A 54,512-nucleotide genomic window follows, 5' to 3' on the forward strand; every position below is an offset into this window, starting at 1 on the left:
CCTGGGGACATGGGCGGGTATCTGGGTTTTGCGCCAATAGAAGAAGAATAGGTGGCTTAGCGACGGGATGATGCCGGGAAGGAGAAGACAACCACCAGTGAGTAAATAGGCATTCTTGCCAGAACAGCGCTGTAAATTTACAGTATGTATCCCCCTACACCGTACTTACAGCGTTTTCGTCGGTGACGGGGGTTTTGTGGACGGTCGAGTACGGTCTTTGTCCGGTCTTTTGCGGCTGTCTGGTCCAGTTCTGGTCCGCATTATCCAGTAGGTTACTGAAAAGTTTTGGTATCAATTTTGCCGTTAAGGCTTTGAAAAAAAAAGAAAAATTGGTTGATGAGTTCTCGGATCCCGCCTTCTGGTACAGGTTCTCATAATCCGTTGGTGCCGTGTTCGACTCACGGGAGGCCCACCAGAATAAAGAAAGCCAACCTGTTAAAGGTTGGCTTTTTCATTTTCCAGGGTGGCTACAGTCTCTTATTAAAGAACGCTGCTGCCAAGGTCAGGGAAGGACCCGCCATTTGTCGCCCTCTCTGGCAAAGATATATTTCAACACCAGACCTTTTCCAGCTTGCGAGGCCACTCCGCATTTGTACGCGTTCTCACCCGCATTTTCGCATTCGGTTTTTCTTGCTTCTGCGCGCATCCTTGCCAGATCCCCTAGCAGCATCTTCGTTGGTCCGAAATCATTCAGGGTGTCGAAGATTTCTGCTTCCGTTGGCTCGCCTTTCCCGCAGGCGGTCAGCATCAGCAGCAAAACCATGACAGCGGCGTGGAGTCGGTGAGGGTGACGATGTCCTGCTGTCATGGTCGGTCGGTATCTTGCGCAGCGTGATTGATCGGGCGGTGCCGGCCTTTCCGGCTTATCGTTGAACCGCAAGGAATTAATGAAAACGGTATGGAGTGCTGCCGTCATTTCCCGCATTCGTCTGCAGCACGATGGCATATGAACCGTCGGAAGCTACAACCCCGAAACCGGCGCGCTCAGCCTGACTAACACGGTCATTAACAGTAAGGAATGGTGTACATGCTTTGACGTGCGGAACTACCGCCGAAGCCGGCACTGCATGCCGGCCATGACACTCCTGCAGCGATTACAGCCTGGCAGCCGTCACGCTTCCTGCCGCCGTGCACTCCTGCCGTGTAGCGTCCAATGACCAGGTATTGGCGGACAGTTCAGCATAGGTGCCCGTGAACTTTCCGGCTGAAGCATCAAGGATGCCGTTCAGCCGGAAATAGCCTTCCGTGTAATAGGTGAGCTGGGAAGTCGTCATTGATACCGCAAGCGGATCCAGGTTCGTCAGGCTGACCGCGCCGGTGTTCGGGTTGTAGCTTCCGACGGTTTGTATGCCGTCGTGCTTCAGAACGAAAATGCCGCGGGACGCATCGATGGCAATCTGCACGATGACAGACTCGTTGCCGGTATTGATTTCGCAGGAGATGCTCGCGTTATTGGCGCTGACGGCGGAAGGGATGCGATAGGACGTCACGTTCGTGGAAAGCTGGTAATTCGCGAAGGTGCCCGCCATTTCATTTGCCAGGTCCTGGTCTACGGCGGTCACGATAGTCACATTCGCGGCGTCGCCGGCCCATTCGACCGCTGTCTTGCCGGTCGTGCCCAATGCCTGGCCCTTCACTGCCGCCGCTGCCAGCAGCAGCGTGTTGCTGGCCTGGCCGCCAAGGAGGGAATCGCCCTGGTCGAAGTCGATCACGGCCTTGACGACCACGGCCGCCGGCCGGACTTTCGAGTAATCGGGGACGTAGCTGTCGAATTCGGCCCTGGACACGGTGCCGTCATTATTCGTGTCGGCCAGAACGAACTCCGCCGTGGTGAAATGCGTGATGCGGGCAGCAGGCAGGCTGGAGGATGTCACCGTGGCGCCGCTGCCGGCAGCTTGCGTTACCTGGGCAAGCGTGCCCAGGGCAGAGGCAATCCTGATCGTGCTGCCCTTGCTGGCGACCAGGGTAAGGAAGCCGGGGGCGAGGTCTTTCGGAATGGCGATGGTGTAGTTGCCCTGTGCATCGGTCTCGGTGGAGCAGAGCGCGGCGCCGGCCGCATTGCGTGCCTGCACGCCATCGGAGAAAAGACAGACCTGCGCCCCCGCAATCGGGCCATCGCTGACCAGCCCGCTCAGCGCAATGGCGTTGTTGCCTGTCGCGCCGGAATCGGACGCATTGCTGCCACCACCATTGCTGCTACTGCCGCCGCAGGCGGCCAGGAAAAGGGGAAGAATGGCGATGGCTGCTTTATGCATGGATTTCCTCAATCGGATTGGCAAAAAAACTGTTGGCTTGAACAGCATCTGGCAATGCTGGACGATATTGTCTTTTGTTAATCCTAGGGCTTGAGGGATAGAACATCCATAGGATGGATGTTCTATCAGTCCAATTCGGCAAGCACGTTTCTTAATGCGGTTTTATTCGAAACGCCTAATTTCCTGTAAGCCGAATGCAGCTGATTGCGAATCGTGGCGGGAGATATATCGAGTCTTCTTGCAATTTCCTTGTACGTCAATCCCTCGGCGGCAAGCCTGGCGGCGCGGTATTCCGCCGTTGAAAGCGACATCTGCTGATTGCTTTTTTCGGTAATGCTCATGCAGATCATATTTTCCTGCAGGGTCGCCTTTATGCAGATGGCTGCGCCAACAAACATCTTTTCATTATTGCGTCTCAGGGAGTCGACCAAAATGCGCGGCAGAAGCGGCGGCGTCCATTCTTTCCATTCGAGCTGCATTAGCCGGATGACCTCCGGTTCCACGAAGTGCAGACAGCCGTCGGGCGTGGCCAATGCAGCCGCATTGACATCCGTTGAAGACGAGGGAGAAACATGGAGGCGCGCATTGATCCTTCTGGCTTGAAGGATATGGGGCAGCAGCATGTTCGCCGTATGGGCGTCTTTTTCGGCGTAGGCATTGCCTTTCGCCGCGCGCCACAGCGCGATCGTGGGCGCCGTGTAAGCCGTTGTCCGGGCGGAGACGAAAGTCAGGGAATGGGCGGTTTCGTACTTGCGGCAATAATCCAGTACGTGCAGATCGGAAACGCCCTCTGTCAGGTTGGCAATGACGCTCTTGCCACGCTCGGCCAATGCTTTTTTCAACACGAAATCCCGGCTGCTCAGCGCGCCATTCCTGTTCAGGCTTTCCGTTCCTATGGCCTTTGGCCTGTCCAGCATTTTTTCGACAGGCGCGTCGTGAAGGTGAATTGACTGGATGATGAATTTCTGCTGCTGTGCCGCGGAAAAATCGACGATTACCGCAGAGTCGAATTGCAGCACATTCTTGAATTTGTCGAGCGCATACTGGTTGAAGTCCGGGCTGGTGCAATGTTGCGCACTGTCATAGATGTCAAGAAGAAGGGTCGCGTGGCTCTCCATTTTTTTCTAAGACGGTTTTATGGAAATGAATTAAAAATTGATTAGTGGAAACTGTTCAGAATATACTTTTAGTATAGTTGAAAATATGAAATAGGTTGTATAAATAAAAGCCTTTATTCCTGAAACAATTGCACTGTGATTTGTGCCATGTTTTCATGCCCGAATTCCGGCAATTCGCTTGCGGAATAAATAGTTGCCGCTCAAGAGATAAAAACCACTTTCGCCGTCTTTTAAAGAGTCGTGTTCATTGCCCATCTGCCTTCCATGTTTTTAAGGATAAGCAATGCAGGGTGCCAGCTTCGCCGTATGCTGCGCCTGAATCCGCCATGGACGATAGAGAAAACCAGTTGTTGAAAAAAAGAATCCCATTGCAGGCGATGGCGCGCAAGGCATCTATTGCAGCGCCTACCGCAGCAATGGCAGTGCAACCGCCGTTCAAAATCTCTTCCTCCGGCGGCGCATATGTCAGCATCCATACTGACATTCGTCGCGCCAAGCCTCAGCATGCCGCTTAACTTCAAAAATGCGAGGCAGACGGAATTCCATGGCGAGTTCGATTCGGGAGGGCGCAATGAAAAACACTAATCTTGTCCATTGCGCAGTGGTCAATCGATGATTTTTAATCGTCATTTGATACGTCAACGCCTTATTTATAACGATCAAGAAACACGATGTATCAGTCGATGAGCGAAGGACATACCTGCCAGAACCGCATCCTGGCCAGGCTGTCCGCTGAGGATTACGCCAGAATCGCGCCGCAGCTTGAACTGGTGAAAACCAATCTGAAGGATGTCCTCTACGAGCGCGGCCGGCCGATTTCCTATGTGTACTTCCCCTGCAGTTCGGCGCATTCCAACCTCATCATGCTGGAAAACGGCTCGGCAGTGGAGGTCGGTACGGTCGGCAATGAGGGCTTGTCGGGGGTGGAATTGCTGATCGGCGCCAGCACCGCCATCGAGACCGGCATTTGCCAGGTCGCAGGCACCAGCCTGCGCATGAGCGCGCAGGACTTCCGGGCGGCGGTGCAGGGGAAAACCGCGTTGCGGCTGCTGGCGGAACGGTATTTCCACGGTTATCTGTCGCAGGTATCCCAGTCGGTCGCCTGCAATCGCATGCACACCATCGTGCAGCGCTTCGCGCGCTGGCTGCTGATCATGCATGACCGTGTGCGTGGCGAGGAATTTTCCCTGACCCAGGAATTCCTGGCGACCATGCTCGGGGTGCACCGGCCCAGCGTCAGCATGGTGGCAGGGGAGTTCCAGAAGGCCGGGCTGATCGAATATACCCGCGGCCAGATGAAGATCATCGACCGCGCGGTGCTCGAAACGATGTCCTGCGAGTGCTATGGCATCGTGCGCTCGCAATTCGAGAAGGCGCTGGGAACGCCGCACGGTTGATTACTGTCGCTGTGCTTGACTCAGAGCAATGCGCCGGCGGCCCGGACGCACTACATTGTTGATCATTTGTCATGCCTGCTGGCGTACGACGATAATAGTCGTCGTTTAGCGAACACGCGCCGCGTCAGCGTCGTCTGCATCTGATCAACCTGTTTCGAAAAGGACCTTCCATGTTCAAGCCTTTAGCCACCGGATTTCTGGCCGTCAGCCTGCTGTTTTCCGCTTCCGGTTGCACCACGCTCGCCGATGCCCGCGCCGGGCAGGGCACGGGCGAGGTGCGCATCTACGATGCTTCCTGGGACAAGGTGTGGAACACGATACCCGTGGTGCTGAAGGATCTCGGCCTGAAGGAAGAGGGCTTTCACAAGGGAACCGGCTATGTGGTGGCGCAAAGCACGCTGCCCATGCTGAGGTCGCTGCCGGGCGTTGGCGTGGGCGAGAACATCGCCATCTTCGTCGACAAGGCCGATAGCCCGAACCGGACCAAGGTGGAAGTGGTGGCAAAGAACAAGTTCTCGGTCGATGCCTTCGCCAACAAGTGGGAAGGCAAGGTCCACGAGCAGCTGGCGACCAGGCTGGCGCGCTGATTTCCGAGGCAGCCGGGACACCGGCTGCCGACCTCGTCAGGCAGCGGGCGCCCCGTCGGGCGCGGCGCCATCGGCCCCGGTTCAGCCGGCCGCAACGCCCGCCAGTTCCCCGATCCGGGCATCCGTCATGCCCACCGCCCGCGCGGTGTCGCTGATCTGCTTCCACGTTGCCTTGTCTACCGGCGTGCCGTGCGCGCTGCGCTCGGCGCGCCGCGCCAGTTCCGGTTCGCCCGGCAGCAGCACCTCGTCTACTCCTTGCGCCCGGCGCGACGCCTTGAGCCAGGCGATGAAGGCGTCGGCCTCGCCCTCGGCATCGGGGGCGTCGAAGGCGGTGGGGCTGACGATGACGGACATCATGCAGTTGATGATGGCGCTGTTGGTCATCAACGTGCCGTCATGGGTGGTGAAGCCGCCGGACAGCGCGCCGGCAAAGATCTCGCACATGGCGGCCATGCCATAGCCCTTGTGCCCGCCGAAGGGCAGCAGGCTGCCGCGCGGGTCTTCGTGCACGACGCGCGGCTCGTTGCTGGGCTGGCCGGTGTGGTCGATCAGGCTGTCGGGCGGCACCTGATGCCCCTTGTTGTAGGCCACGCGGGTCTTGCCGAAGGCGATGCGGCTGGTGGCGAAGTCCAGCACCAGCGGCGGCTTGCCGGCGCGCGGGAAGGCGGCGCAGAACGGGTTGGTGCCGATGCGCGCATCGATGCCGCCAAAGGCCGCCACCAGCGGGTCGCCCGCCACGTTGACGAAGTGGAAGGACACCATGCCGGCCTGCGCGCACTGCTCGGCCCAGTGGCCGATGCGGCCGATGTGATGGGCGTTGCGCAGGCCCACAGCGCAGATGCCGAGCTGGCCGGCGCGGGCAATGCCGGCCTGCATCGCTTCATGCGCCACCACCTGGCCGAAGCCGCGTCCGCCTTCCACCGTCAGCACCGCGCCGGCATCGCGCGCGATCCGTGCATGCATGTTGAGCTTGAGCTCGCCGTCCTGCAGCGAGCGCAGGTAGCGCGGAATCATGCCGACGCCATGCGAATCATGGCCTGACAGATTGGCCTGCACCAGATGGTCGGCCACCAGCCGCGCTTCGGTCGGTTCGCTGCCCGCCTGCTCCCATAGCGCGCTGACCAGCGCATGCAGGCGGCTGGCGTCGATCAGGATCTCGGTTCCGGTGGAAGTGTCCTTGGCATTCATTGTCTCTGTCTCCTTGTTTGTTATGGCGTACGCAGCGCCGGCTTCGGCGTCGCGGCAGGGCATCATAGAGGGGGAAGCGGCGCAGCGGCAAGCCGGCGCCGGACGTGCTTGATCAAACCGGCGCGCTGGCGGTGACGGTGATGGGGAGAGTGGAGAGTGGAGGCGCGCGGGACTGGCGGCGCGCGCCGGATGCGGCAATGGGGATGCCGCGCCTGGGCAGGGCTTGACCTGGCAGGGAAGGCCAAGGCCCGTGTCCGCAGCCTGCATGGGCGGCGCCCGGGCGCCGCCGCGTGGCTTAGCCCGGCTGCCCGCCGGCCTGCATTTCCTGGAAGCCGGCGGCGGCCTGCTGCACGTCGGGCGGGAATTCATCGAATTCCTGCACCTGGCGCACTTCGATGATTTCATTGCCCGACGCCGGGCAGCGGCTGGCCCAGGCAATCGCTTCCGCGCGCGACGCGACCTCGATCATCCAGTAGCCGCCCAGCACTTCCTGCACGCCGGGGAAGGGGCCATCGGTGACCCTGGGCGTGCCGCCTTCGAAGCTAACGCGGGCGCCGGCGGCCGGCGGATGCAGGCCGTTCAGGTCGCGCAGCACGCCGGCTTCCTTCAGCGCCTCGTTGTACTTCATCATGGCTTCCACGGCCTTGGCATCGGGCATGGTGCCCGCGGCGGCGGTTTCGTAGCCCTTGGGGATCATCAGCATCATGAAACGCATGGCGGTAGTCCTTTTGAAGGTTGAGCGGGATGAATCGACGGCGCTTCAGGCGGGGACGAGGACCATCCAGCCCAGACCGTAGCGGTCGGCCAGCATGCCGAAGCGGGAAGAGAAGAAGGTGGGCGCCATCGGCATGCGGATCTGGCCGCCTTCGGCCAGTGCGGCGAACAGGCGTTCCGCCTCGGCGTCGCTGGCGGCGTTGAGCGCCAGCGAAAAGCCGCTGAAACCGGTCGTGCCCGAGCAGTTGCCGTCGGAAACCATCACCGTGCTGTCGCCGATGCGCATGCTGGCATGCATGATGCGGTTTTCCGAGCCGGGCGGCAGCATGCCGGGCGGCGGAGGGGCGGGGCTGTCGCTGTAACGCATGAGCTGCGTGATTTCGGCGCCGAGCACATCGCGGTAGAACATCAGTGCTTCTTCACAACGGCCTTCGAAAAACACATAAGGCTGGATCTGCATGGCATTTCTCCCGTTGGCTTGATGGATGCTGCCGGATGGCGCTCCTGGCTGGCAGGACAACGAAGTCCGGTTTGTTTGCCAATGCGCCTGCAGCGGGGTCGAGTATAGCAATTCACTTGCATTATGCAAGCGTGTTAAGATCTTATGCATGAAACGTGCTGAAAACAAGTCGCATTGTCCAGTCAATTTCGCCTTGGAAACCTTTGGCGATGCCTGGTCGCTGCTGATCGTGCGCGACATCGTGTTCTGGGGCAAGCGCACCTACAAGGAATTCCTGGCGTCGGACGAAGCCATTTCCACCAATGTGCTGGCGGCGCGGCTGGCGCATCTCGAGCAGCGCGGCATCCTGGTGCGCGAGCCGCATGGCAGCGACCGCCGGCGCGAGGTCTATACGCTGACGGAGAAGGGGCTCGGGCTGATCCCGGTCCTGCTGGAGATGTCGGGCTGGAGCGCCCGCAACGATCCCGACACCACCGCGCCCCAGGCCTTTGTCGATGCGGTGTATGCCGACCGCGCCACCATGTTCGCCGCGGTGCAGGACGCGGTGCGGCGCGGCGGCTCGCTGTTCGGGGAAGGCGGCCTGCTCAGGCGCCCGGCGTGATGTCGCCGGCGCTGCCGCTGCGAGCGGCGCGCCAGGCGGCAAGCGCTTCCTGCGCATGCTGTATCGACGGCAGCACCCGCACGCCAGCCTGCGGCTGCAGCCGCTCGACGCCGGCGCCGCCGGCCCAGAGTTCGACGCCGTCCGGCAGCAGGGCGCGCAGTTGCGCCAGTTGCGGCGCCACCTGGCGCAATGCGTAGGCGCCGGAAAACGAGAGCGCCACCACGTCCGCCTGCTGCGCCCGCGCCGCCATCGCGATGTCGAACAGCGGGGTCTGGATGCCCAGCGAGATGCAGGAAGCGCCGTCCAGCGCCAGCAGCGCTTCCACCATCAACAGGCCCAGTCCGTGCTGCTCTTCGGGCACCGTGGTCAGCAGGATGCGCGGGCTGCCGGCCTGCTGCGCCGGCAGGGTGGCGATCGCCTGGCGCAGCAGGGCCTGCACCTGTTCGGTGTACAGGTGCTCTTCAAAGATCTCGAATTCCCCGCTCATCCAGGCCTCGCCCACCGCCCGGTTCAACGCCGGCAGCGTCTGGATGACGAAGTTCTGCAGGCCCTGGCGCAGCATGGCCTGGTTGAGGGCGCTGCGCAGCTGCGGCACGTCATGGCCTTTCACCAGCGCCAGCAGTGGCTGCACGAACGGATCGGCGGCTGCCGGCTGCCGTGCCGGCGCGGCAGCCGCCGCGCCCAGGGCCTGCAATTCCTCCTCGCTGGCAGCCATCAGGCGTCCCGGCCGATGGCCCTGGTCCATCAGCCGCTTCAAAAGCCGCAGCCGGTCGACCTGGACGGCCGGGTAGAGCCGCTCGCCATGGGCGTCGCGATCCGGCCTGGGGAAGCCGTAACGCCGTTCCCAGACGCGCAGGATGTCCTTGGACAATCCGGTTTCCCGCTCCGTCGCCGTAATGCCTAGCGCCGGCCGCAGCTGCTGTGAAGAACTCATTTTGTCCTGGACAAATTGTTGACAAGAAATTGGGTCCTGTCTATATTAGCCAGCGTCAACAGGCTTGTCCATGACAAAAAAAGTTTCCAGGTTTCCAGATCATTGCATCCGGATGCTTGCTCGACACGTATAACAATTTGAAGATCCGCCGGATTCCGCGCCGTCTAGTGCATGGAAACGTCGGGCTATTGCTGCAGCCCGTTTTGTCATGGACAAACTGGGAGACGAAGGTCGAAAGTCGATTACTTTAATGACGAGGGAGCGAGCATGGACCACACGATGCCAGGCCGGCCGGCGCAGGCCGGAAACGGGCGGTAGAGGCTGAATGCGGCCGCAGGCGCATAGCGGTGGTGGGCGCCGGCATCGCGGGCCTGGCAAGCGCATGGCTGCTATCGCAGCGCTACCAGGTGACGCTGTACGAGGCGGGCAATTATCTGGGCGGCCATACCAACACCGTGGATGTGAAGGTCGATGGCATCAGCCATCCGGTCGACACCGGCTTCCTGGTCTTCAATCACCATACCTATCCAAACCTGACCGCGATGCTGGACCACCTGCAGGTCGACAGCCTGGCGACCGACATGTCGTTCGCGGTCAGCCTGGACCAGCCCGACCTGGAATGGGCCGGCAGCAGCCTGGGCACGGTGTTCGGGCAGAAGCGCAACCTGCTGCGGCCGGCTTTCTGGCGCATGCTGGCCGACATCCTGCGCTTCAATCGCCACAGCGTGGCCTGGCTGCAAGCCCATCCGGAGGGCCGCATGACGCTGCGCGACTTCCTGCGGGAAGGCGGCTATTCCCGGGCCTTCGCCGACTGGTACCTGCTACCCATGGCGGCGGCGATCTGGTCCTGCCCGGCGGGACAGATGCTGGACTATCCGCTGGCGACCTTCGTGCGCTTCTGCCGCAATCATGGCCTGCTGCAGGTGTTCGGCCGGCCGCAGTGGCGCTCCATCGTCGGCGGCGGCAGGGAATATGTGCGCAAGCTGGCGGCCGGCATCGGCCATGTCCGGCTGGCCACGCCGGTACGTCGGGTGCGCCGGGTCGAATTCGGCGCGCTGGTGGAAACCGACCATGACTGCCGGCTGTTCGACGACGTGGTGCTGGCCTGCCACAGCGACCAGGCGCTGGCGCTGCTGGGCGCCGACGCCAGCGCCGATGAACGCCGCCTGCTGGGCGCGATCCGCTATCAGCCCAATCGCGCCGTGCTGCATACCGATCCGCGCCTGCTGCCGCGCAACCGCGCGCTCTGGTCGGCCTGGAATTACCAGGCCGCCAGCGATGCGTCCGGCGCGGCGCCCGTGGGCGTGTCCTACCTGATCAACCGGCTGCAGCCGCTGCCCTTCGACACGCCGGTCATCGTGACCCTGAATCCGCGCCGCGAACCGGCTGCGCACACCGTGCTGGCGGAGTTCGATTACGCCCATCCGCTGTTTGACAGCGCCGCCATCGCGGCCCAGGAGGAGCTGGCGCTGCGGCAGGGGCAAGACGGCATCTGGCTGTGCGGCGCCTGGAATGGCTACGGCTTCCATGAAGACGGTTTGAAATCGGCGCTGCGGGTGGCCAATGCGCTCGGCTGCCATGCGCCGTGGCAGGAAGGCGCGGCGATGCAATCCGCCCCGGTGGAACAGGCGCGCGCGGCATGAAGCCGGCGCCGCGCCTGTTCATGGGCCAAGTGATGCACCGTCGCCTGCGGCCAGTGGCCAACCGCTTCGTCTACCCGGTCTGCTTCTGCCTGCTGCCGCTATCGGCGCTGGAAGCCAGCGCCAACCGGCTGTTTTCCGTCAACCGCTTCAACCTGCTGAGCTTTCATTACGCCGACCATGGCGCGCGCGACAGCAGCCATCCGCTGCCATGGATACGCGCGCTGCTGGCGCAGTCGGGTCTCTATGCCGACGGCGAAATCTGGCTGCAATGCTTTCCGCGCATGCTGGGCTTCGTGTTCAATCCGGTCAGCTTCTGGTTCTGCCATGCGGCCGATGGCACGCTGGTGGCGGTGCTGGCGGAAGTCAGCAACACCTTCGGCCAGCGCCATCGCTACCTGCTGGCCCATGACGACGGCAGAGCGCTGGCCGAGGGCGAAACGCTGCAGGCGGCCAAGACCTTCCATGTCTCGCCGTTTCTCGCAGTGCAGGGCCACTACCGCTTCCGCTTCTACTCCCGCAGCGTGAACAACGCGCCATTCTGGCGGCTCGCCCGCATCGAGCATGCCGATGCCGCCGGCGACCTGCTGCATACCGCCTTGTCCGGCCAGGCCGTGGCGCTGGACGCGCCGGGCGTGCTGCGTGCGGCGCTTTGTTATCCCTTCATGACGCTCCTGATCGTGCTGCGCATCCACTGGCAGGCACTGAAGCTGTGGTGCAAGGGCGCGCCGTTTTTCCGCCAACCTCCTTCTCCGCTCAACGACAAACAACCATGACCACTCCGGACCATATGCTCAGCCTGCCCGCCGCCATCGGCGCGTTGCCGCGTAGTGCTGCTGTCCTGCTGAAGATGCTGGAAAACCTCCGCCACGGCAGGCTGGACATGCGCCTGCCGGATGGCGGGCACTGCTGCTTCGGCGACGACCAGGCCGGGCCGCATGCGCATATCGAGATCAGCGACTGGCGCCTGTTCGACGAGGTGCTGGCGCGCGGCGACATCGGCCTGGCCGAGTCCTATATCGCCGGCGACTGGCACAGTCCCGACCTGGCCGCGCTGCTGACGCTGCTGGCCAGCAACCGCGACGCGCTGGCCCATGCGGTCTATGGCCAGTGGTGGCGCCTGCTGGCTGCGCGCCTGCGCCACCTTGTGCGCGACAACAGCCGGGCCGGTTCGCGCCGCAACATCATGGCCCACTACGACCTGGGCAATGACTTCTACAGTCTCTGGCTCGATCCCACGATGAGCTATTCCAGCGCGCTGTACGAGGGCGATGCCGCCAGGCCGCTGGCCGAGGCGCAGCTGGCCAAATACCGCCGCATCCTGCAGCGGCTGGGCGCATCGCCCGGCCAGCGGATACTGGAAATCGGCTGCGGCTGGGGCGGCTTCGCCGAAGTGGCGGCGCGCGAGGCGGGCGTCGAGGTGGTGGGCGTGACGCTGTCGCCGGCGCAGCTGGAATATGCGCAGGCCAGGATGCGGCGCGCCGGCCTGGACGGCCAGGTCAGGCTGCTGCTCTGCGACTACCGCGACCTTGGCGGCGAGCAGTTCGACCATATCGTGTCGATCGAGATGTTCGAGGCGGTGGGCGAGCGCTGGTGGCCTTCCTACTTCAACGCGCTGCAGCGACTGTTGAAGCCGGGCGGCCGCGCCGTAGTGCAGAGCATCACCATACGCGACGACCTGTTTGCCCGCTATCGGCGCGGCACCGACTTCATCCAGCAGCATGTCTTCCCCGGCGGCATGCTGCCCAGCCCGTCGGCCTTTGCCAGGCAGGCCAGCCGCGCCGGGCTGGCACTGAGCGACAGCCATGCCTTCGGCCCGGACTATGCGCGCACGCTGGCCGCATGGGCGCAAAGTGTGGAGCAGCGCTGGACCGAAGTCGCCGCACTGGGCTTCGACGAGCGCTTCCACCGCGTCTGGCGCTTTTACCTGGCCTACTGCGAAGCCGGCTTCGACAGCGGCTGCACCGATGTCATGCAGTTCGAGCTGCGGCACGCATCATGAACGGCTGGCCGGCAGCGGCTATTCTGCGCGCTCCATGGCGCCGTGCGGTGACGGCCGCCGTCGCCGCCTGTGCGCTGCTGTGCGCGAACGGGCCGGCGCTGGCCCTGCCCGATGCACTCCGCGACAATCCCGGCGTTGCGCCCGGCGCCTGGACCCGCTGGGGCAGCGGCGAAATGCGCTGGCTGGGCATCGCCTTGTACGAAGCCACGCTGTACGTGGCCGGCAATGATGCCGGGCAGGCGCCGCTGGCCCTGCGCCTGGCATACCGGCGCGACATTCCCGGCGTGCGCCTGGTGCAGGCAAGCATGGAGGAAATGCGCAGGCTGGGCGCCGATCCGTCCCGGCTGCCCGAGTGGGAAGCGCAGCTGCAGCGTCTGTTCCCTGATGTGCGCAAGGGCGACAGCATTACCGGCGTGCGCATTCCCGGCCAGGGCGTGCGCTTCTTCCACCAGGACCGGCTGCGCGGCGAGTTGGCCGATGCCGAATTCGGCCGCTGGTTCTTCGCCATCTGGCTGCATCCGGACAGCCGCAACCCCGGCTTGCGCAGCCAGTTGCTGCAAGCGCCGCGCAAACCTTCATGAGCACCGCGCCCGGCCTGCGCCAGACGCTGTGCTACGGCGCGCTTGGACTGCCGCTGGCGATGGCGGCCCTGCCGCTGTATGTCCACCTGCCGCAGCGCTATGCGCAGGCGGGGCTGTCGCTGGAACTGCTGGGCGGGCTGCTGCTGGCGGCGCGCCTGGCCGATGCCGGCATCGACCCGCTGCTGGGCGCCTGGACCGACCGCATGCCGCGGCGCGGCCCGCCGCTGGCGCTGGCGCTGGCAATGCTGGCCGGCGGCCTGTTCGGCCTGATGCACCCGCCGTCACAGGGCGCCGCCGCCTGGCTGCTGCTGTTCATGCTGCTGACCTTCCTCGGTTTCTCGCTGGCCACCATCGTCCACCAGAGCTGGGGCACGGAAGTCGGCGGCACTGCCGCCGGACGCACCCGCCTGACCGCCAGCCGCGAAGGCTTTGGCCTGCTCGGCATAGTGCTGGCGGCAGCGCTGCCGGGGCTGCTGTCGGCCGACCTGGCGCGCGGCCTGTCGCTGCTGGCCTGGCTCTATCCGCTGCTGGTGCTAGGCGCCGCGCTGCTGGCCTGGCGCGGTGCGCCGGCGCTGCCGGGGCGAGTTGCCGTGGCGCCGGCGCGCCTGGCCGCCGGCATGGGCCAGGCATGGCGCAATCCGCGCTTTGCACGCCTCTTGGCAGTGTTTGCGGTCAATGGCATTGCCGGCGCGCTGCCGGCCACGCTGGTGCTGTTTTTCGTCGCCGACGTGCTGCAGGCGCCGCAATGGAGCGGGCCGCTGCTGGCGCTGTACTTCCTGGCCGGCGCGCTCGGCCTGCCGCTGTGGGTCAGGCTGGCGCGACGCCTGGGCCGCATGCGCGCCTGGACGCTGGGCATGCTGCTGGCGGCGGCCGCCTTCGCCGGCACGCTGGGCATCGCCGCGGGTGACGTGGCGCTGTTCGCCCTGGTATGCCTGCTGTCGGGCCTGGCGCTCGGCGCCGATCTGGCGCTGCCGGCGGCGCTGCTGGCCGACATCGCTGAGGCCGACGCCGGCGCGCGGCAGGCGCATGGGGCTGGCGCCTATTTCGGCTGGTGGAACCTGGTGGCCAAGCTCAATCTGGCGCTGGCCGCCGGCATCGCCCTGCCGGCGCTGGCATGGCTGGGTTACGCGCCCGGCGCCACCGGGCCGGCCGCCCGCGCCGCGCTGACCGGCGCTTATTGCCTGTTGCCGCTGGCGCTCAAGCTGCTGGCCGCCGCGCTTGCGTGGCGCTGGCGTAGATTACTGGAGATCCGGACATGAAAAAACTGCTTGCCACCGCTTCCCTGTGCATGCTGCTGGGCGGCTGCGCCGGCGTGCCGGTCGCGCATTACCAGGCGGCCCAGCCGGTGCTGGACCTGCCGCGCTATTTCAACGGCACCGTGGATGGCTGGGGCATGTTCCAGTCGCGCTCGGGCGAAGTCGTCAAGCGCTTCCATGTGGTGATCGAGGCCAGCTGGACCGGGCGCGACGGCGAACAGGTGGGCACGCTGGATGAACGCTTCAGCTGGTCCGACGGCACCACGTCGCGCCGGGTATGGACCATCCGCCGTGACGGCGAGCGCGGCTTTACCGGCCGTGCCGGCGATGTGGTCGGGCCGGCGCGCGGCGAAACCGCGGGCAATGCGCTGCACTGGCGCTACGTGCTGGCGCTGCCGATCGATGGCAGGGTGTGGAACGTGGATGTCGACGACTGGATGTTCCTGGTGGACGAGAAGGTGATGCTGAACCGCTCGGCGGTGAGCAAGTTCGGCATCCATGTCGGCGACGTCACCCTGAGCTTCATGAAGCGGCCGGCGCCATGAACCCGGCAATCACCGACTGGCGCGGCAGGCGGGTCTGGCTGCTGGGCGCATCCAGCGGCATCGGCGCGGCGCTGGCGCGGGCATTGCTGGCGCGTGGCGCCAGGGTGGCGCTGTCGGCACGCAAGGAAAGCATGCTGCAGCAGCTTGCCGGCAACGCGCCCGACGCGGCCGATGCGCTGGTGCTGCCATGCGACGCAGCCGATCCGGCCAGCCTGGCGCGGGCCGCTGCCTTCCTGGTGGATCGCTGGGGCGGCGTCGATGTGGCGGTCTATCTCGCCGCCGACTACCAGCCGATGCGCGCCTGGGAGCTCGATCTCGATGTCGCCAGCCGCATGATAGACATCAACCTGCGCGGCGCCGTCGCGTTTGCCGCATGCGTCGTGCCCTGCCTGCTGCGGCAGGGACACGGCCAGCTGGCCTTCGTCGCCAGCGTGGCCGGCTACGGCGGCCTGCCGAAGTCGCTGATCTATGGCCCGACCAAGGCCGCGCTGATCAATTTCGCCGAAACCCTGTACCTGGACCTGGCGGCTAAGGGCCTGGGCGTGCGGGTGATCAATCCGGGTTTCGTCGCCACGCCGCTCACCGCCGGCAACGACTTTTCGATGCCCGCGCTGATCACGCCGGAGCAGGCGGCCCAGGCAATACTCAAGGGCTATGCCGGCAGCGCGTTCGAAATCGATTTTCCGCGCCGCTTCACGCTGCCGATGAAGCTGCTGTCGCTCCTGCCGTACCGCTGGTATTTCCCGCTGGTGCGGCGCATTACCGGACTGTGAAGGAAGCACCATGGAGACCGCGCAAGCGCTGGCCAGGCTGGCCGACTATTTCGAGACCATGACGCCGGAAAGCGTGAGCCGCATCGGCGACTACTATGCGGCCGACGCCCGCTTCAAGGACCCGTTCAACGACGTGCGCGGCGTGCCCGCGATAGGGCAGGTGTTTCATCACATGTTCGGCCAGGTCGGACAGCCGCGCTTCATCGTCACGGATCGCATCGGCGGCGAGGGCGGCGAGGGCAGCGAGGGCAGCGCAGTGCTGCTCTGGCAGTTTCACTTCAACGCCCGCTTCGGCCTGCGGGAACGGCAGCAGCGCATCCAGGGCGCCTCGCATCTGCGCTTCGATGGCGCCGGCCTGGTGGTGCTGCACCGGGACTACTGGGACGCCGCCGAAGAGCTGTATGGCAAGCTGCCGCTGCTGGGAAGCCTGATGCGGGCACTGGCCAGGAAGCTGGCCGCCTGAGCCACGTTCAGGCGCCGCGCTGCCCCGGGGCCGGCTGATCCGGCTCGGGCGGTGCCTCCACCACCATGCCGCTGGTCGGCTCGCACCAGATCAGGTGGTCATGCACGGCGGTCACGCCCGGTATGTTGCGGGCCGCCACGCACAGGGCTTCGCGCTCCCGCCCGTCGAGGATGGTGCCATACAGATGCACCTCGCCGTTCTGCACCGCCACATCGAGCATCGAGCGCGGCGCCCAGGCGCTGGCCGCCAGTTCCGCTTCCAGCTGCCGGCGTATCTGCGCGTCGGACGGCGATACCGACGGCAGCGAGGGCGCGGCCAGCGCCAGGGCGCGCAGCAGATTGGCGCGGGTGATGATGCCGACCAGCCGGCCGTCTTCCAGCACCGGCACGCGCTTGATGCGCTGCTTCTCCATCATGTCCACCACCTGCTGCAGCGGCATGTCGGGGGTGGCGTAATGCAGGCTCTCGCTCATGGCATCGGCCACGGTGCGGCCATGCGCATGGGTGTATTCGGCGGCCAGCTTGCCCGGGCCGATCAAAAATTCCAGCCAGCGCGGACGCCGCCGTTCCGTGCCCAGTTCGCTGCGCCGCAGCAGGTCGCCCTCGGTCAGCATGCCGGCCAGCGCGCCGTTCTCGTCCGTCACCGGCAGGCCGCTGATGCCATGTTCCAGCATGGTCGCGATGGCGTCCCTGAGCCCGCTGTCGCGCCGTACCGTGATGACCCGCCTGCTCATGATGTCCTGTGCTTTCATGGGTTGCCTCCGTGTATGCGGCCCGGCCAATCGGCCGGGCATGGTCCATGGTAAGGAAAAGTTTTGCGGAAAAAACGAAGGCGGATCAAGAAAGCGCGTATCCGGCCGGCTTTGACGTGCTTCCGGCCAGCTTCCGCGCTCTGAGCAGGCACGGGGTCATCGATGATGTGCCTATTGCTGCGCCGATGCACCGACCACCGCCGCTTCCAGTTCGGCGATGGCGGTGGCGATATCGGCCTGGTCCGGCATGCGGTTGAAGGCCACTGCCCAGGTCCAGCCGTCGTTGCGGGTTTGCAGGAAGGCGTAGGAGCCGGTGGGCAGCGGGCCGCTGCGCTGCAGGATGGTTACGCCGGCTTCGCTGCGCACGTCCCAGCCCGGTGAATAGGGCGAATCGGCCAGGCGCGGGTCGCGGCTGGCCATCAAGGCCAGCGTTTTCTTCTGCAGCAGCGGCCCCACGTTTTCATTGCCGCCCAGGCCGGTTGCGAAGCGCACCAGGTCGGTGGGCGTGGCCAGCCATCCCGCCTGCGCATCGGCGGTGGAAAACACCATGCCGTTATAGGCCGGCGCGCCGCGCCGCTGGCTGCCGTCCTGCGCCAGCACCGGCTTTGTGCCCGGGCGGTCGTAGTAGGTCGCTTCATTGGGCAGGCGGCTGGCCGCGTCGGCGCCGGCGATGCGCATGCCAACGGCGCCGGTGGGCTGCAGCACCAATTGCTGCATGACCTGCGCATAGGGCGTGCCGCTGCGGTATTCGATGATGCGACCCAGGAGGTTGTAGCCGACGCTGCTCGCCTGCGCCTTGCTCGCCGGGTCAGCGCCGAGCTGGCGCTGGCGCAGCATGTAGCCGGCCACGGTGCGGGCGTTGGCCGGCGCGGCGGTGCCCATCGCGCGGGCGATGCCGGCCAGGTCGGCATAGGGGTCGTAGTCGTCGATCTGCCAGCCGGCCGTGTTGAGCAGCAGGTCGCGCAGGCGGATGTCGGTGACGCGGCGGTCGCGGCGCGGCAGCCAGTCGGCGAAGGCGGCATCGGGCAGCAGCCCGGCGCCGCCGAATACCCGGTAATCCAGCGCTTCCGGCAATTCCGCCTCGAACTGCTTCAGGATGGCCGCACCGGTCAGGGCGGTCGATACCGCGCCGATGCGAAACAGGGTATCGACGGACACCGCGGCGCCCGAGGTGGCGTCGGCGCGGCCATAGCCGCTGCGAAAGACCAGCATGCCGTCGTGCGACACCGCGATGCTGCCGCCGGGAATGTCGTTGCGCGTCATGATGCCGCGCATGGCCGCGCCGACCCGGCTGTTGAGCGACTCGTTCAGCGCGCGCTGTTCGGCATTGCCATCGCAGCCGGGCGGCAGGGCGACGCAGCACATCACGGCCAACGCGGCGCCATTCTGGAGGCGCTTCAGGAAGGGAAGGCAGACAAGCGGTTTCATCGCAATGCCATTGCCGCACCGGGCTTGCCGAACCTGGCGATCGCATCGACTGCCTTGCTGACATCGTCCCTGGCCTTGGTGAGGTCGATGGCGATCTTGTCCATGCTCAGGTTGACCGGGTCCGAGATCGGCATCCGGTTCAGCGCCAGCGCCCAGGTCCAGCCGTCGTCTCGCATCTGGACGATGGCGTAGGTGCCGCCGACCAGCGCGCCCGGGCGCTCCAGGATGCGCACGCCATGTTCGTCCAGCACGTTGAACGCCAGGCCGTATTGCGAGTCCGGGAAGCGCGGGCTGCGCTGCGAGAGCAGCTTCATGGTCTGCTGCGACAGCAGCCCCGGCTTGCCATCCTTGCCCCGCAGCGCCAGCGCGAACCGCACCAGGTCAGTCGGCGTTCCCGCCCAGCCGCCATGGGCGTCCATGCTGTTGAAGTCCAGGCCGACATACGAGGCCGGGCCCTTGCGGCCGCTGCCATTCACGCTGCTGGATAGCTCTGCGTTGGGGTAATCGTAATAAACGGTTTCGTGGGGCATGCGGATGGCGCCGCTTGCCGCCGGAATGAACATCGCCTCGGCCCCGGCGCGACGCAGCACGGTGTCCTTCACCGCCTGCACATAGGGCTTGCCGGTCTTGTGCTCGATGATGCGGCCCAGTATGTTGTAGCCGAAGTTGCTGTACATGGCCTGGGTGCCGGGCGCGGCGCCGAGGTCGTGGTGCCTGAGCATGTAGGCGATGATGGTGCGCGGCGACGCCGGGGCGGCAACGCCCATTTCCCGCGCCACGTTGACCAGGTCGAACTGCGGATCGTAGCCGTCGATGCCCCAGCCCGAGGTGTGCTGCAGCAGGTCGCGCAAGGTGATGTCCAGTACCCGCGCATCCTTCGGCTTGGCGTATTCGGGAAAGGCGGCGTCCGGCAACAGGCCCTGCGGCCCGAACACCTTCCGGTCCAGCGCCGCCGGCAGGGACGGCTCGAACAGGCGCAGCACCGTGACCGCGGTGAGCGCCTTGGATACGCTGGCGATGCGAAACCGCGTTTGCGCAGTGACCTTCTCGCCGGCAGCCACATCGCTTAGTCCAAAGCCGCCCTGATAGACTATCTTGCCCTGATAAGCCACGGCCACGCTGGCGCCGGGAATGCCGTATTGCTTCATCAGGCCCTTGATTGCCGGCTCGACCTGGCGTTTCACAGTCTGCGCGGATGGCACGGCTGGCGCCGCATGGGCCGGCAGGGAAATTATTGCGGTCAGCAGCGCTGCGCCGGCAATGAAGGATAGACGCTTGCAGCCTGTATGCATGAGGCACCTCTGAGGGGATTGGATGGGGAAGGCGGCGCACGGCGGGCGGCAATGGCAGGCAACGCCAGCACTGGCACCATCAGGCTCAGTGGCGCGCCCGGCTTAAGCGTTCATCAAATCGCGGTATAATCCGATGTTCCCTACTTTTCCCATCTTTTGGTGCAGTTCGCTTGCTCCGGAACCCACCCATACCATGTCCGACATTCAGTCTGCAGCCGCGCAAACCCCCGCGGCACCCATCCGCTTTGAAGATTTCGGCCTGTCGCCAGACATACTGAAGGCGCTCGCCGAGCAGGGCTATGCGCATCCGACGCCTATCCAGGCGGCCGCAATTCCGGTCGTGCTGCAAGGGCGCGACGTGATGGGCGCTGCCCAGACCGGCACCGGCAAGACCGCCGGCTTTTCCCTGCCCATCATCCAGCTGCTGCTGGCGCATGCCAGCAGCAGCGCCTCGCCGGCGCGCCATCCGGTGCGGGCGCTGGTGCTCACGCCCACGCGCGAACTGGCCGACCAGGTGGCGGAAAACGTCAAGGCCTACTGCCGCTTCACGCCGCTGCGCTCGACCGTCGTGTTCGGCGGCGTCGACATGGCGCCGCAGACGGCCGCCCTGCGCGCCGGCGTCGAGATCGTGATCGCCACGCCGGGCCGCCTGCTCGACCATGTGCAGCAGAAGACCATCAGCCTGTCGCAGACCCAGATCCTGGTGATGGACGAGGCCGACCGCATGCTGGACATGGGTTTCCTGCCGGACCTGCAGCGCATCATCAACCTGCTGCCCAAGGCGCGCCAGAACCTGATGTTCTCGGCCACCTTCTCGCCGGAAATCAAGAAACTGGCGTCGAGCTTCCTGAACGACCCGGTCACCATCGAGGTGGCGCGCAGCAATGCCACCGCCGAGCGCGTCACCCAGACCGTCTACAAGGTGGCCGAGGACGACAAGCGCGATGCCGTGCTGCACTTGATCCGCGGCCGCGACCTGAAGCAGATCCTGGTGTTTTCCAACACCAAGATCGGCGCCTCGCGCCTGGCCCGCCACCTGGAGCAGGAAGGCGTGAAGGCGTCCGCCATCCACGGCGACAAGACCCAGAACGAGCGCATGGCCGCGCTGGAAGCGTTCAAGAACGGCGGCGTCGACGTGCTGGTGGCAACCGACGTGGCCGCGCGCGGGCTGGACATTTCCGACCTGCCGTGCGTGATCAACTACGACCTGCCCTATAACGCCGAGGATTACGTGCACCGTATCGGCCGCACCGGCCGCGCCGGCGCCTCGGGCGATGCGATCTCGCTGTACTCCGACAAGGACGCGCGGCTGCTGCAGGATATCGAGAAGCTGATCCGCGCCAAGCTGGCGCCCGCCGCGCTGGACGGCTTCACGCCGCGTGCGCATCACGGCGAGCGCTCTGGCGAGCGTGCCGAGCGCAGGCCGCGCCGCGACGAGGGCGCACGCGAGCAGGGCGGACGCGAAGTGCGTTCCGCCGCGCCCCGCAGCAGCGGCTATGCGCCGCGCCGCGAGAAGGTCGATCCGTGGTTCCTGAAGCCTTACGAGCCCAGCCCGTCGACGCCGCAGCCGGCCAACGAGCCGCAGGACGCGGCGGCCAAGCCGCAGAAGCGCGCAGCCCTGCTGGGCGGCCTGCCCAAGCGCTGAGGCCGGAGCCTGTGATGGGCCTTGTGCCCGTGACAGGCCAGTCAGGCTGAAAGCGCTCTAATTCCCCGCCAGCACGCCATGGCGGTCGCGCCATAGCGCCACCGCCGCCTCCCAGAATTCCGCCACGGTTTCCCTGCGTGGCAACCCCAGTCCCAGAAAACCGGCCGCCTGCATCAGGCCCTCCAGCGGGCGGCTGTCGTCCAGCGCCGCCGCGCCGGTCTGCTTGGAGAGCTTCTCGCCGCGCTCGTTCTGCAGCACCGGCACATGCATGTAACGCGGCGTCGGATATCCCAGCAGCCGCTGCAGGTAAATCTGGCGGGCGCTGGAATCGAGCAGGTCGGCGCCGCGCACCACGTCCGTGATGCCGCATTCGGCATCGTCCACCACCACCGCCAGCTGATAGGCCCAGTAGCCGTCGGCGCGTTTGAGCACGAAGTCGCCGACTTCGGTGGCCAGGCGCTGGCTGACTGGCCCGATCCAGCGGTCGTTGAAATGGATCACCTGGTCCGGCACCTGCAGCCGCCAGGCGCGCGGAGTGCGGCCGGGCGCCAGGCCATGGCGACAGGTGCCCGGATAGACCGCGGCGCCGTCGGAGGCCACGCCCAGGCGCGAATCGGCGATCTCGCGCCGGCTGCAGCCGCAGGGATAGACCGCATCGCCCAGGCGCTCGAACGCAGCCTGGTACAGCGCCTTGCGCCGGCTCTGCCACAGCGGCTTGCCGTCCCACTGCATGCCATGCGCCTGCAGGCATTGCATGATGGCCTGCGCCGCCTTGGGCAGGGCGCGCGCCTCGTCGATGTCTTCGATGCGCAGCAGCCAGGCGCCGCCATGGGCGCGGGCATCCAGGAAGCTGGCCATGGCCGCCACCAGCGAGCCGGCATGCAGCGGGCCGGTGGGCGAGGGCGCGAAGCGGCCGCGATAAGAGCTTGCATTCATGATGCGGTTTCCAGCAGGCGATGTTTGGTGTCGGGTTCGGACAGCTTGGCGAGGAACCATTTCAGGGCCTTGCCGCGGGCGCCGCTGCGCCAGGCCAGGTGGGCGGCGCCGGCCGGCTTGGACTCGACCGTGCGCTTTTCCACCAGCGCGCCGCTGGCAAGGTAGGGCGCGGCCAGCATGCGCGGCAGGTGGCCGCAGCCGAGGCCGGCCAGTTGCGCGGCCAGCTTGGCGTCGAGCGAGGGCACGGTCAGGGTGTCCTGCCCGGTCAGCAGGCCGGCGGTGATGCCGGGCAGCATGCGCCCGGTATCGCCGGCGGCCACGGCCCGGTGCCGCTGTATCCGTTCGGCCGGCAGCGGCTCGGGCTCGCCGGCCAGCGGGTGGGTCGGCGCCACCGCGAACACCCAGTCGATGCCGCCCAGAAGGCGGGTACGGAAGTCGCTGCTCATGCGCATGGTTTCCGGACCGTCATAGGCGGCGCCGATGGCCAGATCAGCCCGGTCGGTCAGCAGCGCTTCCCAGACGCCCGACAGCACTTCCGAGGACAGCCGCAGCCGGGTGCCCGGCTGCTCGCGGCCGAAATCCTCCAGCAGCGGCAGCAGGCGCTGGAACGGGATCACGCTGTCGACCACAATGCGCAATTCCGCTTCCCAGCCCGCGGCCGTGCGCTTGACCCGCTGTTCCAGCGCCTCGGCCGCCTGCAGCAAGTGCCGGCCCTGCGCCAGCAGTTCCTCGCCGGCCGAGGTCAGCTGGGCGCGGTGGCCGCGCCGGTCGAACAGCAGCACGTCGAGGTCGTCCTCCAGCTTGCGCACCGTATAGGTCAGTGCCGACGGCACCCGGTCGAGCGCGGCGGCGGCGGCGGCAAAGCTGCCGCGGCGGTCGATCTCGTCCAGGATGCGCAGCGATTCCAGGGTCAGGTTCATCAGGAAAAGAGGTTCAGAAAATTTGAACGAAAGGTACAGCATTATGCCCTTATTCGTTCGTCTTCAAAGGGATATAGTGCTTCACATCCAATCAACATCAACACAAGGAGCGACCAGATGAACCAAGTACGCCAAGCCAACGAACGCGGTCATGCCAACCATGGATGGCTGGACTCCTGGCACAGCTTTTCGTTCGCCGATTACCACGATCCGCAGCACATGGGCTTCGGCGCGCTGCGCGTGATCAACGAGGACCGCGTGGCGCCCGGCAGCGGCTTCGGCACCCACGGCCACCGCGACATGGAGATCATCACCTATGTGCTGGAAGGCGAACTCGGCCACAAGGACAGCATCGGCAACGGCAGCGTGATCCGCCCGGGCGATGTGCAGCGCATGAGCGCCGGCAGCGGCATCCGCCACTCCGAGTTCAACCATGCCAGCCAGGCGCAGACCCATTTCCTGCAGATCTGGATCGAGCCGAACGTGCGCGGCATCGCTCCCGGCTACGAGGAAAAGCGCTTCGACGCCGCCGACAAGCGCGGTCGCCTGCGCCTGGTGGCCAGTCCCGACGGCGCCGACGGCTCCGTCACCATCCACCAGGATGCGCGTCTGTTTGTCGGCCTGTTCAACGGCGACGAGTCGGCCGAACTGAAGCTGGCGCCGGGGCGACGCGCCTATGTGCACGTGGCGCGCGGCAGCGTCACGGCCAACGGCGTAGCGCTGCAGACAGGCGATGCGCTGAAGGTGTCGGATGAAGCGCTGCTGACGCTGGCCGACGGCGCCGATGCCGAGGTGCTGGTGTTCGACCTGGCCTGACCCGGGCCAATAGCGGGCGCGTTCGCTGTCGGGGACGCGCCCGCGCCGCATCCTCAAACTTGCCAGGCCGGCTATACTTCTCCCTCCGTCCCATGCCGCCGCCATGCAACACAAGCCTTACAAGATTCCCGAATCGGTCCTGGTCGTGATCCATACCGCCGCGCTCGACGTGCTGCTGATCGAGCGCACGCCCAATCCCGGTTTCTGGCAGTCGGTGACGGGCAGCAAGGACACGGTCGATGAGCCGCTGACACTGACCGCCGCGCGCGAGGTGATGGAGGAAACGGGCATCGTCGTTGCGCAGAATCATCTGCATGATTGGCAACTTTCGAATGTCTATGACATCTATCCCGTATGGCAGCACCGCTATGCGCCGGACGTGACGCGCAATACCGAGCATGTATTCAGCCTTCAGGTGGCGCGCGACATCCCGGTGACGCTGGCGCCGCGCGAGCACCGCGACTACGTCTGGCTGCCGTACCGGGAGGCGGCGGACAAGTGTTTTTCGCCGTCCAACGCGGAAGCGATATTGCAACTGCCGCAACGCATCGCCATGTTCACGATGGAGAGCAGACCGCATTAACGAAAACAGGATCACCTCATGAAGCTGCGCATAGCCACTTACAACATCCACAAGGGCGTGTCGACGATAGGAAGCCGGCCCCGTGTCCATGCGCTCAAGCAAGCCCTGTCGGCACTGGAAGCCGACGTGATATTCCTGCAGGAAGTGCAGGGCAGGCATGACCTGCTGGCCTTGAAGCATGCGGCCAACTGGCCCAGCCAGAGCCAGCACGAGTTCTTCGCCGGCGAGGACAAGCATTGCGCCTACGGTGTCAACGCGGTCTATGACCACGGCCATCACGGCAACGCGCTGGTCAGCAGCTTTCCGATCGCATCCTCGCGCAACCAGGATGTGTCCGACCATGCCTATGAATCGCGCGGCATCCTGCATTGCGTGATCCAGTGCAACGATGTCAGCGTGCATTGCTACGTGGTGCACCTGGGCCTGTTCGCCGGCAGCCGCAAGCGCCAGACCGACGCGCTGATCGACGCCGTGTCGTCGTCCGCGCCGCCGGGGGCGCCGGTGATCATCGCCGGCGACTTCAACGACTGGAACAACAAGTTGAGCGACACCCTGCGCGCCGGCCTCGGCGTGACCGAAGTGTTCGACGAGAACCTGTCGCGGCGCGGCTTCGGCACCTATCTGCGCCTGCTGGCCGGCCGCGGCCCCAAGATCCAGCCGGCCCGCACTTTCCCGGCGGCGATGCCGCTGCTGCAGCTCGACCGCGTCTATGTGCGCGGCTTCAAGGTGGCGTCGGCCAAGGTGATGCACGGCATCCTGTGGAGCCGCCTGTCCGACCATGCGCCCATCGTCGCGGAGCTTGAGCTGGCATAAGGCAGGGAATGGCGTTAGCGGTGAACGTGACTTATTTCAGGCGGTAATCCATGCGACCGGTTTCCTACACCGCCAACAACAGGCTGACCCTGCTGCACTGCGGCGCGGAGTTCTTTCCGGAACTGGAAGCGGCATGCGACGGCGCGGCTTCCGAGATCTACCTGGAAACCTACATCTTCGCGGACGACCCCACCGCGCACCGCATCGAGGAAGCGCTGATCCGGGCCGCGAAGCGCCATGTACGGGTGCACGTGATCACCGACTGGACCGGCACCGGCAACACCCACACCAGGAAGCTCAAGGAAAGGCTGCAGGCCGGCGGCGTGCAGCATCGCAGTTTCAACCCCTTCTTCCGGCGCGGCGTGGCGCGCACCCATCGCAAGATCTGTGTGATCGACCGCAAGGTCGCCTTCCTTGGCGGCCTGAACATCAATGACGACCTGATCTCGGACGATGACTCGGCCATGCCGCTGCCGGCGCCGCGCTGGGACTTCGGCGTGCGCATCACCGGGCCGCTGGTGGCCGCCATCCATGAAGAGGTCACGACCCAGTGGGCCAGGCTGGGCAAGCTGGACCTGAAGCAGCGCATCGAGCGCATCCGCAAGCTGCGCACCACCCATGTCGAGAACGTCAATGCGCCGGCCTTCGCGGCGCTGGTGGTGCGCGACAACCTGCGCAACCGCCGCACCATCCAGCGCGCCTACATGCATGCGCTCGGCCACGCGCGGGAAAGCGCCTGGCTGGCCAATCCGTATTTCGCGCCGGGACGCAAGATGCGCGACGCGCTGTGCCGCGCCGCCGAGCGGGGCGTGGATGTGACGCTGCTGCTGGGCGTGGGGCAGTTCAGGATGCAGGACGCGGTGGCGCGCTCCTACTATCCCAAGCTGCTGGAACATGGCGTGAAAATCTTCGAGTACCAGAAGACCCAGCTGCACGGCAAGGTGGCCGTGGTCGACGATGAATGGGCCACCGTGGGTTCGAGCAACTACGACGGCTTTTCGCTGTTCGTGAACCAGGAAGCCAACATCGTGGTCAAGGATGCAGAGTTCGCGCATGCGCTGCGCGACCATATCCGCCACGGCGTCCGGGACGCGGTGCCGGTCCATGCCGAGGAATTCCGCAACACGCCGTGGCACCGGCGGGCCTGGTACGGCACCGCCTTCCTGATCTACCGCGGCCTGATGCGGCTCATCACCATGGGGCGCTATACCTGACGGGCTGGCGCCGTTTCAGATGCGCAGCCAGGCGCCCTTGAACACGATGGGCCCGGTCGGGCCGTCGGCCTTGGGCGAGCCGCCCTTGGGTTCCACCGTCACCGCCAGCAGCGCCACCGTGTCGGGCGTGGCATTCTCCGGCAACGGCAGGGTGATGCTGCCATCGGCGGCCAAGAGGCCCAGCGAGCGCGGATTGCCCTGTTTCGGCACGGCCCACAGTTCCAGGCTGCGGTCGGCCGCCACCGTCTGCGGCGCCACCAGCTTCACCGTCAGCTGATGGCGGCGGGCGTCGCCCGTGACCACCGCCACCGGCTGCGACTTGTCGTCGGCCAGCATGGCAACGAAGGACGGCGGCGCCTGAACGCCCGCCTGCTGCGTCAGCAGCACGGCCGCCAGCACCATGGCCAGCGCGCTGGACGTCAAACCAAGGCCGCGCCAGAAGGAGAGGCTCTCGCGCAGCCGCGACATCCACCCGGAAGGCTGCGGCGCGATGCCGGTGGCGCGCGCGATGTTGTCCCATACCTGCGGCCGCGGCGCCTCTGCCGGCGCGAACTGCGCCAGCGGGCACAGCCTGTCCTGCCATTGCTCCACCACGCGCCGCATGGCCGCATGGCGCGCCAGCAGGGTGTCGAAGCGCCTGCGCGCGCCGTTGCGCAGCGTGCCCAGCACATACTCGGCGGCCAGCCGGTCCAGCAGTTCCGGATTGCGTTCGATATTCATGCGCCCTCCAGCCGGGTCAGGCAGGTGCGCAGCCGCTCCAGCCCGCGCCGCACCCAGGTCTTGACCGTGCCCAGCGGCAGCTTCATCTGCTGCGCCACTTCGCTGTGCGACAGGTCGTGGTAGAAGGCCAGCGCGATGGCTTGCCGGTGCAGGCCTTCCAGCCGGGAAAAGCAATGCGCCAGCGCCCTGGCCTCGGCATCCATGCTGAGCACGTCAATGGGGCTGGGGTCGCTGCTTTCGAGGGCTTCCATCACATCCTTGTCAAAGGTGTCGGCATCGATCTCCACTGTCGCATCCATGCGGCGGAGCAGGTCGTAGGCGCGGTTGCGCACGATGGTGGTCATCCATGTCATCGGCGCTGCCAGGCCGGCCTGGTAGCTGCCGGCATTGTTCCAGACGCTGACGAAACTCTCCTGCAACACGTCTTCCGCCAGTTCCTTCCTGTTCAATATACGCAGCGCGAAGCCAAACAGTTTCGGCGATGTGGCGTCATAGAGCGCGCGGAAGGCGGCCGCATCCCGGCGGGCCACGGCGGCCAGCAGGCTCCTCAGTTGTTGCGGATCGGTATCGGACAAGGCCTGTGCCTCCTGGATCGGTGGAAGAGTTGCATGGATGCATCAGACAGCGATTGTACGCATAAACCGATGAGCGATATTCGTACAAATTATTGAAAATCGCGTAAAAACCGCGATATACAAGGGGGATTAGCTTATGGACCAGAGAAATGACGAATGAAAGTGTACGAATAGACAAGTGGCTGTGGGCGGCCCGTTTCTTCAAGACCCGCAGCATGGCGACCGATGCCGTCGACAGCGGCAAGATCAAGCTCAACGGCGACCGTGTCAAGCCGGCGCGTGGCGTCAAGCCAGGCGACCGGGTGGAAGTCGATAACGGTTCGACCGAATGGGAAGTGGTGGTGAAGGAATTGTCGGACGTGCGGCGTGCCGCCAACTTTGCGCAGGCGCTGTATGAGGAAACCGAAGGCAGCGTCGAACGGCGCGCCAAGGCTGCCGAAGACCGGCGCTATTTCCGTGAGCCGGGCGCCGACATCAAGGGCCGCCCGACCAAGCGCGACCGCCGCCTGATCAGCCGTTTCTGACCCGCACAACGGTCCCATGCTGCATTGCCGCATAGAACCAAATCTCTAGAACAGCCACTCTAGGTTGCAGTTTGACATTTAGAAGTGGCTGCATAATAGTACGAACGTTCGCATTCAGTTCGTTTCTGTTCCCATCGTTTTTTACAGGACTCACTGAGTTCCATCATGACTGACACGACACCGAAATTCATGCGCAAGGGCGAACTGACCCGCGCAGCGATCCTTGACGTAGCGCTTGGCCTGGCAAGCCGCGACGGCCTCGAAGGCCTGACCATCGGCCTGCTTGCCGACAAGATGAACATGAGCAAATCAGGCGTATTTGCCCATTTCGGATCGCGCGAAGACCTGCAGATCGAAGTACTGAAGCTGTATCACCACCACTTCGAGCAGGAGGTGTTCTATCCCAGCATGCAGGAACCGCGCGGCCTGCCGCGCCTGCAAAGCATGTTCTCGCGCTGGGTCAAGCGGGTGACGATGGAAATCGCTTCCGGCTGCATCTACATCAGCGGCGCGGCCGAGTATGACGACCGGCCGGGCGCGATCCGCGAGGAGCTGGTCGGCATGGTCAGGGCATGGCAGGACGCGCTGCGCCGCTGCGTGGAGCAGGCGGTCGAGTGCGGCCACCTGCGCCCCGATACCGACCCGCAGCAGATGGTGTATGAAATGTATGGGCTGGTGCTGGCGCTGCACCACGATGCACGCTTCATCAAGCGCCCCGGCAGCGTTGGCCGCGCGCAGGTCGGTTTCGACCGCCTGCTCGAAAGCTACCGCGCCGTGGAAGTGGCAAGCCGCTGATGCGACACAGGAACTGAATCGCTGTCGACAAGACAGTCCGACTGATCAATCTAGCCATCGCTCTTCTGGAGAAAAACATGGGTCAATACGTCGCCCCGATACGTGACATGCAGTTCGTTCTGCACGAGTTGCTGCAAGTCGAAAATGAATTGAAGCAGCTTCCGCCGCATGCGGAAGTCGATGCCGACATCATCAACCAGGTGCTGGAGGAGGGCGGCAGGTTCACGTCCGAGGTGGTGTTCCCGCTCAATCACAGCGGCGACCGCGAAGGCTGCAGGCTGAATCAGGAAACCCATGAAGTGACGACGCCCAAGGGCTTCAAGGAAGCCTACCGGCAGTACATCGACGCCGGCTGGCCGTCCCTGTCGGCCGACCCGGAATTCGGCGGCCAGGGCCTGCCGGTGGTGCTGAACAATGCATTCTATGAAATGCTCAATTCGTCCAACCAGGCCTGGACCATGTATCCCGGCCTGTCGCATGGCGCCTACGAGTGCCTGCATGCGCACGGCACGCCGGAGCAGAAAGCGCTGTACCTGTCCAAGCTGGTATCGGGCGAATGGACCGGCACCATGTGCCTGACCGAGCCGCACTGCGGCACCGACCTCGGCATGCTGCGCTCCAAGGCCGAGCCGCAGGCCGATGGTTCCTACCGCATCACCGGCGGCAAGATCTTCATTTCCGCCGGCGAGCACGACATGGTGGAAAACATCGTTCACCTGGTGCTGGCCCGCCTGCCGGACGCGCCGGCCGGCACCAAGGGCATCTCGCTGTTCCTGGTGCCCAAGTTCATTCCCAACCCGGACGGCTCGCTGGGCGACCGCAACCGCATCTTCTGCGGCGCGATCGAAGAGAAGATGGGCATCCACGGCAATTCCACCTGCCAGATGAACATGGACGGCGCCACCGGCTGGCTGATCGGCCAGCCCAACAAGGGCCTGAATGCGATGTTCGTGATGATGAACGCGGCCCGCCTGGGCGTGGGCATGCAGTCGCTGGGCCTGACCGAAGTCGCCTTCCAGAACGCGCTGATCTATGCGAAGGACCGCCTGCAGATGCGCAGCCTGTCGGGCGTGAAGGCGCCGGAAAAACCAGCCGACCCGATCATCGTGCATCCGGACGTGCGCCGCATGCTGCTCACCGCCAAGGCCTATGCCGAAGGCGGCCGCGCATTCAGCTACTACACCGCCCTGCTGATCGACCGCGAACTGAACCACCCGGACGAGGAAGTGCGCAAGGACGCGGCCGACCAGGTCGCGCTGCTCACGCCCATCATCAAGGCCTTCCTGACCGACAACGGCTGGATCGCCACCTCCGAGGCGATGCAGGTATATGGCGGCCACGGCTTCATTTCCGAATGGGGCATGGAGCAGTATGTGCGCGACTCGCGCATCAACATGATCTACGAAGGCACCAACACCATCCAGTCGCTGGACCTGCTGGGACGCAAGGTGCTGATGGACAACGGCGCCAAGCTGCGCAAGTTCGGCGCCCAGGTGCAGGCTTTCGTCGAGGAAAATGGCACCGATGAAGCCATGTCCGAGTTCATCACGCCGCTGGCAGATCTTGGCGACAAGGTCACCAAGCTGACGATGGAAATCGGCATGAAGGCCTTCCAGAACCAGGACGAGGTCGGCGCCGCCGCCGTGCCTTACCTGCGCGTGGTCGGCCACATGGTGTTTGCCTACTTCTTTGCCCGCATGGCCAAGATCGCGCTGGAAAAGCAGGACTCCGGCGACAGCTTCTACCAGTCCAAGCTGGGCACCGCGCGTTTCTACTTCGCGCGCCTGCTGCCCGAAACCGCGATGCTGATCCGCCAGGCCCGTTCGGGCTCGGCCAGCCTGATGGCGCTGGACGCCGACCTGATCTAAACCACGGAAAACCGCCGCAGCATCCCGCCGACCCGCTCGCTTGCAGCAGGTCGGCGCGGCGGCCCGCACCCAAACGTTCCAGGACTACAACCATGTCAAATTTCATCGTCAAGAAAGTCGCCGTGCTGGGCGCCGGCGTGATGGGCGCGCAGATTGCCGCGCACTGCGTCAATGCCCGCGTGCCCGTGGTGCTGTTCGATCTGCCGGCCAGGGAAGGCCCGAAGAACGGCATCGTGCTGCGCGCCATTGAAAACCTGAAGAAGCTGAGCCCGGCGCCACTGGCCGACAAGGATCAGGCGGCGCTGATCGAAGTGGCCAACTACGAGGACAACCTCGATATCCTGAAGGGCTGCGACCTGATCATCGAAGCCATTGCCGAGCGCATGGACTGGAAGCATGACCTGTACAAGAAGGTTGCTCCCTACATCGCGCCGAATGCGATCTTCGCCTCCAACACCTCCGGCCTGTCGATCACGGCGCTGTCCGAAGGCTTCGATGCCGACCTCAAGGCGCGCTTCTGCGGCGTGCACTTCTTCAATCCGCCGCGCTACATGCATTTGGTGGAACTGATCCCGACCGCCGCCACCCGTCCCGAGATCCTGGACCAGCTGGAAGGCTTCCTCGCCTCCACGCTGGGCAAGGGCGTGGTGCGGGCGATCGACACGCCCAACTTCATCGCCAACCGCGTCGGCATCTTCGGCATGCTGGCCACCATCCGTGAAGCCGAGAAGTTCGGCCTGTCGGTGGATGTGGTCGACGACCTGACCGGCGCCCGCCTGGGCCGGGCCAAGTCCGGCACCTTCCGCACCGCCGACGTGGTGGGCCTGGACACCATGGGCCATGTGATCAGGACCATGCAGGACAACCTGAAGGACGACCCCTTCTTCCCTGTGTATGAAACCCCGGCGCTCCTGGGCAAGCTGATCGAGGCCGGCGCGCTGGGCCAGAAGGCCGGCGCCGGGTTCTACAAGAAGGTCGGCAAGGACATCCAGCGCATCGACCCGGCCAGCGGCGGCTATGTGCCCGGCGGCGCCAAGGCCGACGACCTGGTGGGCCGCATCCTGAAGGAAAAGGATCCGGCCAAGCGCATGAAGGCGCTGCATGACTCGACCAATCCGCAGGCGCAGTTCCTGTGGGCCATCTTCCGCGACGCCTTCCATTACATCGCGGTGCACCTGGAAAGCATTGCCGACAATGCGCGCGATGTCGACTTCGCGCTGCGCTGGGGCTTCGGCTGGAGCCAGGGCCCGTTCGAGAACTGGCAGGCCGCCGGCTGGCAGCAGGTTGCAACCTGGGTAAAGGAAGACATCGAGGCCGGCCGCGCGCTGTCGAATGCGCCGCTGCCCGACTGGGTCTTCGATGGCCGCGACGGCGTGCATGCCGCCGAAGGTTCCTGGTCGCCGGCGAAGAAGGCCTATGTGCCGCGCTCCGACCTGGCCGTCTATGGACGCCAGCCATTCCGCGCGCCGCTCCTGGGCGAAGGCGCGGCCGACGGCGGCAAGGCTGGCACCACGGTGTTCGAGGATGACTCGGTGCGCGCTTGGCATGGCGGCGACGAAGTGCTGGTGCTGTCGCTGAAGACCAAGATGCATGTGATCGGACCGGGCGTGATTGCCGGCCTGAACCGCGCCATCGACGAAGCCGAGGCCAACTACAAGGGCCTGGTGATCTGGAATGCCGACGCGGCGCAGGGCGGCGCCTTCTCGGCCGGCGCCGATCTGCAGGCGATGCTGCCGGTGTTCATGTCGGGCGGCGTCAAGGCGATCGGGCCGGAAGTGGCCAAGCTGCAGAATGCGCTGATGCGCATGAAGTACGCCAATGTACCGGTGGTGGCCGTGGTTGCCGGCCTGGCGTTGGGCGGCGGCTGCGAACTGGCGCTGCATGCGGCCAGGCGCGTGGCCGCGCTGGAAACCTATATGGGCCTGGTGGAAGTGGGCGTGGGCCTGGTGCCGGCCGGCGGCGGCCTGAAGGAAGCGGCGCTGCGCGCGGCCGCCGATGCCAAGGGCAACGACCTGCTGCAATTCCTGAAGACGTATTTCACCAATGCCGCCACGGCGCAGGTATCGAAATCGGCGCTGGAAGCGAAGAAGATGGGTTACCTGTCGGCCAACGACACCGTGGTCTTCAATGCCCATGAGCTGCTGCACGTGGCCAGGGTGGAAGCACGCGCGATGTTTGACGCAGGTTACCGCGCGCCGAACCGTGCGCTGGTGCCGGTCGCCGGCCGCTACGGCATGGCCACGATAGGCGCGCAGCTGGTCAACATGCGCGATGGCGGCTTCATCTCGGCCCACGACTACAAGCTCGGCATGATGATTGCCGAGATCGTCAGCGGCGGCGATATCGAACCCAACAGCCTGGTGTCGGAGCAGTGGCTGCTCGACCTCGAACGCAAGGCATTCATGGAATTGCTCGGCCATCCGAAAACGCAGGAGCGGATCATGGGCATGATGCAAACCGGCAAGCCGGTGCGCAACTAGGAGAATAGAAATGAGCCAACAAATACAAGACGCCTACATCGTCGCCGCCACCCGCACCCCGATCGGCAAGGCGCCGCGCGGCATGTTCCGCCATACCCGCCCGGACGACCTGCTGGTGCGCGCGATGCAATCGGCCGTGGCGCAGGTGCCCGGGCTCGACCCGGCGCTGATCGAGGACGCCATCGTCGGCTGTTCCTTTCCGGAAGCCGAGCAGGGCCTGAACCTGGCCCGCATGGCGGTGCTGCTGGCCGGCCTGCCCAAGACCGTGGGCGGCGTGACCGTCAACCGTTATTGCGCCTCCGGCATCACCGCGGTGGCGATGGCGGCCGACCGCATCCGTGTCGGCCAGGCCGATGTGATGATCGCGGCCGGCGTCGAGTCGATGTCCATGGTGCCGATGATGGGCCATCATCCATCGATGAACATGGGCATCTTCAAAGACGAGAATGTCGGCATGGCCTATGGCATGGGCCTGACCGCGGAGAACGTCGCCAAGCAATGGAAGGTGTCGCGCGAGGCGCAGGACCAGTTTGCGCTGGAGTCGCACCTCAAGGCAATTCGCGCCCAGCAGGCCGGCGAGTTTGCCGATGAGACCACCGCGGTGGACATCATCGAGAAATTCCCGAATCTGTCCAGCGGCGAAATCGATGTGAAGACCCGCACCGTCAGCGTGGATGAAGGCGCGCGCGCCGACACCAGCCTGGAAGCGCTTGCCCGGCTGCGCCCGGTGTTCGCCGCCAAGGGCACGGTCACGGCCGGCAACAGCTCGCAGACCTCGGACGGCGCCGGCGCGCTGATCCTGGTCAGCGAGAAGATCCTGAAGCAGTTCAACCTGACACCGCTGGCGCGTTTCGCCTCGTTCGCGGTGCGCGGCGTGCCGCCCGAGATCATGGGCATCGGTCCCAAGGAAGCGATCCCGGCAGCGCTGCGCGCAGCCAACATCACGCAGGACCAGATCGACTGGTTCGAGCTGAACGAAGCCTTTGCCGCGCAGGCGCTGGCGGTGATCCAGGACCTGGGTCTGGACCCGAGCAAGGTCAACCCGATGGGCGGCGCGATCGCGCTGGGCCATCCGCTGGGGGCGACCGGGGCGATTCGGTCTGCTACGGTGGTGCATGCGCTGCGGCGGCGGAATTTGAAGTATGGGATGGTGACGATGTGCGTTGGGACGGGGATGGGGGCGGCGGGCATCTTCGAGCGGATGTAATCGCGCAGCAGGGTGCGATATCCCGAAGAGGTATTGCACCCTGCGCAAGCGGCGAAGTTGCAGTTGCAGTTGCTTTTGCTTTTGAAGTTGCCGTTGCTTTTAAATCCCGTTGAGCGCGCCGTGCCGTCGGTGCGTGGAGCGGGAAAAGGTGCGGCGTCTGTCTGAGTCAAGCGCAGCTTGGCGAGTTTAGCCGCGCCCCGCTCCACGCATCGACGGCGCGGGGACCCTCGCGCAGCGAGGGCGCGATCACCGGGTCGCCTTTTCTTGCCTACTTCTTTTGGCGAAGCAAAAGAAGTAGGTCGCCTGCCGGGGCGAACACCCGGCCTGGTCATGACGATAGTGAGATGGTGTTGTTTCACCCGGCGTAAAGACGTCACTGCGAAGCAGCAGTAGCAGTAGCAGTAGCAGTGCGCTGCGATCACTGATAAAGGCAACACCGACAGTGCTGCCCGGGCGTTGCCGGGTGACGCAAGACGGCTGCACTGCCGTGGAGACAAGCCGGGAGTCCGTCCCGGCGGCCGGGTCACTTTTTTTGCTTCGCCAAAAAAAGTAACCAAAAAAAGGCGACCCGGTGATCGCGCCCCGCTAACGCAGGGTCCCCGTGTCAGCGGTACCCGGAGCGGGGCGCGGCTAAACTCGCTACACTTCGTTGCGCTCAGACAGACGCCGCACCTTTTCCCGCTCCGGGCACCGCTGACACGGCGCGCTCAACGGGACTTCACGGCAACTGCAACTGCAACTGCAACTGCAACTGCAACTGCAACTGCAACTGCAACTGCAACTGCAACTGCAACTGCAACTGCAACTGTCGCTGCGCGTATGTCAACTACGACGGCGCCGTTTCTTACGGAAGGCATTGCTGCACGATCGTCAATAAACAACCTATTGCTTCACCACCTACTTCATCAACAGTCAGGAGACGACATGGATATCAGCATCGAACAGGCTAACGGCATCTGCACCATCCGCTTCAACCGCCCGGAAAAGAAAAACGCCATTACCGGCGCGATGTACCAGGCGATGGCTGAGGCGCTGGCTGCGGCGGAGGCCGACAACGCGGTGCGGGTGGTCGTGTTTGCGGGGCATCCGGGCATTTTCACCGCTGGCAACGACCTGGAAGACTTCTTGAAGCAGCCGCCGCAGGGGGAAAACAGTTCGGTGTTTCGCTTCATGGCGGCATTGAAGGGCGCCAGCAAGCCAGTGGTGGCTGCGGTCAGCGGCGCGGCGGTGGGCATCGGCACCACGATGCTGCTGCATTGCGACCTGGTATATGCATCCGACAATGCAAAGTTCTCGATGCCGTTCAGCCAGCTTGGCCTGTGCCCGGAATTCGCTTCCAGCCTGCTGCTGCAGCGCGTCGCCGGCTACCAGCGGGCAGCCGAGAAGCTGATGCTGGGCGAGGCTTTCCTGGCCGACGAGGCGCAGCAAATGGGGCTGGTGAACCGGGTACTGCCGGCCAGTGAACTGGAAGCCTTCGTGCAGGCCCAGGCGGCCAAGCTGGCAGCCTTGCCGGCTTCTTCTGTGCGCACCACCAAGCTGCTGATGAAGCAGGGCGCTGCAGCAGACATCGACGCCCAGATGGCGCAGGAAGGCGAGCATTTCCGCCGCATGCTGACCGCGCCGGAAGCAAAGGAAGCCTTCACCGCCTTCTTTGAAAAGCGCAAGCCCGACTTCAGCCGCTTTGCATGAGGGCATGGCCCGCATCGCCTGCCATGACTGCATGGCCAGGCATCGGGATGCGCCTGATGCGCGCATCCCGATCCATCCCAATGCGTTTCGTCAGAAGCGATAGCCCACGCCTACCCCGAACAGCACCGGATCAAGCTTCACGCGGCTGATCTGCTCGCCAGCCATCGAAACGTCGCTGCGTATCTGCACCTTCTTCACATCCACGTTGATGGACCAGTTGCGGTTGAGCTTGACGTCGAAGCCGGCCTGCAGCGCCAGGCCCCAACTGTTCTTCTCCAGCGAAATGTCGTTATCCAGCCTGACGCTGGAAATGCGGGTGTAGTTGATGCCCGCGCCCAGGTAGGGATCGAAGGTGGCCTTGGGCAGGAAGTGGTATTGCAGCGTCAATGTCGGCGGCAGGTGCTTGAAGCTGCCTATGCTGGCGCCATCTACTTTCACGGTATGCTTCTGCGGATAGGTCAGCACCAGTTCGGCGGCCCAGTTCGGATTGAAGAAATACGAAATATCCACTTCGGGAATCGTTTTCTTGCTCACCGTGATAAGGTCGGAATCGGTGACGCCGCCGATGGGGGAGGAACGATCGGCCGGGTCGATATGCACGGCACGGGCGCGGACCATCCACGGCGATTCCTGGGCGAAGGCGGCGCCGGCGGTCAGTGCGGCGGCGGCGATGGCAACGGCGATGGCTGTTTTTTTCATGATGCTCCCTGGTTGATGAAAACGCCGCCAGCATATTTTCCCGGCCAGGCCGGCCGGTTGATGCAGGTCAATTTTTTCCGGGAGTTAAAACTTCGTCGCGCACGGGGCCCCACGCGCTTTCCTCTGCCAGGGCCGGGAACGCCGTGACATGCGCACGGGTGCATCAAGACTCATCTGTCTGCGTCATGTACGCAAGCAGTTGGTCTGAGGTGCCAGCACTGCGTCGGCTTGTACAGCGTTACGGATGAATGTCATCATGCCTGCACCCATCCTGGCCATGCGCAAGTGCATCCCAACCCACAAGGAGAATCCAGCATGCTTCATGGCCTGAGCGCCTTTCCCCTGACGCCGATGAATGAAGAGGCCGTCGACGAGCCTGCCTTTGTGCGGCTGCTTCAGCGCCTGGTGCTGGCCCGGGTCGATTCGATCTGCGTGCTCGGTTCGACCGGCAACTATGCCTACCTCGGCATGGCCGAGCGCAAGCGGCTTGCGGAGCTGGCGCTAGACCATGCAGCCGGCGTGCCGATGATGGTCGGCATCGGCGCGCTGCGCACCCACGACGTGCTGGCGCTGGCCGAGCATGCGCAGAAGGCCGGGGCGGATGCGGTGCTGCTGGCGCCGGTGTCCTACCAGAAGCTGACCGATGATGAAGTCTTCGGCCTGTATGAAGCCGTAACGCGCTCCCTTTCCGTGCCGCTGTGCGTGTACGACAATCCGGGCACGACCCACTTCAACTTCAGCGACGCACTGCACGCCCGCATCGCGCAGCTGCCCCGGGTCGGCTCGATCAAGATTCCCGGCGTGTCGGTGGATGCCCCGGCGGCAAGGGAGCGCGTGCAGCGCCTGCGCGCGCTGATCCCGCCACAGGTGACGATAGGCGTCAGCGGCGATGCCCATGGCGCCACCGGGCTCAATGCCGGATGCGATGCCTGGTACTCGGCCGTGGGAGGCCTGTTTGCCGGGCCGCTGCTGGCCATCACGCGCGCCGCGCAAGCCGGCAATGCCAACGAAGCGATGCGCCTGTCCGAACGCCTGCAGCCCTTGTGGGCCTTGCTGCAGCGGCATGGCAGCCTGCGGGTGATTGCCGCCGCTGCCGAACTGCTGGGCCTAATTGCCAGCCCCGGCTTGCCCCTGCCGCTGAAGGCGCTGACAGGAGAGGACCGGCAGCACTTGCGCCGCGTGCTGGAAGAACTGGGCCTGGAGGAATAAGTCCTTCCACGTCGGGGATGGCAGCCGACCTGCTGGTCAGCGTCCGCCGCGCCGCTGTTACGGCAGCCTGGCGAGATCGCCCTGGCGGTCCAGCGCATAGCGGTCCAGGTCGCTGGCGAGGAACAGCTTGCCCCGATAGGCGGCGCGCGCTTCGGCTTCAAGGTCGGCCAGCGTGGGTGCGCCATTGCGCGCCGCATCCTGCTCCTGGTAGCGCGGGCTGAAATGGGTGAGCACAAGGTTGGGAATGCCGGCCTCGCTGGCAAAGCGCGCCACCGCCGCCGCCGAACTGTGCTGCGGGCCTGGCCCTACCTTGTCCAGGCCGGCCTGGGTGTAGGTGGCCTCATGCACCAGCACGTCGGCGCCTACTGCCTCGGCGGCCAGCAGCCCGGGGCTGTCATTGTCGCCGCCAACGATGATCTTGCGCGGCTTGCGCGGGGCGAGCAGATAATCGCGCGCATGGATGGCACGGCCGTCTGCCAGCGTCAGGTCGCGGCCCTGCTGGATCCGGCCCCAATCGGGGCCGGCCGGCACCGCGTCGCGCCGCAGCTTGTCCACGTCCAGCTTGCCTTCCACTGCCTTCTCGCAAAAGCTGTAGGCATAGGACGGCACCCGGTGCGACAGCGCGGTAGCCCGCACTGCAAGGTCGGGCAGCGGCTGCGTATCCGCCAGCGCTTCCACGCTGATGAACTGCAATGGATAGGGCAGGCGCAGTTCGGTGGTTTCCAGCACGCAGTCGATAAAGCGGCCTATCGAAGGCGGACCGATGACGGATAGCGTTTCAGTGCGGTTGAGCATGCCGGCGCTGGCCAGCAGGCCGGGCAGCCCGTAACAGTGGTCGCCGTGGATGTGGGTAATGAAGACAGCGCGCAGCGTCATCAGCGACAGGCTGGTGCGCAGGATGCGATGCTGCGTGGCCTCGCCGCAGTCGATCAGGCACCATTGCTTCGACGCCTCCGACCGCAAGGCCAGCGCCGACAGGTTGCGGCTGCGCGTGGGCGTGCCGGATGAGGTGCCCAGAAACTGGATTTCCATGGTTCTCCACATGCTGCGGCAGGCCGCGTTGGCGCCAACGGGCCTGCCGCTTCGTTGTACAGCTTGCGCTCAGCTGCTGAAACGGTCGCGGGTGGCCCGGGCGCATTCATTCATCACCGTCAGTGAGCGCTTGACGGTGGGTGTTCCCAGCACGAAGGGGTTTTGCTGACCCGCGCCCTGTTTTGCCCTGGCTGCCAGCTTGTCCGACGTGCCGTCATAGCCCGAATGATTGGACAGCATCACGTCGATCTTCTGCTCGTCGGCCAGCCGCATCATGCGGCCGGTGGCGTCGATATAGCTGTCCAGGCGCGGAATGTCCTTGCCGAAGTTGAAGGCGGTGCCGCCCCACAGCATGGCCCGATGCGGCACGCCGCCGGACTTCACGTCGAATACCGGCGAGATGGTGCCTGCCGTATGGCCCGGCGTCACATAAAGCGTCACCCGGGTGTCGCCCAGCGTGATCACGTCGCCATCCTTGACGGCGATGTCGCGCCTGGGGGGCGGTCCCCAGTGGGACGACTCGAATTCGAGCTTGTTTTCCGACATGGTCCAGTCGGCCTGGCTCATCACCACCCGCGGACGGTAGCGCTTCATCAGGTAATCGACGCCGCCGTAATGGTCGCCATGGGCATGGGTGACGATGATGTACTTGATCTGGGCCGGATCGAGGCCCAGCTTGCGCATGCCGCCCTCGATCAGCGTTGCCGCTTCCTGTCCATTGTTCAGCGCATCGATCAGGATGATGCCGTCCGAGGTTTTCAGCGCCCAGGCGCTGACCCAGGTGGCGCCGACGAAATAGAGATTGTCGAATGCCTGGCCAGGCGCCGGCGCCGGTTTGGCGATCAGGCTGGCGACGCTGCGGTCGACGTCCTCATGCGATGGCCGGGTGGCCGGCGCCGGCTTGCACAGCACGGTCAGCGCCTGCAGGTCGGCGCCGGCCGCCGCGGTGGCGGCGGCAACATGGTCGGCGCCAGGCTGGGCCGATGCCGGCCTGGCCGCATTGGCGCCATTGGCGCCCGTGCCGGTGTTGCCGGCGCAGGAAGCAAGCAGGGCTGCGGCGCCTGCGGTCATCAGGGTAGGGATCAGTCTGTTCATCAGGTCTCCGGACATTGTTATTGGAAGGCCCTTGCCTGCACATGCGCCGCAGGGCGGGACGGTGCATGTTACCGCCCTTTGGAGCCCGGCATGACATGGCGTCTCCGCATTGCCGGCCTCACCAGTGAAGCGACAGCAGCACCCGCTGCATGTTGGGTCCGCACAGGCTGCTGATTTCATCCCGCCTGGCCCACCGGAAGCCGTCCATCTCGGGGGTGGGCTGGCCCGTCACCGGATGAACGAAGTGGCTGATGCATACCAGCTCGTCGATGCCGTTCACGTGATCGGGCGCCTGTACCTTGAACAGATGCAGGCGCTTGTCCGGCCGGAAATCGAAGAGGCCGAGTTCCAGGAACAGGTCGGGCGCAAACTCCAGCCCGGTTTCCTCATGCAGTTCGCGCCGCGCAGTCTTGACTGCCGGCTCGCCGGGTTCCTGCATGCCCTTGGGCAGGTCCCACAGGTCATGCCCGGTGACGTGGCACAGCAGCAGCTCGCCGCCGCTGTTGAGCACCAGGGTGCCACAGGAAATGGGTAAATCCTTGCGTGTGCTGAAATCCATGGGCGGACCTTTACAAGGCACTGTCGGAACTGAAGACCCCGCGATGCGCAAGGGCGTCACGCTGCCAGCCGGAGATGATGTTTGCCGCAGGCGCACCGGCTGCGCCGGCAGTGCAGGCGCCGTCACGCGCATGGAAGCGGGCGGCGGCGCGTTGCGGGCAGCCTACTGCGTCTGGTAATACCAGGCAATGAAGCCATTGGTCTTCCAGCCCGCTGCCTTGAGCGCGCTGCGGTCGCTTTCAGACATGGCTGAAAACAGAAAATCCTGCAGGCTGATCGGCGCCGGTCCGGAGGAAAGCACCACGGCAGGATTGGGCGAGTACTTCTTGAAGATCGGTAATGCAACTGCAATCGCTGTTTCAAGTTCAGTCAAGGTCATTGATGCTCCCCGGCAGAGGCGGACAGGCGGCAATCCGTAAGGCGAACATACTGCAAGCCTGGTTGAAATTCAGTCAGAAAAATTCCCGATCCCTTGTAGGACATCGACTGCCTGCAACGCGATCCCGTGCAGATAGAGGGTTTTTCCTACGTTGGATCAGGCATTTCTCTGACGATGGATGGTTGCCGCTTTCGCTAGACTGCTGGTTTATATTTGAGCCAACTCCGGCACGCATGTGCCATGCGGGCAATGTTGTTTCCCTGTCGATGAGGTTGTCAGCATGCTTGCTTTCTTTACGAGACGTCCAATCCTGCTCGCATTCACCGTCCTCACCGCCGCGCTCGCAGTGGGGTTGCTGATCTACTACGACATGATCTGAGACAGCAGCCCGCAGTGCCGGAAGGCGACTTCCTTCCTATTCTTTTCACCAGCCAAGATTGATGAAAACCTTTCATTGCGACCGATGCGGACAGCAGGTGTTTTTCGAGAATGTCCTTTGTGAAAATTGCGGTGGAATGCTGGGCTACCTGCCTGAAGAGCGTGGGATCACCACCTTCGAAGCCGACGGCAATGGCCTGTGGCGCAGCCTGCACCCGGCCAATACGGGCCGGCTGTTCAAGCAGTGCTTCAACTATTCACGTGAAGAGGTCTGCAACTGGATGCTGCCTGCCGACAGCCCGGAAGACCTGTGCGTTTCCTGCCAGCTCACGCATTCCATTCCGGTGCTGTCCGGCCAGAACCGCCTGTACTGGCGGCGCCTGGAAACGGCCAAGCGGCGGCTGCTGTATTCGCTGATGGAGTTGAAGCTCACGCCGGTGTCCAAGCACAAGTCGCCGCAAGCTGGCCTGGCGTTTGAATTCCTGCAGGACCTGCCGATGAAACGGGTCATGACCGGTCACGATAATGGCCTGATCACACTCAATATCGCCGAAGCGGACCCGGCGTTCCGCGAGAAGGTCAGGGAGCAGATGCATGAGCCGTACCGAACCCTGCTGGGCCACTTCAGGCATGAGAGCGGTCACTATTACTTCGACCGCCTGATCGCCGGCACCCAATGGGTGGACCCCTACCGCGACCTGTTCGGCGACGAACGGGCGGACTACGGGGAAAGCCTGCAGAAGCATTACGAGAATGGCCCGCCGGACGACTGGAACCAGCGCTACATCAGCACGTACGCCAGCAGCCACCCATGGGAAGACTGGGCCGAAAGCTGGGCCCACTACCTGCACATGATCGATACGCTGGACACCGCATTTGCCTGCGGCATGATGCTGCGGCCCAGGCGCGATGACGAGCCGCAACTGCTGCTGGAAAGGCAGCCGTTGAAAAGCGCATCGTTCAACGACATGATGACCGACTGGTTCGCGCTGACCTATGTGCTCAACAGCCTCAACCGCAGCGTCGGCATGCCGGATGCCTATCCCTTCACGCTGTCGGCGCTGGTCAGGCAGAAGCTGGAATTCATTCACAACGTGATACTGGCGCGGCAGCAGACAGCGCCGCAAGCCGCAGGCGGGGAAGGAGCGCCGACCATCGTGGTCTGACGTTCTGCCCGTCCCGCCGGTGCTGCTAGAGCGCTTTCCCGGCACTCGCCTGCTGTTCCAGCAGCGCCGCCGCTTCCTTGTGTCCGCCATCGAGCGCCATCTGCAGCGCGCTCTTGCCGCGGTTGTCGGCCAGCTTCCCGTCCGCGCCGCTGGCCAAGAGCAGCCGCACCGTCTCCGCATGGCCATTGCCCGCAGCCCACATCAGCGCGGTCAGGTCATTGGCATACCGCGCATTAACCCCGACGCCGTGGGCCAGCAGCAGTTCAACCACTTTCACGTGGCCGCCACCGGCCGCGTACACCATTGCCGTCTTGCGCAGCTGGTCTGAGGCCATCGGATCGGCCTGGCGTTCCAGCAACCGCTGCGCCAGCGCGGCATTGCCGGAATAGGCCGCGGCCATCAACGGCGTGACCCGGCTGACATTGGCCAGGTTCACATCCGGCCCGTGCGACAGCAGGTAGTCCACCGTCTCCTCCGAACCCGACTTGATGGCCGTCATCAGCAGGCTGTCGCCGAAGCGGTTGCGGGTGTTGATCGCCGCGCCCTGGTCCATCAGCTTGCGCAGCGTGGGCAGGTTGGCGGTTCTCACGGCGATGAGTGACTGTCGGTTAAGCTCGGCAATATCGTCCTGTGCCTGTGCAGAAGAGCATAAGAGCGCGCCCTGCAGGAAAAGAACGGCAAAAATCTTCTTCAAATGTTTACTCCTGGTTAAAAAAGCAGACTAATATTCGATTGTTTTCCTAACAAGATGCGCCGGTCAAGTGAAATTGTCGAAGCAGGCGCCGGCGCGGTAGCGGGTCCATTGCAGTGCAACCAGGGAGATGGCATGGAGACGAAAAAAAGCGTGTTGGTCGGTGCCGTGGCGGGCGCATTGTTGTGTTTGACGGCACTGGCTGCCGCCCAGGAAACCCAGGGCGGCGCCGGCATCAAGGCCAGGCCGATGTCGTCGTCGCTGGCCACGGTCAGCCAGACCATGCTGGACAGCGCGGAGAAGGATGACAGGAACTGGCTGATGTCCAACGGCAGTTATGCCCAGACCCGGTTCTACGCGGCAAAGCAGATCAACACCGCCAACGTCGGCAAGCTGCGCCCGGCGTTCGTGTTCCAGACCGCGGTGCTGGAATCGATGGAGACCGCGCCGGTGGTGGTCAATGGCGTGATGTTCCTCACCACCTCCTTCAACCATGTCCATGCGGTCGACGCCGTCACCGGCGAGGAATTCTGGCACTACAAGCACAAGCCCGGCCCGGTCACCACGTTCTGCTGCGGGCCGAACAACCGCGGCGTCGCGGTTTCGGGCGGCAAGCTCTTCATGGGCACGCTGGACGCGAAGATGGTGGCGCTGGACGCCAAGACCGGAAAGCTGCTGTGGGAAACCCAGATCGCCGACCCGGAAAAGGGCTACAGCGAAACCATGGCGCCCGTCGTGGTGGACAACAAGGTGCTGATCGGCACCAACGGCGGCGAATACGGCATTCGCGGCTTCGTCAAGGCATTCGACGCCGAGACCGGCAAGGAACTGTGGACCTTCCACACCATCCCCGAGAAGGGCCATGAGGGCGTGTGGGCCGAGAAGGATGCGACCGGGCGCGACATGCACCGCGACATCGCCGCAGAAAAGAAGGCCTTCGCCGAGAACAGCAAGTTCCATGAAACCCTGGGCGGCGGCGTCTGGATGGCGCCGGCCTACGACCGCGCCAGCAACATGCTGTTCTTCGTGGTCGGCAACCCTTCGCCCGACCTGTATGGCGCCGAGCGGCCGGGCGACAACCTGTACACCAATTCGATGGTGGCGATCGACGCCAGCACCGGCCAGTACAAGTGGCATTCCCAGTACATCGCCCACGATGTCTGGGATCTGGACGCGGTCAGCCCGCCGGTCCTGGTGGATGTGAAGGATGAGAAGGGCCGCATGATCCCGGGCGTGATCCACGGCGGCAAGACCGGCCACATCTATGTGCATGACCGCAAGGACGGCCGCCTGATCCGCTATTCCGAGGCCATGGTGCCACAGGAGAACATGTGGACGCTGCCGACGGCCCAGGGCGCGCGCATGCTGCCCGGCGCGAACGGCGGCGTGGAATGGTCGCCGATGGCATTCCATCCCAAGGCGCGCCTGGCCTATGCGGTCAACCTGCACCAGCCCATGACCTACCAGGTGGAAGCCGCGCCGTACCCCGGCGGCGGCAAGCTGTGGCTGGGCGGCGCCTTCAAGAACGTGCCTGGCGAAGAGCAGTCCGGCAACGTCAGCGCGGTCAATATCGATACCGGCAAGATCGCCTGGCAGGTCAAGACCGACCAGCCCATGATCGGCGGCGCGCTGGCCACGGCGGGCAATCTGGTGTTTGCAGGCGAGGGCAATGGCTGGTTCAAGGCCTATGACGCCACCAACGGCAAGCTGCTCTGGAAGTATCAGTGCGGCGCCGGCGTCAATGCGCCGCCGGTGTCCTATACCGTCAACGGCAAGCAGTACATCGCGGTGGCGGCGGGCGGCAACACCCAGCTCGACTTCAAGCGCGGCAACAGCGTCTTCGTATTCGCGCTGTAATTCGTGGACCTCGTTCCGGCCAGGGTAGCCCAGGCTGTCCTGGCCGGGACGGATGCTTTTCCGGCATGACCGCGCGGCTTGCTGGGCGCGCTTTTTATTTCACAGGCGATCAACGATGCGAAACGATTCTCTCCGGGCGCTGGTCCTGGCTTCCTCCATCCTGCCGGCCGCCTGGGCCTGCGCTGCCGATGCCGAGGCGGTCAAGGCCAAGGCGCAGGCGTGCGTTGCCTGCCATGGCCCGGCCGGCAATTCCGCCACCGGGCTCATTCCCACGCTGGCTGGCCAAACCTCGCGCTACATGGTGCTGCAGTTGCGTGACTTCAAGGAAGGGCGGCGCAAGGATCCGATGATGTCGCCCGTGGCGGCGACGCTGTCGAAGGAGGACATGCAGGAGCTGGCCGACTATTTCGCCGCGCAAAAGCCGGCAGGCAATGGCTTCAAGGCCGATCCGGCGCGGGTGACGGCCGGTGCGCAGAAAGCCAATGAAGTGCTGTGCACGATGTGCCACCTGGGCGGGCTGAAGGGGCAGAACGAGATTCCGCGCCTGGCCGGGCAGCAGCCGGAATACATCGTCAAGCAGATGCAGGCATTCCGCAGCCGCGAACGCACCAACGACGCCGGCAACATGACCAGCGTTTCGAAGAACCTCACGGATGAGGACATCGCCAATCTGTCGCACTACATCGGCAGCCTGTTCTGACAGCCGGCCGGATCAGGCTGCCGCCGTTGCAACACCGCAAAAGCAGGTCACGCCGGCGCCGCCACGCTGCGCCGGCGTTCATGCCTGCGCGCTGTCATCCTTCAGCGGCTCTCCCTCCAGCACCAGCAGATAGTGGCCGCTATGATCCGGCCCGAAATAAGCCTTCGCGGTGTAATAGCTTCTCTGGTCCGGCGAGAAAGGCTCGCCGATGGGCGGCATATGGTTCAGTTCCTGGGTGCCGAAGTCCTGGCTGGTGCCGTCCGGCAGCTGGCGGGTAATCCTGACTTGCATGGTGATCCTCGGAATGGGCAAAGCAGGATAGACGCTGCTTTACCGACACAGGTTCAACCGCAGGGGCAGCCTGTTGAGCATCCCTTGATGCAGACGATAGACGCAGGTCAATAGGCCACGCCCTATGTGCGCCTGCGTACCGATGACCGAGAGGCAGCCAGAGTATGATTTTTGCAAGACTCGCTGCATATCGCCATTGCGATGCCGATACGCAGCGCCGCCCGGCAACGAATCAGCACCGACGCCCACAAGACCCAGCCATGAACGAATTACGTGATTTTCCCTCCAGGAACGCTGTCCCTGTCGATGACCATGGCAATGCCCTGCTCAGCTACCGGCCCGTGCACCCCAACCTGGTCGAGCGTGTGAAGAAGCCTGCTGCCGTCACCGGCGCCATGCTGGGCGCGGCCGCGCTGGGTTACCTCGCCCTGCTGACCAAGGGCCGCCTGACGTCGAAGCGGCCGCTGACGCCGCAGGAAGCGGCGCACAGGCTGGCTGCCAAGCCGGCGCCCGGCATGCCCGCCGGCCGCCTGCCTGCCGCGCCGCCGACCGGCATCGCCAGGGTCGCCGCGCCTGCCGCCGTCGCGCCTGCAGGGGCCGCCGCGGCAGGAAGCGGCGTCAAGCCGCGCCATGCCAGGGCAAAGGCGGCGCACAAGGAAATCCGGCGCCAAGGTTCATGGCGCCAGCTGTTCAATACAGGGAAATCGCTGATGGCCCTGTTCAATGCGGTGGCCGCATTGAAGGCCGCCCAGAACCACGTCGACCCGGTGCCCACGCCCGATGCGCCGCATGGCGCCGTGCCGCCGCCGGCCACCAGTGTCGAGACGCTGGCGGCCACGGGCCAGCCGGCAAACGCCGGTGCGAAGGCCGCGGCCAGTACTCAGGCTGCCACGGCGGTTGCCCCAGCGGCCGGCCAGCCCGCCTTCAAGCCCGTGCCCAGGGGCTCCCTGCTGACCCGCACCTGGCACTTGATCAAGGCAGCCGTGTCGTCGTGGGTGGATGACTTTGCGCCCAGCATGGGCGCGGCCCTGTCGTACTACACCGTGTTTTCGCTGGCGCCGATGCTGTTGATCGTCATCGGCGTGGCCGGCCTGATCTTTGGCGCGGAGGCGGCGCGCGGCGAGATCGTGACCCAGTTGCGTGGCCTCATGGGCGAGCAGGGCGCGATTGCGGTGGAAGAGCTGCTCAAATCGGCCAGCGATCCCGGCAAGGGCATCCTGGCCACCATCGTCGGCTTCGGCACGCTGCTGGTAGGCGCCACCGCGGTGTTCGCCGAACTGCAAAGCTCGCTGGACCGGATCTGGCGCACGCCGGCGCCGCCGAATGAAAGCGGCATCTGGGGCATCATCCGCACCCGCATCCTTTCGTTCGGCCTGATCCTCGGGTTGGGCTTCCTGATGATCGTGTCGCTGGTGCTCTCCGCTGCGCTTGCGGCGCTGGGTAACTGGTGGGGCAGTTACCTGGGCAACTGGGAGTTCGTGCTGCAGGCGCTGAACTTCGTGGTGTCCTTTGGCGTGGTTACCGTCGTCTTTGCCGCCATCTACAAGTTCATGCCGCACGCAACCATCGCGTGGAGGAATGTCTGGGTGGGCGCCATCGTCACCGCACTGCTTTTCACCATAGGCAAGTTCCTGATCAGCCTGTACATCGGCAAGAGCGGCGTTGCCTCCGGCTTCGGCGCCGCCGGCTCGTTCGCCGTATTGCTGGTATGGGTCTATTACTCGGCGCAGATCTTCCTGCTCGGCGCCGAATTCACCTGGGTGTATTCGCATCGCAACGATCCGCCGCCGAATGCGGCGCCGGTGCCCGCGCGCAGCGACGTCGATCAGGCAGCGGCGGCGGCAACTGCCTGATATCAACCTATTGCCGGGGGCCAGGGAGCCTTCCGGCCCAAGAAGAAGAATACGGCAACAAGATATGGTCAAGTTCATCAGCCGGGAAGCCTATTTCTGGATACTGCAGCGTCTCTGCGCGATCTATCGCGCACCGGTTCCCGACGAGCCAGCCCAACGGCTGGCCGCCTCGTTTCATTCCCCTGAAAGCCTGCTGCAGAGCGCGCGCATGTTCGGCTTCGATACCGCGTCGCGCAACTGCAAGCCGGAGCGGCTGTGCAAGGAGCCGTTCCCGCTGATTGCCTGGCAGAGGGGGCAGGGCAGGCAGTCGGCACCGTCGGCGTTGCGGGAAGTGCTGCGGCCGGTGCTGCTGCTGCGGGCGGACCAGCGCAATGTGCTGATTCTTGCGCCCGGCGACGCCGTTCCCAACACGGTACCGCTGGCCGAATTCGCGCGCAGCTTCACCGGGGCGATTACCTCGGTGCAGCTGCACGAGGCGCGCCGGCAGGCTGCGCCGACCCCGCCGCCTCGGGCAGCGGCGGTAGCCAGCGCTGCAGCAGTTCGGTCAGCATGTCGCGCGTGATCGGCTTGGGAAGGTAGTCATCCATGCCGGCTGCCAGGCAGCGCTCGCGGTCACCCTCGGCGGCGTTGGCCGTCATCGCCACCACGATCAGGTGGCTGAGCGTACCGGATTCGGCCGCACGGATGCGGCGCGTGGCTTCGAAACCGTCCATCAGCGGCATCTGGCAGTCCATCAGCACCAGCGCATAGTCGTGCAGCGCCATCGCTTTCAGCGCTTCCTCGCCGTTGGACGCGACGTGGGCGTCGTAGCCCAGCCGGGCCAGCTGATGCAGCGCCACCTTCTGGTTGGTCAGGTTGTCTTCCACCAGCAAAATCCGGCGGTCGGCGTCTTCCGCGGCCGGCGCTGCGTGCGGCGCACTGGCGACCGGGCGGAGAGGCGATGGCGCGTGCTGCAGGTAATGCCGGTGCTCCAGCGCAAAGACAAGCGCCTGGTGGAAGGCCGCCTGACGCAGGGGGCGGCGCAACGTCGCATGAAAAGCCAGCTGGTCGTACGTCGCTGACGCATCCTCGGCCATCAGCACCAGCCGCATGCCGGGGTGCGATTGCGCCAGCGCAGCGGCGATTGCTGCCGACATCGGCATGCCGCCGTCGATGACGGCCAGCGCATGGGGCGCGCTGGCCGCCAGTGCCAGCGCCTGTTCCCGCGTGGCGGCACATTGCGGCTGCATGCCCCAGGCGGCCAGGTAGGAAGCCAGCACACTGGCGTGACCCGGCAGGGCGCAGACCACCAGGGCATGCGATGCCGGCAGGGGTGCTACCGCCGCCGGCTGTGCCACTTCGGCCAGATGCAGCTCGAACCGGAAGGTGGTGCCCTCGCCGGGCCGGCTTTCGACGTCGATGCGCGAGCCCATCAGGCCCAGCAGCCGCTTGCAGATCGACAGGCCAAGTCCGGTGCCGCCGTATTTACGGGTGACTGAATTATCGGCCTGGATGAAAGGCTCAAACAGCCGCGCCAGGGCCTGCTCATCGATGCCTATGCCGGTGTCGCTCACTTCAAACACGACCCGGCAGCCATTGCCGACGCGTTCGCGCAGGCTGACCCGCAGCACGACCTCGCCCGACTGCGTGAATTTCACCGCGTTGTCGATCAGGTTCAGCAGGATCTGGCGTATCCGGCCGCCATCGGCCCTGACCACCGCAGGCACGGCGGGATCGACAAAGCTGATCAGCGCAAGCCCACGGCTGGCGGCGCGGCCGATCAGGGCGTCGACGCAGCCTTCGGCCAGCGGCAGCAGCGGGCAGTCGACCAGTTCAATATCCATCTTGCCGGCTTCGATCTTCGAGAAGTCCAGCACATCGTTGATGATGGCCATCAACGCGCGCCCCGAGTCCTCGATGGTCCGGGCAAACTCGTCCTGCTGTGCACTGAGCTGGGTTTCGCGCAGCAGCGCGGCCATCCCCAGCACGCCATTCATCGGCGTGCGGATCTCATGGCTCATGGTGGAAAGGAAGATGCTCTTGGCGGCATTGGCCTGTTCCGCCGCTTCCTTTGCCTTGCGCAGTTCCTCGCGCGTGCGCTCGCCATCGAGGATGGTCTTGTGCAGCGCGGTGGTGTAGAGCAAGGCCAGCGCAGCGGCGAAGATGCCGATCAGCCTCAGCTTGTGGGCCGACTGTTCCCAGGCAACCAGCGCATGCTGCTCCGACAAACCAACCACCGCCACCACGGGAAAATTGCGGCTGGCGCGAAAGTTCACCAGCGTGTTGTCATCCGTTTCCTCTGCGCTCTTGCGAATGAGATCGAAACGGCCGAACTGCTGGTCATTGTTGAGGGCATCGAACATGGGCAGCCGGGCGCTGCGGCTGCCGATCACAAAGGGCGCATCCGGCGTTGCAGCCAGCACCATGCCCTGATAGTCAAACAGCGCTTCATAGCCGGCATCGCTGCGCGGGCCCGAGCGGTGGTCCGGAAACAGGTAGGCCGGATTGACCAGCGCCAGCAGGGTCAGGCTGGCGCCGCCCACTTTGACCAGTCTGGCGAAGGGAATCACATATACGCCGCGCTCGCGGTACTGGCCTTCCATGCCGGCGTCGATGCTGTCGTCGAGCTCATGCAGGTCGCGCACGAACAGCGGGCGGCCGCTGTTGAGGCCGGCGCCGATCTCGTTGCGAAAGCCCAGCTGCTGCAGCGAAAATCTGCGGGCGATGTTGTCCTCGTTCGAACTGCTGACCACGCGCCCGCCGGCATCGAGCACCGATACTGAGCGCAAGTGGGTGGAACTGGAGGCGATGGTGTCGAGCAGGGCCTGCACATCCACGCCGCCCGGATTGCCGCTTTGCCGCTGCGCCGGCAGCATCAGCATCTTGCTGATGGCCGTGAAATTATTGTCCACGCTGGACAGCGTGCGGCTGACGTGGCTTTCCAGCATGCTGGCCAGGAGCCGCCCGCGCGCATCCTCGGTGCCCAGCTCGTTCTGCCGGTCATGCCTCAGCAGGACCAGGGTGCCGGCGAGAATGCCGATGCCGCACAGGATGCCCACGGCCACCAGAAAATGCCGCATGCGCCTGGTGTGCCGGCCGAAAGAGATCGCAAGCTTCATCGTCGCGTCATCCCGGCGTGTCAGCGGTCGAGGACGACCGGGTCCAGCTTGTGCTTGCGCGCGAAGCGGAGCAGGCGGCCATCCTTGCGGATGATCTCCATGAAGGCATCGACCCGGTTGCGCAGGCTGGCGTCGCCAGGCGCGAGCGCATAGGCATAGTCGGTAGGATGAAATGGCGCCGGCGGAGGCACCAGCCTTGCCCAGTCGGTCAGGTCCAGCATGCGTCGGCTATAGGGAAAGTCGGTCATGAAGGCGTCGGCGCGCCCCGACTCGACTTCCTGCTCGCGGCTCTGCGGCGGGCTCACCATCATCAGCCTGGCATGCTTGAGCACCTTCCGCATCACGGGCTCCATCAGCGTGCCGGCCTGCACTGCAATCACGCGTCCGGGCTTGTCGATGTCCTGCCACTGCCGGATCGCGCCGGAAGAGCGGGAAGCAATCGCGTAAATGTCGCTGCGCATGTAGGGCCTGGTGAACTGCAGGCGGCTTTGCCGTGCCGGCGTGATGCCGACCGCGTGCATGGCGATATCGCAGTCGTCATCGATGAGCTTGTCGATGAGCTGGATGAAGCTGCTGTCGACATAGCGGATCGCCACGCCCAGCTCCAGGCCCAGTTCATTGGCGATATCGATATCGAAACCGGACAGCAGGCGTGTCTTCGGGTTGCGGTAGGTAACACCGTAATAGTTGGGCCAGATGCATACCCGCAATTCCTTGCTGTCAAGGACACGGTCGAGACGGGAAGGCGCCGCGACCGCCTGGGTTGCCAGGCCGGCGCCTGCAAAGGCGAGGATGGCTGCGGCCAGTCGCAGCGGTCGGATGCGGGAATACATGCTTGTGGTGTCCTGGAGAAGCGAAAGGGCTGCTGGTATCTTGCGGCGCCAAATGGAGCAGGGCGGCGTCGGGCGGGTAATAAATTTCTAACCGTCAATTTTCCCTCAAATCGTCCCTTTTCGGAACTTGCCGGCGGCGCATTGTCACGCCAAAAGCCGAACGGCGCCTGGCGTGTGGCGTATTCGGCTACAATGGCGCCCGAAGCAGGCCAGACAGCCGCTGGTTCGCACGGCACTCGTTGCCGGACGGACGGGAGGAAGGTCCGGACTCCATAGAGCAGGGTGACGGTTAACGGCCGTCCGCTGAAAGTCGCAAGACATAAGGCGAGGAATAGGGCCACAGAGACGAGCGTATTAAGTTACGGTGAAACGCGGTAACCTCCACCTGGAGCAATTCCAAATAGGCACGCGTTGATGTTGCTCGCGGAGCGTGCGGGTAGGAAGCTTGAGCCGTGGAGTAATTCACGGCCTAGAGGAATGGCTGTCATAGCGAACGGTTTGCGCCGTTCGCCGTAACAGAATCCGGCCTATCGGCCTGCTTCATTTACAAATTCAGGCGTGGCCTGGTGTTACAATTCCGGCAATCTTCAGTACGGGTTGTGCACGCCATGGCTATCGCTCCCGCTCCCCTCATAGATGAAACCCAGGCCGCTTTCCTGCAGGGCGGCGTGTCCATCAGCGCCGCGTCGAGCGGCGCGCAAGCTGCGTCAAGCTTTCCCAGCCTGTGCCGTGTCCTTGCCTGCGAGGTCGCGCCCGACCGCCGCCGGCTGACGGTGCTGGTGTCGCGCACACAGGCTGCCGCGTTGCTGCGGGATGTCGGCGAGAGCGGTCGGCTGGCGGTCGTCTTCAGCCAGCCTTCCACGCACCGCACGCTGCAGATCAAGGGAGAAGAAGCGCAGATCGGGCCAGTCACCGCACAGCAACTGGAAGCAATGCGGCAGCATCGCGATGCTTTCGTCGCCGAGGTGGTGCCGCTGGGTTTTGCCGACGCCCCGGTGCGCCTGCTGCTGACCTGCGACGACGACGAGATCGTGGCCATCCGTTATACCCCGGTCGCCGTATTCGACCAGTCGCCCGGCCCGCGCGCCGGCAATATGCTCAGGGCGGCGCCATGAGCCTGCCGCTTGAGGGTATCCGCGACTGCTTCGAGGGCGTCATACCGGCCACCATGGCAACCACCGGGGCGGACGCCATGCCCAATATCGCCTATCTCTCGCATGTTCACTATGTGGATGCGCATCACATTGCGCTGTCCTACCAGTTCTTCAACAAGACCCGGCAGAACATCCTCGCCCGTCCCTGGGCGCGATTGCAGGTTACCAGCCCAGTCACCGGCGCGCAGTACCAGTTGGCGCTCAGCTTCTTGCGCACCGAAACATCGGGACCGCTGTTCGAAAACATGAAAGCCAGGCTGGCCGGCATTGCTTCCCATACCGGCATGGGCAATGTGTTCCGGCTGCTCGGCGCCGACATCTACCGGGTGCACGAGGTGACGCAGGTGCCCAGCCCGACGCTGCCGGCGCCGGCCTACCGCAATCCCTTGCCCGGACTGCGGGCCGCGGTCGAAGCGCTGGCCTGCTGCGCCGATCTCGAAACATTGCTGGCGGCCACGCTGAATTGCCTGCGCAGCCAGTTCAATATAGAACACGCGATGGTGCTGATGGCCGACGGCGCGCGCGAACGCTTGTATACAGTGGCCAGTCATGGCTATGAGAATTCCGGCGTCGGCTCGGAAATTCCATTCGGCCAGGGCGTGATCGGCGTCGCCGCGCGCGAGCGCACGCCGATCCGCATCGGTCATATGACATCGGAATATGCCTATAGCCGGGCGATCCGCGAAAACCTTCGCAAAGACAATGGCGCGGCCGCGATCGAGCTCGAAATTCCCCTTCCGGGCCTGACC

The 54,512-nt window shown here is 64.8% G+C and carries 56 protein-coding genes and 1 other RNA gene (2 of these 57 cut by a window edge); 33 read left to right on the top strand and 24 right to left on the bottom strand.

All coding sequences use genetic code 11. From position 1 onward, the window contains the following. Positions 1–51, top strand: partial view of a hypothetical protein gene (locus ABC383_RS17795; protein WP_413015575.1) — the 3' portion only. 276 nt of this gene lie to the left of the window's left edge; only the last 51 of its 327 coding nucleotides appear in the window; its start codon lies beyond the left edge, outside the window; its stop codon occupies positions 49–51. Positions 52–502: 451 nt separating this feature from the next. On the opposite strand, the gene ABC383_RS17800 is transcribed toward ABC383_RS17795, so the two are convergent. The 4 genes from ABC383_RS17800 to ABC383_RS17815 form a co-directional block, all read right to left on the bottom strand. Then, complete coding sequence (locus tag ABC383_RS17800; RefSeq protein WP_413015577.1) at positions 503–916, bottom strand: hypothetical protein; 414 nt, start codon at positions 914–916, stop codon at positions 503–505. A gap of 178 nt (positions 917–1,094) precedes the next feature. Then, a complete protein-coding gene (locus ABC383_RS17805; protein WP_413015579.1) occupies positions 1,095–2,255 on the bottom strand; it encodes a hypothetical protein in 1,161 nt (386 codons plus the stop codon). A gap of 125 nt (positions 2,256–2,380) precedes the next feature. Then, positions 2,381–3,373: a helix-turn-helix domain-containing protein gene (locus tag ABC383_RS17810; protein WP_413015581.1), complete on the bottom strand. Its 993-nt coding sequence runs from the start codon at positions 3,371–3,373 to the stop codon at positions 2,381–2,383. Positions 3,374–3,617: 244 nt separating this feature from the next. Then, the gene (locus tag ABC383_RS17815; RefSeq protein WP_413015583.1) at positions 3,618–3,857 is read right to left on the bottom strand and encodes a hypothetical protein; all 240 of its coding nucleotides are present in this window, start codon (positions 3,855–3,857) and stop codon (positions 3,618–3,620) included. 187 nt (positions 3,858–4,044) lie between these two features. On the opposite strand from ABC383_RS17815, the gene ABC383_RS17820 reads away from it, so the two are divergent. Together ABC383_RS17820 and ABC383_RS17825 are read left to right on the top strand one after the other, a co-directional pair. Continuing rightward, on the top strand, positions 4,045–4,770 hold the full coding sequence (locus ABC383_RS17820; RefSeq protein WP_413015585.1) for a Crp/Fnr family transcriptional regulator: 726 nt from the start codon (positions 4,045–4,047) through the stop codon (positions 4,768–4,770). A 170-nt stretch (positions 4,771–4,940) separates the two neighbouring features. Continuing rightward, positions 4,941–5,357, top strand: a complete 417-nt coding sequence (locus ABC383_RS17825; protein ID WP_413015586.1) for a hypothetical protein — start codon at positions 4,941–4,943, stop codon at positions 5,355–5,357. An 81-nt stretch (positions 5,358–5,438) separates the two neighbouring features. Here the strand turns inward: ABC383_RS17825 and ABC383_RS17830 are convergent, their stop codons facing one another. Continuing rightward, complete coding sequence (locus tag ABC383_RS17830; protein WP_413015588.1) at positions 5,439–6,545, bottom strand: malate/lactate/ureidoglycolate dehydrogenase; 1,107 nt, start codon at positions 6,543–6,545, stop codon at positions 5,439–5,441. Positions 6,546–6,649: 104 nt separating this feature from the next. Between ABC383_RS17830 and ABC383_RS17835 the strand changes: the two genes are divergently transcribed. After that, a complete protein-coding gene (locus tag ABC383_RS17835) occupies positions 6,650–6,772 on the top strand; it encodes a hypothetical protein (protein ID WP_413015590.1) in 123 nt (40 codons plus the stop codon). Positions 6,773–6,840: 68 nt separating this feature from the next. On the opposite strand, the gene ABC383_RS17840 is transcribed toward ABC383_RS17835, so the two are convergent. Together ABC383_RS17840 and ABC383_RS17845 are read right to left on the bottom strand one after the other, a co-directional pair. Then, entirely contained in the window at positions 6,841–7,260 is a 420-nt protein-coding gene (locus tag ABC383_RS17840) for a YciI family protein (protein WP_413015592.1), read from the bottom strand. A gap of 45 nt (positions 7,261–7,305) precedes the next feature. Continuing rightward, entirely contained in the window at positions 7,306–7,719 is a 414-nt protein-coding gene (locus tag ABC383_RS17845) for a VOC family protein (protein ID WP_413015594.1), read from the bottom strand. 148 nt (positions 7,720–7,867) lie between these two features. Here ABC383_RS17845 and ABC383_RS17850 point away from each other — a divergent pair, with 148 nt between their 5' ends. Then, on the top strand, positions 7,868–8,320 hold the full coding sequence (locus ABC383_RS17850) for a winged helix-turn-helix transcriptional regulator (protein ID WP_413015595.1): 453 nt from the start codon (positions 7,868–7,870) through the stop codon (positions 8,318–8,320). Here the strand turns inward: ABC383_RS17850 and ABC383_RS17855 are convergent. After that, positions 8,304–9,254, bottom strand: coding sequence for a MerR family transcriptional regulator (locus ABC383_RS17855; protein ID WP_413015597.1), 951 nt, complete (start codon positions 9,252–9,254; stop codon positions 8,304–8,306). The genes ABC383_RS17850 and ABC383_RS17855 overlap by 17 nt on opposite strands. A 347-nt stretch (positions 9,255–9,601) precedes the next feature. On the opposite strand from ABC383_RS17855, the gene ABC383_RS17860 reads away from it, so the two are divergent. The 8 genes from ABC383_RS17860 to ABC383_RS17895 are packed head-to-tail and all read left to right on the top strand — an operon-like array spanning position 9,602 to position 16,514. Next, positions 9,602–10,897, top strand: coding sequence for an NAD(P)/FAD-dependent oxidoreductase (locus ABC383_RS17860; protein ID WP_413015599.1), 1,296 nt, complete (start codon positions 9,602–9,604; stop codon positions 10,895–10,897). Next, positions 10,894–11,670, top strand: a complete 777-nt coding sequence (locus ABC383_RS17865; protein ID WP_413015601.1) for a DUF1365 domain-containing protein — start codon at positions 10,894–10,896, stop codon at positions 11,668–11,670. The genes ABC383_RS17860 and ABC383_RS17865 overlap by 4 nt, the downstream gene beginning before the upstream one ends. After that, complete coding sequence (locus ABC383_RS17870) at positions 11,667–12,896, top strand: class I SAM-dependent methyltransferase (protein ID WP_413015603.1); 1,230 nt, start codon at positions 11,667–11,669, stop codon at positions 12,894–12,896. Before ABC383_RS17865 ends, ABC383_RS17870 begins: the two co-directional genes overlap by 4 nt. Next, the gene (locus ABC383_RS17875; protein WP_413015605.1) at positions 12,893–13,477 is read left to right on the top strand and encodes a chalcone isomerase family protein; all 585 of its coding nucleotides are present in this window, start codon (positions 12,893–12,895) and stop codon (positions 13,475–13,477) included. Before ABC383_RS17870 ends, ABC383_RS17875 begins: the two co-directional genes overlap by 4 nt. Continuing rightward, on the top strand, positions 13,474–14,736 hold the full coding sequence (locus tag ABC383_RS17880; protein WP_413015607.1) for an MFS transporter: 1,263 nt from the start codon (positions 13,474–13,476) through the stop codon (positions 14,734–14,736). Before ABC383_RS17875 ends, ABC383_RS17880 begins: the two co-directional genes overlap by 4 nt. Next, entirely contained in the window at positions 14,733–15,278 is a 546-nt protein-coding gene (locus ABC383_RS17885; protein WP_413015609.1) for a DUF3833 domain-containing protein, read from the top strand. The genes ABC383_RS17880 and ABC383_RS17885 overlap by 4 nt, the downstream gene beginning before the upstream one ends. Continuing rightward, positions 15,275–16,051: an SDR family NAD(P)-dependent oxidoreductase gene (locus ABC383_RS17890; protein ID WP_413015611.1), complete on the top strand. Its 777-nt coding sequence runs from the start codon at positions 15,275–15,277 to the stop codon at positions 16,049–16,051. Before ABC383_RS17885 ends, ABC383_RS17890 begins: the two co-directional genes overlap by 4 nt. Positions 16,052–16,061: 10 nt before the next feature. Next, on the top strand, positions 16,062–16,514 hold the full coding sequence (locus tag ABC383_RS17895) for a nuclear transport factor 2 family protein (RefSeq protein WP_413015613.1): 453 nt from the start codon (positions 16,062–16,064) through the stop codon (positions 16,512–16,514). Positions 16,515–16,521: 7 nt separating this feature from the next. On the opposite strand, the gene ABC383_RS17900 is transcribed toward ABC383_RS17895, so the two are convergent. The 3 genes from ABC383_RS17900 to ABC383_RS17910 all read right to left on the bottom strand — a co-directional run bounded on the left by ABC383_RS17900 (position 16,522) and on the right by ABC383_RS17910 (position 19,985). Beyond that, on the bottom strand, positions 16,522–17,265 hold the full coding sequence (locus ABC383_RS17900; protein ID WP_413015614.1) for a CBS domain-containing protein: 744 nt from the start codon (positions 17,263–17,265) through the stop codon (positions 16,522–16,524). A 171-nt stretch (positions 17,266–17,436) separates the two neighbouring features. After that, positions 17,437–18,693, bottom strand: a complete 1,257-nt coding sequence (locus tag ABC383_RS17905) for a serine hydrolase domain-containing protein (RefSeq protein ID WP_413015616.1) — start codon at positions 18,691–18,693, stop codon at positions 17,437–17,439. Next, complete coding sequence (locus tag ABC383_RS17910; protein ID WP_413015618.1) at positions 18,690–19,985, bottom strand: serine hydrolase domain-containing protein; 1,296 nt, start codon at positions 19,983–19,985, stop codon at positions 18,690–18,692. The genes ABC383_RS17905 and ABC383_RS17910 overlap by 4 nt, the downstream gene beginning before the upstream one ends. Before the next feature lie 193 nt (positions 19,986–20,178). Between ABC383_RS17910 and ABC383_RS17915 the strand changes: the two genes are divergently transcribed. Next, positions 20,179–21,630: a DEAD/DEAH box helicase gene (locus ABC383_RS17915; protein ID WP_413015620.1), complete on the top strand. Its 1,452-nt coding sequence runs from the start codon at positions 20,179–20,181 to the stop codon at positions 21,628–21,630. A 57-nt stretch (positions 21,631–21,687) separates the two neighbouring features. Here ABC383_RS17915 and gluQRS read toward each other — a convergent pair whose 3' ends face one another. Together gluQRS and ABC383_RS17925 are read right to left on the bottom strand one after the other, a co-directional pair. Then, positions 21,688–22,566 carry a tRNA glutamyl-Q(34) synthetase GluQRS gene (gene gluQRS / locus ABC383_RS17920; RefSeq protein WP_413015622.1) on the bottom strand — a complete coding sequence of 293 codons (879 nt, stop codon included), beginning with the start codon at positions 22,564–22,566 and terminating at the stop codon, positions 21,688–21,690. After that, the gene (locus ABC383_RS17925; RefSeq protein ID WP_413015624.1) at positions 22,563–23,486 is read right to left on the bottom strand and encodes a LysR substrate-binding domain-containing protein; all 924 of its coding nucleotides are present in this window, start codon (positions 23,484–23,486) and stop codon (positions 22,563–22,565) included. The genes gluQRS and ABC383_RS17925 overlap by 4 nt, the downstream gene beginning before the upstream one ends. Before the next feature lie 117 nt (positions 23,487–23,603). On the opposite strand from ABC383_RS17925, the gene ABC383_RS17930 reads away from it, so the two are divergent. From ABC383_RS17930 to ABC383_RS17945, 4 genes are all read left to right on the top strand, one after another. Next, positions 23,604–24,302, top strand: a complete 699-nt coding sequence (locus ABC383_RS17930) for a pirin family protein (protein WP_413015625.1) — start codon at positions 23,604–23,606, stop codon at positions 24,300–24,302. A gap of 103 nt (positions 24,303–24,405) precedes the next feature. Beyond that, positions 24,406–24,885 carry a dihydroneopterin triphosphate diphosphatase gene (gene nudB / locus ABC383_RS17935; RefSeq protein WP_413015627.1) on the top strand — a complete coding sequence of 160 codons (480 nt, stop codon included), beginning with the start codon at positions 24,406–24,408 and terminating at the stop codon, positions 24,883–24,885. 18 nt (positions 24,886–24,903) lie between these two features. Next, positions 24,904–25,698, top strand: a complete 795-nt coding sequence (locus tag ABC383_RS17940; RefSeq protein WP_413015629.1) for an endonuclease/exonuclease/phosphatase family protein — start codon at positions 24,904–24,906, stop codon at positions 25,696–25,698. Between the two features lie 50 nt (positions 25,699–25,748). Then, positions 25,749–26,912: a phospholipase D-like domain-containing protein gene (locus ABC383_RS17945; RefSeq protein ID WP_413015631.1), complete on the top strand. Its 1,164-nt coding sequence runs from the start codon at positions 25,749–25,751 to the stop codon at positions 26,910–26,912. A 15-nt stretch (positions 26,913–26,927) separates the two neighbouring features. On the opposite strand, the gene ABC383_RS17950 is transcribed toward ABC383_RS17945, so the two are convergent. After that, positions 26,928–27,632 carry an anti-sigma factor gene (locus ABC383_RS17950; protein ID WP_413015633.1) on the bottom strand — a complete coding sequence of 235 codons (705 nt, stop codon included), beginning with the start codon at positions 27,630–27,632 and terminating at the stop codon, positions 26,928–26,930. Continuing rightward, complete coding sequence (locus ABC383_RS17955) at positions 27,629–28,207, bottom strand: sigma-70 family RNA polymerase sigma factor (protein ID WP_413015635.1); 579 nt, start codon at positions 28,205–28,207, stop codon at positions 27,629–27,631. Before ABC383_RS17955 ends, ABC383_RS17950 begins: the two co-directional genes overlap by 4 nt. A 149-nt stretch (positions 28,208–28,356) precedes the next feature. Here ABC383_RS17955 and ABC383_RS17960 point away from each other — a divergent pair, with 149 nt between their 5' ends. From ABC383_RS17960 to ABC383_RS17985, 6 genes are all read left to right on the top strand, one after another. After that, positions 28,357–28,731 carry an RNA-binding S4 domain-containing protein gene (locus ABC383_RS17960; protein ID WP_413015637.1) on the top strand — a complete coding sequence of 125 codons (375 nt, stop codon included), beginning with the start codon at positions 28,357–28,359 and terminating at the stop codon, positions 28,729–28,731. A gap of 189 nt (positions 28,732–28,920) precedes the next feature. Beyond that, positions 28,921–29,526 (top strand): TetR/AcrR family transcriptional regulator, encoded by a 606-nt coding sequence (locus ABC383_RS17965; RefSeq protein WP_194714154.1) that lies wholly within the window; start codon positions 28,921–28,923, stop codon positions 29,524–29,526. 77 nt (positions 29,527–29,603) lie between these two features. Continuing rightward, a complete protein-coding gene (locus ABC383_RS17970) occupies positions 29,604–31,394 on the top strand; it encodes an acyl-CoA dehydrogenase C-terminal domain-containing protein (RefSeq protein WP_413015639.1) in 1,791 nt (596 codons plus the stop codon). A gap of 92 nt (positions 31,395–31,486) precedes the next feature. Next, positions 31,487–33,874, top strand: coding sequence for a 3-hydroxyacyl-CoA dehydrogenase/enoyl-CoA hydratase family protein (locus ABC383_RS17975; RefSeq protein WP_413015641.1), 2,388 nt, complete (start codon positions 31,487–31,489; stop codon positions 33,872–33,874). Positions 33,875–33,884: 10 nt separating this feature from the next. Beyond that, positions 33,885–35,081 (top strand): acetyl-CoA C-acyltransferase, encoded by a 1,197-nt coding sequence (locus ABC383_RS17980; RefSeq protein WP_413015643.1) that lies wholly within the window; start codon positions 33,885–33,887, stop codon positions 35,079–35,081. Positions 35,082–36,005: 924 nt separating this feature from the next. Then, positions 36,006–36,770, top strand: a complete 765-nt coding sequence (locus ABC383_RS17985; RefSeq protein WP_413015645.1) for an enoyl-CoA hydratase — start codon at positions 36,006–36,008, stop codon at positions 36,768–36,770. Positions 36,771–36,860: 90 nt separating this feature from the next. Here ABC383_RS17985 and ABC383_RS17990 read toward each other — a convergent pair whose 3' ends face one another. Then, entirely contained in the window at positions 36,861–37,469 is a 609-nt protein-coding gene (locus tag ABC383_RS17990; protein ID WP_413015647.1) for an OmpW/AlkL family protein, read from the bottom strand. A gap of 315 nt (positions 37,470–37,784) precedes the next feature. Here ABC383_RS17990 and ABC383_RS17995 point away from each other — a divergent pair, with 315 nt between their 5' ends. After that, on the top strand, positions 37,785–38,678 hold the full coding sequence (locus tag ABC383_RS17995; protein ID WP_413015649.1) for a dihydrodipicolinate synthase family protein: 894 nt from the start codon (positions 37,785–37,787) through the stop codon (positions 38,676–38,678). Positions 38,679–38,735: 57 nt separating this feature from the next. Here ABC383_RS17995 and ABC383_RS18000 read toward each other — a convergent pair whose 3' ends face one another. From ABC383_RS18000 to ABC383_RS18015, 4 genes are all read right to left on the bottom strand, one after another. After that, positions 38,736–39,710 carry an MBL fold metallo-hydrolase gene (locus ABC383_RS18000; protein ID WP_413015650.1) on the bottom strand — a complete coding sequence of 325 codons (975 nt, stop codon included), beginning with the start codon at positions 39,708–39,710 and terminating at the stop codon, positions 38,736–38,738. A gap of 69 nt (positions 39,711–39,779) precedes the next feature. Then, on the bottom strand, positions 39,780–40,805 hold the full coding sequence (locus tag ABC383_RS18005) for an MBL fold metallo-hydrolase (RefSeq protein ID WP_413015652.1): 1,026 nt from the start codon (positions 40,803–40,805) through the stop codon (positions 39,780–39,782). Positions 40,806–40,923: 118 nt separating this feature from the next. Further along, on the bottom strand, positions 40,924–41,364 hold the full coding sequence (locus tag ABC383_RS18010; RefSeq protein WP_413015654.1) for an NUDIX hydrolase: 441 nt from the start codon (positions 41,362–41,364) through the stop codon (positions 40,924–40,926). A 162-nt stretch (positions 41,365–41,526) separates the two neighbouring features. Then, the gene (locus ABC383_RS18015; RefSeq protein WP_194714110.1) at positions 41,527–41,742 is read right to left on the bottom strand and encodes a hypothetical protein; all 216 of its coding nucleotides are present in this window, start codon (positions 41,740–41,742) and stop codon (positions 41,527–41,529) included. Between the two features lie 440 nt (positions 41,743–42,182). Between ABC383_RS18015 and ABC383_RS18020 the strand changes: the two genes are divergently transcribed. Beyond that, positions 42,183–43,286 (top strand): zinc-binding metallopeptidase family protein, encoded by a 1,104-nt coding sequence (locus tag ABC383_RS18020; RefSeq protein WP_413015656.1) that lies wholly within the window; start codon positions 42,183–42,185, stop codon positions 43,284–43,286. 25 nt (positions 43,287–43,311) lie between these two features. Here ABC383_RS18020 and ABC383_RS18025 read toward each other — a convergent pair whose 3' ends face one another. Then, positions 43,312–43,980: an ankyrin repeat domain-containing protein gene (locus ABC383_RS18025; RefSeq protein WP_413015658.1), complete on the bottom strand. Its 669-nt coding sequence runs from the start codon at positions 43,978–43,980 to the stop codon at positions 43,312–43,314. Positions 43,981–44,112: 132 nt separating this feature from the next. Between ABC383_RS18025 and ABC383_RS18030 the strand changes: the two genes are divergently transcribed. Continuing rightward, positions 44,113–45,834, top strand: a complete 1,722-nt coding sequence (locus tag ABC383_RS18030; protein WP_413015660.1) for a pyrroloquinoline quinone-dependent dehydrogenase — start codon at positions 44,113–44,115, stop codon at positions 45,832–45,834. Between the two features lie 115 nt (positions 45,835–45,949). After that, positions 45,950–46,534, top strand: coding sequence for a c-type cytochrome (locus ABC383_RS18035; RefSeq protein WP_413015662.1), 585 nt, complete (start codon positions 45,950–45,952; stop codon positions 46,532–46,534). A gap of 78 nt (positions 46,535–46,612) precedes the next feature. Here the strand turns inward: ABC383_RS18035 and ABC383_RS18040 are convergent, their stop codons facing one another. Next, positions 46,613–46,825, bottom strand: coding sequence for a hypothetical protein (locus tag ABC383_RS18040; RefSeq protein ID WP_413015664.1), 213 nt, complete (start codon positions 46,823–46,825; stop codon positions 46,613–46,615). Between the two features lie 260 nt (positions 46,826–47,085). Here ABC383_RS18040 and ABC383_RS18045 point away from each other — a divergent pair, with 260 nt between their 5' ends. Together ABC383_RS18045 and ABC383_RS18050 are read left to right on the top strand one after the other, a co-directional pair. Further along, the gene (locus ABC383_RS18045) at positions 47,086–48,678 is read left to right on the top strand and encodes a YihY/virulence factor BrkB family protein (RefSeq protein WP_413015666.1); all 1,593 of its coding nucleotides are present in this window, start codon (positions 47,086–47,088) and stop codon (positions 48,676–48,678) included. A 64-nt stretch (positions 48,679–48,742) separates the two neighbouring features. Next, positions 48,743–49,240 carry a cysteine peptidase family C39 domain-containing protein gene (locus ABC383_RS18050; protein ID WP_413015668.1) on the top strand — a complete coding sequence of 166 codons (498 nt, stop codon included), beginning with the start codon at positions 48,743–48,745 and terminating at the stop codon, positions 49,238–49,240. Here ABC383_RS18050 and ABC383_RS18055 read toward each other — a convergent pair. Together ABC383_RS18055 and ABC383_RS18060 are read right to left on the bottom strand one after the other, a co-directional pair. Further along, positions 49,131–51,776 (bottom strand): hybrid sensor histidine kinase/response regulator, encoded by a 2,646-nt coding sequence (locus ABC383_RS18055; protein WP_413015670.1) that lies wholly within the window; start codon positions 51,774–51,776, stop codon positions 49,131–49,133. The genes ABC383_RS18050 and ABC383_RS18055 overlap by 110 nt on opposite strands. 20 nt (positions 51,777–51,796) lie before the next feature. After that, positions 51,797–52,609, bottom strand: coding sequence for an ABC transporter substrate-binding protein (locus ABC383_RS18060; protein ID WP_413015672.1), 813 nt, complete (start codon positions 52,607–52,609; stop codon positions 51,797–51,799). 201 nt (positions 52,610–52,810) lie between these two features. Between ABC383_RS18060 and rnpB the strand changes: the two genes are divergently transcribed. The 3 genes from rnpB to ABC383_RS18075 form a co-directional block, all read left to right on the top strand. Then, positions 52,811–53,155, top strand: an RNA gene (rnpB, locus tag ABC383_RS18065) — RNase P RNA component class A. 62 nt (positions 53,156–53,217) lie between these two features. After that, complete coding sequence (locus ABC383_RS18070; RefSeq protein WP_413015674.1) at positions 53,218–53,724, top strand: hypothetical protein; 507 nt, start codon at positions 53,218–53,220, stop codon at positions 53,722–53,724. Beyond that, positions 53,721–54,512: the 5' portion of a GAF domain-containing protein gene (locus ABC383_RS18075; protein ID WP_413015676.1), read on the top strand. It continues 549 nt past the right edge of the window; 792 of the gene's 1,341 nt are visible here — the first part of the coding sequence; its start codon is at positions 53,721–53,723; the stop codon falls past the right edge of the window. The genes ABC383_RS18070 and ABC383_RS18075 overlap by 4 nt, the downstream gene beginning before the upstream one ends.

It is taken from the genome of Noviherbaspirillum phoenicis, from assembly GCF_047237965.1.
Classification (GTDB): Bacteria; Pseudomonadota; Gammaproteobacteria; order Burkholderiales; family Burkholderiaceae_D; genus Noviherbaspirillum_A.

Bases quoted from the DNA above. Each gene is read 5' to 3' on its own strand.
- ABC383_RS17800 (WP_413015577.1), bottom strand. From the start codon at position 916: ATGACGGCAGCACTCCATACCGTTTTCATTAATTCCTTGCGGTTCAAC.
- ABC383_RS17805 (WP_413015579.1), bottom strand. From the start codon at position 2,255: ATGCATAAAGCAGCCATCGCCATTCTTCCCCTTTTCCTGGCCGCCTGC.
- ABC383_RS17810 (WP_413015581.1), bottom strand. From the start codon at position 3,373: ATGGAGAGCCACGCGACCCTTCTTCTTGACATCTATGACAGTGCGCAA.
- ABC383_RS17815 (WP_413015583.1), bottom strand. From the start codon at position 3,857: ATGTCAGTATGGATGCTGACATATGCGCCGCCGGAGGAAGAGATTTTG.
- ABC383_RS17820 (WP_413015585.1), top strand. From the start codon at position 4,045: ATGTATCAGTCGATGAGCGAAGGACATACCTGCCAGAACCGCATCCTG.
- ABC383_RS17825 (WP_413015586.1), top strand. From the start codon at position 4,941: ATGTTCAAGCCTTTAGCCACCGGATTTCTGGCCGTCAGCCTGCTGTTT.
- ABC383_RS17830 (WP_413015588.1), bottom strand. From the start codon at position 6,545: ATGAATGCCAAGGACACTTCCACCGGAACCGAGATCCTGATCGACGCC.
- ABC383_RS17840 (WP_413015592.1), bottom strand. From the start codon at position 7,260: ATGCGTTTCATGATGCTGATGATCCCCAAGGGCTACGAAACCGCCGCC.
- ABC383_RS17845 (WP_413015594.1), bottom strand. From the start codon at position 7,719: ATGCAGATCCAGCCTTATGTGTTTTTCGAAGGCCGTTGTGAAGAAGCA.
- ABC383_RS17850 (WP_413015595.1), top strand. From the start codon at position 7,868: ATGAAACGTGCTGAAAACAAGTCGCATTGTCCAGTCAATTTCGCCTTG.
- ABC383_RS17855 (WP_413015597.1), bottom strand. From the start codon at position 9,254: ATGAGTTCTTCACAGCAGCTGCGGCCGGCGCTAGGCATTACGGCGACG.
- ABC383_RS17865 (WP_413015601.1), top strand. From the start codon at position 10,894: ATGAAGCCGGCGCCGCGCCTGTTCATGGGCCAAGTGATGCACCGTCGC.
- ABC383_RS17870 (WP_413015603.1), top strand. From the start codon at position 11,667: ATGACCACTCCGGACCATATGCTCAGCCTGCCCGCCGCCATCGGCGCG.
- ABC383_RS17875 (WP_413015605.1), top strand. From the start codon at position 12,893: ATGAACGGCTGGCCGGCAGCGGCTATTCTGCGCGCTCCATGGCGCCGT.
- ABC383_RS17880 (WP_413015607.1), top strand. From the start codon at position 13,474: ATGAGCACCGCGCCCGGCCTGCGCCAGACGCTGTGCTACGGCGCGCTT.
- ABC383_RS17885 (WP_413015609.1), top strand. From the start codon at position 14,733: ATGAAAAAACTGCTTGCCACCGCTTCCCTGTGCATGCTGCTGGGCGGC.
- ABC383_RS17890 (WP_413015611.1), top strand. From the start codon at position 15,275: ATGAACCCGGCAATCACCGACTGGCGCGGCAGGCGGGTCTGGCTGCTG.
- ABC383_RS17895 (WP_413015613.1), top strand. From the start codon at position 16,062: ATGGAGACCGCGCAAGCGCTGGCCAGGCTGGCCGACTATTTCGAGACC.
- ABC383_RS17900 (WP_413015614.1), bottom strand. From the start codon at position 17,265: ATGAAAGCACAGGACATCATGAGCAGGCGGGTCATCACGGTACGGCGC.
- ABC383_RS17905 (WP_413015616.1), bottom strand. From the start codon at position 18,693: ATGAAACCGCTTGTCTGCCTTCCCTTCCTGAAGCGCCTCCAGAATGGC.
- ABC383_RS17910 (WP_413015618.1), bottom strand. From the start codon at position 19,985: ATGCATACAGGCTGCAAGCGTCTATCCTTCATTGCCGGCGCAGCGCTG.
- ABC383_RS17915 (WP_413015620.1), top strand. From the start codon at position 20,179: ATGTCCGACATTCAGTCTGCAGCCGCGCAAACCCCCGCGGCACCCATC.
- gluQRS (WP_413015622.1), bottom strand. From the start codon at position 22,566: ATGAATGCAAGCTCTTATCGCGGCCGCTTCGCGCCCTCGCCCACCGGC.
- ABC383_RS17925 (WP_413015624.1), bottom strand. From the start codon at position 23,486: ATGAACCTGACCCTGGAATCGCTGCGCATCCTGGACGAGATCGACCGC.
- ABC383_RS17930 (WP_413015625.1), top strand. From the start codon at position 23,604: ATGAACCAAGTACGCCAAGCCAACGAACGCGGTCATGCCAACCATGGA.
- nudB (WP_413015627.1), top strand. From the start codon at position 24,406: ATGCAACACAAGCCTTACAAGATTCCCGAATCGGTCCTGGTCGTGATC.
- ABC383_RS17940 (WP_413015629.1), top strand. From the start codon at position 24,904: ATGAAGCTGCGCATAGCCACTTACAACATCCACAAGGGCGTGTCGACG.
- ABC383_RS17945 (WP_413015631.1), top strand. From the start codon at position 25,749: ATGCGACCGGTTTCCTACACCGCCAACAACAGGCTGACCCTGCTGCAC.
- ABC383_RS17950 (WP_413015633.1), bottom strand. From the start codon at position 27,632: ATGAATATCGAACGCAATCCGGAACTGCTGGACCGGCTGGCCGCCGAG.
- ABC383_RS17960 (WP_413015637.1), top strand. From the start codon at position 28,357: ATGACGAATGAAAGTGTACGAATAGACAAGTGGCTGTGGGCGGCCCGT.
- ABC383_RS17965 (WP_194714154.1), top strand. From the start codon at position 28,921: ATGCGCAAGGGCGAACTGACCCGCGCAGCGATCCTTGACGTAGCGCTT.
- ABC383_RS17970 (WP_413015639.1), top strand. From the start codon at position 29,604: ATGGGTCAATACGTCGCCCCGATACGTGACATGCAGTTCGTTCTGCAC.
- ABC383_RS17975 (WP_413015641.1), top strand. From the start codon at position 31,487: ATGTCAAATTTCATCGTCAAGAAAGTCGCCGTGCTGGGCGCCGGCGTG.
- ABC383_RS17980 (WP_413015643.1), top strand. From the start codon at position 33,885: ATGAGCCAACAAATACAAGACGCCTACATCGTCGCCGCCACCCGCACC.
- ABC383_RS17985 (WP_413015645.1), top strand. From the start codon at position 36,006: ATGGATATCAGCATCGAACAGGCTAACGGCATCTGCACCATCCGCTTC.
- ABC383_RS17990 (WP_413015647.1), bottom strand. From the start codon at position 37,469: ATGAAAAAAACAGCCATCGCCGTTGCCATCGCCGCCGCCGCACTGACC.
- ABC383_RS17995 (WP_413015649.1), top strand. From the start codon at position 37,785: ATGCTTCATGGCCTGAGCGCCTTTCCCCTGACGCCGATGAATGAAGAG.
- ABC383_RS18000 (WP_413015650.1), bottom strand. From the start codon at position 39,710: ATGGAAATCCAGTTTCTGGGCACCTCATCCGGCACGCCCACGCGCAGC.
- ABC383_RS18005 (WP_413015652.1), bottom strand. From the start codon at position 40,805: ATGAACAGACTGATCCCTACCCTGATGACCGCAGGCGCCGCAGCCCTG.
- ABC383_RS18010 (WP_413015654.1), bottom strand. From the start codon at position 41,364: ATGGATTTCAGCACACGCAAGGATTTACCCATTTCCTGTGGCACCCTG.
- ABC383_RS18015 (WP_194714110.1), bottom strand. From the start codon at position 41,742: ATGACCTTGACTGAACTTGAAACAGCGATTGCAGTTGCATTACCGATC.
- ABC383_RS18020 (WP_413015656.1), top strand. From the start codon at position 42,183: ATGAAAACCTTTCATTGCGACCGATGCGGACAGCAGGTGTTTTTCGAG.
- ABC383_RS18030 (WP_413015660.1), top strand. From the start codon at position 44,113: ATGGAGACGAAAAAAAGCGTGTTGGTCGGTGCCGTGGCGGGCGCATTG.
- ABC383_RS18035 (WP_413015662.1), top strand. From the start codon at position 45,950: ATGCGAAACGATTCTCTCCGGGCGCTGGTCCTGGCTTCCTCCATCCTG.
- ABC383_RS18040 (WP_413015664.1), bottom strand. From the start codon at position 46,825: ATGCAAGTCAGGATTACCCGCCAGCTGCCGGACGGCACCAGCCAGGAC.
- ABC383_RS18045 (WP_413015666.1), top strand. From the start codon at position 47,086: ATGAACGAATTACGTGATTTTCCCTCCAGGAACGCTGTCCCTGTCGAT.
- ABC383_RS18050 (WP_413015668.1), top strand. From the start codon at position 48,743: ATGGTCAAGTTCATCAGCCGGGAAGCCTATTTCTGGATACTGCAGCGT.
- ABC383_RS18055 (WP_413015670.1), bottom strand. From the start codon at position 51,776: ATGAAGCTTGCGATCTCTTTCGGCCGGCACACCAGGCGCATGCGGCAT.
- ABC383_RS18060 (WP_413015672.1), bottom strand. From the start codon at position 52,609: ATGTATTCCCGCATCCGACCGCTGCGACTGGCCGCAGCCATCCTCGCC.
- ABC383_RS18070 (WP_413015674.1), top strand. From the start codon at position 53,218: ATGGCTATCGCTCCCGCTCCCCTCATAGATGAAACCCAGGCCGCTTTC.